Origin of the sequence: Oribacterium sp. oral taxon 102, from assembly GCF_013394775.1 — a bacterium.
Taxonomy (GTDB): Bacteria; Bacillota; Clostridia; order Lachnospirales; family Lachnospiraceae; genus Oribacterium.
The window spans coordinates 493,187-549,418 of sequence record NZ_JABXYT010000001.1 but is presented as its reverse complement, the minus strand read 5'-3'; the positions used below and the strand labels follow the sequence as shown (position 1 = coordinate 549,418).

The 56,232-nt window shown below is 56.5% G+C and carries 58 protein-coding genes (2 of these 58 only partly in view); 13 read left to right on the top strand and 45 right to left on the bottom strand.

What is annotated here, in order from left to right:
* On the bottom strand, nt 1-236 hold the 5' portion of the coding sequence (locus tag HW273_RS02535) for a Fur family transcriptional regulator (RefSeq protein ID WP_179012397.1). 151 nt of this gene lie to the left of the window's left edge; 236 of the gene's 387 nt are visible here — the first part of the coding sequence; the start codon lies at nt 234-236; the stop codon falls past the left edge of the window.
* Nucleotides 237-672: 436 nt separating this feature from the next.
* On the opposite strand from HW273_RS02535, the gene rfbC reads away from it, so the two are divergent.
* The 8 genes from rfbC (at nt 673) to HW273_RS02495 (ending at nt 8,043) form a co-directional block, all read left to right on the top strand.
* Nucleotides 673-1,281 carry a dTDP-4-dehydrorhamnose 3,5-epimerase gene (gene rfbC / locus HW273_RS02530; protein WP_179010292.1) on the top strand — a complete coding sequence of 203 codons (609 nt, stop codon included), beginning with the start codon at nt 673-675 and terminating at the stop codon, nt 1,279-1,281.
* A gap of 6 nt (nt 1,282-1,287) precedes the next feature.
* Entirely contained in the window at nt 1,288-2,337 is a 1,050-nt protein-coding gene (locus HW273_RS02525; protein ID WP_179010291.1) for an RluA family pseudouridine synthase, read from the top strand.
* A gap of 341 nt (nt 2,338-2,678) precedes the next feature.
* Entirely contained in the window at nt 2,679-4,229 is a 1,551-nt protein-coding gene (locus tag HW273_RS02520) for an ABC transporter substrate-binding protein (RefSeq protein WP_179010290.1), read from the top strand.
* Nucleotides 4,230-4,237: 8 nt separating this feature from the next.
* On the top strand, nt 4,238-5,197 hold the full coding sequence (locus HW273_RS02515) for an ABC transporter permease (RefSeq protein WP_179010289.1): 960 nt from the start codon (nt 4,238-4,240) through the stop codon (nt 5,195-5,197).
* Nucleotides 5,194-6,015 (top strand): ABC transporter permease, encoded by an 822-nt coding sequence (locus HW273_RS02510; protein ID WP_179010288.1) that lies wholly within the window; start codon nt 5,194-5,196, stop codon nt 6,013-6,015. Before HW273_RS02515 ends, HW273_RS02510 begins: the two co-directional genes overlap by 4 nt.
* 28 nt (nt 6,016-6,043) lie before the next feature.
* The gene (locus HW273_RS02505; RefSeq protein ID WP_179010287.1) at nt 6,044-7,015 is read left to right on the top strand and encodes an ABC transporter ATP-binding protein; all 972 of its coding nucleotides are present in this window, start codon (nt 6,044-6,046) and stop codon (nt 7,013-7,015) included.
* Nucleotides 7,008-7,799 carry an ABC transporter ATP-binding protein gene (locus HW273_RS02500; protein WP_179010286.1) on the top strand — a complete coding sequence of 264 codons (792 nt, stop codon included), beginning with the start codon at nt 7,008-7,010 and terminating at the stop codon, nt 7,797-7,799. The genes HW273_RS02505 and HW273_RS02500 overlap by 8 nt, the downstream gene beginning before the upstream one ends.
* 76 nt (nt 7,800-7,875) lie before the next feature.
* Nucleotides 7,876-8,043 (top strand): hypothetical protein, encoded by a 168-nt coding sequence (locus HW273_RS02495; protein ID WP_179010285.1) that lies wholly within the window; start codon nt 7,876-7,878, stop codon nt 8,041-8,043.
* On the opposite strand, the gene rbr is transcribed toward HW273_RS02495, so the two are convergent.
* The 9 genes from rbr to HW273_RS02450 all read right to left on the bottom strand — a co-directional run bounded on the left by rbr (nt 8,037) and on the right by HW273_RS02450 (nt 18,160).
* Nucleotides 8,037-8,573 (bottom strand): rubrerythrin, encoded by a 537-nt coding sequence (rbr, locus tag HW273_RS02490; protein WP_179010284.1) that lies wholly within the window; start codon nt 8,571-8,573, stop codon nt 8,037-8,039. The genes HW273_RS02495 and rbr overlap by 7 nt on opposite strands.
* A gap of 199 nt (nt 8,574-8,772) precedes the next feature.
* Complete coding sequence (gene fucO, locus HW273_RS02485) at nt 8,773-9,921, bottom strand: lactaldehyde reductase (RefSeq protein WP_179010283.1); 1,149 nt, start codon at nt 9,919-9,921, stop codon at nt 8,773-8,775.
* A 19-nt stretch (nt 9,922-9,940) separates the two neighbouring features.
* Nucleotides 9,941-10,381, bottom strand: coding sequence for an RbsD/FucU family protein (locus HW273_RS02480; protein ID WP_179010282.1), 441 nt, complete (start codon nt 10,379-10,381; stop codon nt 9,941-9,943).
* Between the two features lie 26 nt (nt 10,382-10,407).
* The gene (locus tag HW273_RS02475; RefSeq protein WP_179010281.1) at nt 10,408-11,517 is read right to left on the bottom strand and encodes an ABC transporter substrate-binding protein; all 1,110 of its coding nucleotides are present in this window, start codon (nt 11,515-11,517) and stop codon (nt 10,408-10,410) included.
* A 204-nt stretch (nt 11,518-11,721) separates the two neighbouring features.
* Complete coding sequence (locus HW273_RS02470; RefSeq protein ID WP_179010280.1) at nt 11,722-12,702, bottom strand: ABC transporter permease; 981 nt, start codon at nt 12,700-12,702, stop codon at nt 11,722-11,724.
* Nucleotides 12,695-14,206 (bottom strand): sugar ABC transporter ATP-binding protein, encoded by a 1,512-nt coding sequence (locus tag HW273_RS02465; protein ID WP_179010279.1) that lies wholly within the window; start codon nt 14,204-14,206, stop codon nt 12,695-12,697. The genes HW273_RS02470 and HW273_RS02465 overlap by 8 nt, the downstream gene beginning before the upstream one ends.
* Nucleotides 14,207-14,248: 42 nt before the next feature.
* The gene (locus HW273_RS02460; protein ID WP_207718925.1) at nt 14,249-14,908 is read right to left on the bottom strand and encodes an L-fuculose-phosphate aldolase; all 660 of its coding nucleotides are present in this window, start codon (nt 14,906-14,908) and stop codon (nt 14,249-14,251) included.
* Nucleotides 14,909-14,920: 12 nt separating this feature from the next.
* Complete coding sequence (locus HW273_RS02455) at nt 14,921-16,702, bottom strand: L-fucose isomerase (RefSeq protein WP_179010278.1); 1,782 nt, start codon at nt 16,700-16,702, stop codon at nt 14,921-14,923.
* A 39-nt stretch (nt 16,703-16,741) separates the two neighbouring features.
* Nucleotides 16,742-18,160: a rhamnulokinase gene (locus HW273_RS02450; protein ID WP_179010277.1), complete on the bottom strand. Its 1,419-nt coding sequence runs from the start codon at nt 18,158-18,160 to the stop codon at nt 16,742-16,744.
* A gap of 274 nt (nt 18,161-18,434) precedes the next feature.
* Here HW273_RS02450 and HW273_RS02445 point away from each other — a divergent pair, with 274 nt between their 5' ends.
* Nucleotides 18,435-19,193, top strand: a complete 759-nt coding sequence (locus HW273_RS02445) for a DeoR/GlpR family DNA-binding transcription regulator (protein ID WP_179010276.1) — start codon at nt 18,435-18,437, stop codon at nt 19,191-19,193.
* A gap of 5 nt (nt 19,194-19,198) precedes the next feature.
* Here HW273_RS02445 and HW273_RS02440 read toward each other — a convergent pair whose 3' ends face one another.
* The 7 genes from HW273_RS02440 to HW273_RS02410 form a co-directional block, all read right to left on the bottom strand.
* Entirely contained in the window at nt 19,199-19,555 is a 357-nt protein-coding gene (locus tag HW273_RS02440) for a hypothetical protein (RefSeq protein WP_179010275.1), read from the bottom strand.
* Nucleotides 19,556-19,607: 52 nt separating this feature from the next.
* Nucleotides 19,608-21,170, bottom strand: a complete 1,563-nt coding sequence (locus tag HW273_RS02435; protein ID WP_179010274.1) for a zinc-ribbon domain-containing protein — start codon at nt 21,168-21,170, stop codon at nt 19,608-19,610.
* A 13-nt stretch (nt 21,171-21,183) separates the two neighbouring features.
* Nucleotides 21,184-22,386 carry a YARHG domain-containing protein gene (locus HW273_RS02430; RefSeq protein WP_179010273.1) on the bottom strand — a complete coding sequence of 401 codons (1,203 nt, stop codon included), beginning with the start codon at nt 22,384-22,386 and terminating at the stop codon, nt 21,184-21,186.
* 36 nt (nt 22,387-22,422) lie between these two features.
* Nucleotides 22,423-23,646, bottom strand: coding sequence for a HEAT repeat domain-containing protein (locus HW273_RS02425; protein ID WP_179010272.1), 1,224 nt, complete (start codon nt 23,644-23,646; stop codon nt 22,423-22,425).
* Nucleotides 23,647-23,800: 154 nt separating this feature from the next.
* Nucleotides 23,801-24,481 carry an AIM24 family protein gene (locus HW273_RS02420; RefSeq protein ID WP_179010271.1) on the bottom strand — a complete coding sequence of 227 codons (681 nt, stop codon included), beginning with the start codon at nt 24,479-24,481 and terminating at the stop codon, nt 23,801-23,803.
* A 258-nt stretch (nt 24,482-24,739) separates the two neighbouring features.
* Nucleotides 24,740-26,395, bottom strand: a complete 1,656-nt coding sequence (locus HW273_RS02415; RefSeq protein WP_179010270.1) for a helix-turn-helix transcriptional regulator — start codon at nt 26,393-26,395, stop codon at nt 24,740-24,742.
* A 20-nt stretch (nt 26,396-26,415) separates the two neighbouring features.
* On the bottom strand, nt 26,416-27,825 hold the full coding sequence (locus tag HW273_RS02410) for an extracellular solute-binding protein (RefSeq protein ID WP_243206722.1): 1,410 nt from the start codon (nt 27,823-27,825) through the stop codon (nt 26,416-26,418).
* A 317-nt stretch (nt 27,826-28,142) separates the two neighbouring features.
* Here HW273_RS02410 and HW273_RS02405 point away from each other — a divergent pair, with 317 nt between their 5' ends.
* Together HW273_RS02405 and HW273_RS02400 are read left to right on the top strand one after the other, a co-directional pair.
* Nucleotides 28,143-28,928: a phosphopantothenoylcysteine decarboxylase domain-containing protein gene (locus tag HW273_RS02405; RefSeq protein WP_179010269.1), complete on the top strand. Its 786-nt coding sequence runs from the start codon at nt 28,143-28,145 to the stop codon at nt 28,926-28,928.
* On the top strand, nt 28,925-29,467 hold the full coding sequence (locus HW273_RS02400; RefSeq protein WP_179010268.1) for a flavoprotein: 543 nt from the start codon (nt 28,925-28,927) through the stop codon (nt 29,465-29,467). The genes HW273_RS02405 and HW273_RS02400 overlap by 4 nt, the downstream gene beginning before the upstream one ends.
* A 139-nt stretch (nt 29,468-29,606) precedes the next feature.
* Here HW273_RS02400 and HW273_RS02395 read toward each other — a convergent pair whose 3' ends face one another.
* The 7 genes from HW273_RS02395 to HW273_RS02365 form a co-directional block, all read right to left on the bottom strand.
* Nucleotides 29,607-30,398, bottom strand: coding sequence for a CpsD/CapB family tyrosine-protein kinase (locus HW273_RS02395; RefSeq protein ID WP_179010267.1), 792 nt, complete (start codon nt 30,396-30,398; stop codon nt 29,607-29,609).
* Complete coding sequence (locus tag HW273_RS02390; protein WP_179010266.1) at nt 30,395-31,159, bottom strand: YveK family protein; 765 nt, start codon at nt 31,157-31,159, stop codon at nt 30,395-30,397. Before HW273_RS02390 ends, HW273_RS02395 begins: the two co-directional genes overlap by 4 nt.
* Nucleotides 31,160-31,233: 74 nt before the next feature.
* On the bottom strand, nt 31,234-31,983 hold the full coding sequence (locus tag HW273_RS02385) for a CpsB/CapC family capsule biosynthesis tyrosine phosphatase (RefSeq protein WP_179010265.1): 750 nt from the start codon (nt 31,981-31,983) through the stop codon (nt 31,234-31,236).
* 67 nt (nt 31,984-32,050) lie between these two features.
* Nucleotides 32,051-32,497 carry a choline-binding protein gene (locus HW273_RS11665; RefSeq protein ID WP_179010264.1) on the bottom strand — a complete coding sequence of 149 codons (447 nt, stop codon included), beginning with the start codon at nt 32,495-32,497 and terminating at the stop codon, nt 32,051-32,053.
* Nucleotides 32,498-32,573: 76 nt separating this feature from the next.
* Nucleotides 32,574-33,653: an LCP family protein gene (locus HW273_RS02375; protein ID WP_179010263.1), complete on the bottom strand. Its 1,080-nt coding sequence runs from the start codon at nt 33,651-33,653 to the stop codon at nt 32,574-32,576.
* Nucleotides 33,654-33,816: 163 nt separating this feature from the next.
* Nucleotides 33,817-34,365 carry an NAD(P)-binding protein gene (locus HW273_RS02370; protein WP_179010262.1) on the bottom strand — a complete coding sequence of 183 codons (549 nt, stop codon included), beginning with the start codon at nt 34,363-34,365 and terminating at the stop codon, nt 33,817-33,819.
* 13 nt (nt 34,366-34,378) lie between these two features.
* A complete protein-coding gene (locus tag HW273_RS02365; protein ID WP_179010261.1) occupies nt 34,379-34,624 on the bottom strand; it encodes a polya polymerase in 246 nt (81 codons plus the stop codon).
* A gap of 183 nt (nt 34,625-34,807) precedes the next feature.
* Between HW273_RS02365 and rpiB the strand changes: the two genes are divergently transcribed.
* Nucleotides 34,808-35,269, top strand: a complete 462-nt coding sequence (gene rpiB / locus HW273_RS02360) for a ribose 5-phosphate isomerase B (RefSeq protein WP_179010260.1) — start codon at nt 34,808-34,810, stop codon at nt 35,267-35,269.
* 31 nt (nt 35,270-35,300) lie between these two features.
* Here the strand turns inward: rpiB and HW273_RS02355 are convergent, their stop codons facing one another.
* Entirely contained in the window at nt 35,301-36,044 is a 744-nt protein-coding gene (locus tag HW273_RS02355; protein ID WP_179010259.1) for a hypothetical protein, read from the bottom strand.
* On the bottom strand, nt 36,041-36,601 hold the full coding sequence (locus tag HW273_RS02350) for an RNA polymerase sigma factor (protein WP_179010258.1): 561 nt from the start codon (nt 36,599-36,601) through the stop codon (nt 36,041-36,043). The genes HW273_RS02355 and HW273_RS02350 overlap by 4 nt, the downstream gene beginning before the upstream one ends.
* Nucleotides 36,602-37,060: 459 nt before the next feature.
* Between HW273_RS02350 and HW273_RS02345 the strand changes: the two genes are divergently transcribed.
* Entirely contained in the window at nt 37,061-37,630 is a 570-nt protein-coding gene (locus HW273_RS02345) for a Maf family protein (protein WP_179010257.1), read from the top strand.
* 371 nt (nt 37,631-38,001) lie between these two features.
* Here the strand turns inward: HW273_RS02345 and HW273_RS02340 are convergent, their stop codons facing one another.
* From HW273_RS02340 to HW273_RS02255, 19 genes are all read right to left on the bottom strand, one after another.
* Nucleotides 38,002-39,216: a pyridoxal phosphate-dependent aminotransferase gene (locus HW273_RS02340; protein ID WP_179010256.1), complete on the bottom strand. Its 1,215-nt coding sequence runs from the start codon at nt 39,214-39,216 to the stop codon at nt 38,002-38,004.
* A 31-nt stretch (nt 39,217-39,247) separates the two neighbouring features.
* The gene (locus HW273_RS02335) at nt 39,248-40,204 is read right to left on the bottom strand and encodes a putative ABC transporter permease (RefSeq protein WP_207718924.1); all 957 of its coding nucleotides are present in this window, start codon (nt 40,202-40,204) and stop codon (nt 39,248-39,250) included.
* Between the two features lie 121 nt (nt 40,205-40,325).
* Entirely contained in the window at nt 40,326-42,008 is a 1,683-nt protein-coding gene (locus HW273_RS02330; RefSeq protein WP_179012389.1) for a phospho-sugar mutase, read from the bottom strand.
* A 76-nt stretch (nt 42,009-42,084) separates the two neighbouring features.
* Nucleotides 42,085-43,434 carry a CCA tRNA nucleotidyltransferase gene (locus tag HW273_RS02325; protein WP_179010255.1) on the bottom strand — a complete coding sequence of 450 codons (1,350 nt, stop codon included), beginning with the start codon at nt 43,432-43,434 and terminating at the stop codon, nt 42,085-42,087.
* Nucleotides 43,424-43,936: a hypothetical protein gene (locus HW273_RS02320; protein ID WP_179010254.1), complete on the bottom strand. Its 513-nt coding sequence runs from the start codon at nt 43,934-43,936 to the stop codon at nt 43,424-43,426. The genes HW273_RS02325 and HW273_RS02320 overlap by 11 nt, the downstream gene beginning before the upstream one ends.
* 63 nt (nt 43,937-43,999) lie before the next feature.
* Nucleotides 44,000-44,557 (bottom strand): tRNA (cytidine(34)-2'-O)-methyltransferase, encoded by a 558-nt coding sequence (locus HW273_RS02315; RefSeq protein WP_179010253.1) that lies wholly within the window; start codon nt 44,555-44,557, stop codon nt 44,000-44,002.
* Nucleotides 44,557-44,808 (bottom strand): DUF6472 family protein, encoded by a 252-nt coding sequence (locus HW273_RS02310; RefSeq protein WP_179010252.1) that lies wholly within the window; start codon nt 44,806-44,808, stop codon nt 44,557-44,559. The genes HW273_RS02315 and HW273_RS02310 overlap by 1 nt, the downstream gene beginning before the upstream one ends.
* Before the next feature lies 1 nt (nt 44,809).
* Entirely contained in the window at nt 44,810-45,487 is a 678-nt protein-coding gene (gene nth / locus HW273_RS02305; protein ID WP_179010251.1) for an endonuclease III, read from the bottom strand.
* A gap of 98 nt (nt 45,488-45,585) precedes the next feature.
* A complete protein-coding gene (locus HW273_RS02300; protein ID WP_179010250.1) occupies nt 45,586-46,086 on the bottom strand; it encodes a deoxycytidylate deaminase in 501 nt (166 codons plus the stop codon).
* A 2-nt stretch (nt 46,087-46,088) separates the two neighbouring features.
* The gene (locus HW273_RS02295) at nt 46,089-47,207 is read right to left on the bottom strand and encodes an L-threonylcarbamoyladenylate synthase (RefSeq protein ID WP_179010249.1); all 1,119 of its coding nucleotides are present in this window, start codon (nt 47,205-47,207) and stop codon (nt 46,089-46,091) included.
* Between the two features lie 14 nt (nt 47,208-47,221).
* Nucleotides 47,222-47,599: a glycosyl hydrolase family 18 protein gene (locus HW273_RS11660; RefSeq protein ID WP_330604026.1), complete on the bottom strand. Its 378-nt coding sequence runs from the start codon at nt 47,597-47,599 to the stop codon at nt 47,222-47,224.
* Nucleotides 47,482-48,969 carry a glycosyl hydrolase family 18 protein gene (locus HW273_RS11655; RefSeq protein WP_279287543.1) on the bottom strand — a complete coding sequence of 496 codons (1,488 nt, stop codon included), beginning with the start codon at nt 48,967-48,969 and terminating at the stop codon, nt 47,482-47,484. The genes HW273_RS11660 and HW273_RS11655 overlap by 118 nt, the downstream gene beginning before the upstream one ends.
* Before the next feature lie 112 nt (nt 48,970-49,081).
* On the bottom strand, nt 49,082-50,149 hold the full coding sequence (gene prfA, locus HW273_RS02285; protein ID WP_179010248.1) for a peptide chain release factor 1: 1,068 nt from the start codon (nt 50,147-50,149) through the stop codon (nt 49,082-49,084).
* 671 nt (nt 50,150-50,820) lie between these two features.
* Nucleotides 50,821-51,732 (bottom strand): peptide chain release factor N(5)-glutamine methyltransferase, encoded by a 912-nt coding sequence (gene prmC, locus HW273_RS02280; RefSeq protein WP_179010247.1) that lies wholly within the window; start codon nt 51,730-51,732, stop codon nt 50,821-50,823.
* Nucleotides 51,732-52,685, bottom strand: a complete 954-nt coding sequence (locus HW273_RS02275) for a DUF1385 domain-containing protein (RefSeq protein WP_179010246.1) — start codon at nt 52,683-52,685, stop codon at nt 51,732-51,734. The genes prmC and HW273_RS02275 overlap by 1 nt, the downstream gene beginning before the upstream one ends.
* 154 nt (nt 52,686-52,839) lie before the next feature.
* Entirely contained in the window at nt 52,840-53,040 is a 201-nt protein-coding gene (rpmE, locus tag HW273_RS02270; protein WP_179010245.1) for a 50S ribosomal protein L31, read from the bottom strand.
* A 188-nt stretch (nt 53,041-53,228) separates the two neighbouring features.
* Nucleotides 53,229-54,047, bottom strand: a complete 819-nt coding sequence (locus HW273_RS02265; protein ID WP_179010244.1) for a YlmH/Sll1252 family protein — start codon at nt 54,045-54,047, stop codon at nt 53,229-53,231.
* Between the two features lie 2 nt (nt 54,048-54,049).
* On the bottom strand, nt 54,050-54,970 hold the full coding sequence (locus tag HW273_RS02260; RefSeq protein WP_179010243.1) for a DUF3881 family protein: 921 nt from the start codon (nt 54,968-54,970) through the stop codon (nt 54,050-54,052).
* A gap of 212 nt (nt 54,971-55,182) precedes the next feature.
* Nucleotides 55,183-56,232, bottom strand: partial view of an L-fucose/L-arabinose isomerase family protein gene (locus tag HW273_RS02255; protein WP_179010242.1) — the 3' portion only. It continues 495 nt past the right edge of the window; only the last 1,050 of its 1,545 coding nucleotides appear in the window; its start codon lies beyond the right edge, outside the window; its stop codon occupies nt 55,183-55,185.

Genomic DNA, 56,232 nt, shown 5'->3' with positions numbered 1-56,232 from the left:
CAGACGAAGTGATAATGATTGGAGGTGTTCGGGTCAAAATGATCTGCACCGGACACGAAGGAAAGTTTCTGGATCTCCCCCACCTCGGAAAGCAGCTTCAAATTCCGATAAACTGTCGCGAGGCTGATGTTGGGATCCTTTTCTCTCAGTTCAGCGAAAATGAGATCCGCTGTCGGATGATCGTGATGAAGCTTCAGCTGCTCCTTCACGGCCTCCCTTTGTCTCGAATAATTCATCCTGCTCCTTTCTGTCGTATTCCACTCTGCCGGAATGTCCTTCCAGTAATTCAGAATAATAATCATTATCAACTCTTTGATGAGTATAATTCTTTCTTCTGGTTTTGTCAAGCTGATTCTGTCATAAATCCCCATGCCGGAAATACAGACATTGCAGCAGCTGAAATCTGTGCATTTCTTTGCATTATAACGGAAATGCAGCACAGTTTCAACATGCTTTATATAGTATTATAAAAAGAATAAAGATCAATTGTCCGCGTCCTGCGGAATTGCATTTCTCCGCATTTTTCTTTATAATAAGGAAGCTTATACGCATCACTTTTTATTCATACCTGTTGTCCTGTCATATAGTCAAATGCTTTTGCGCGCAAGCTTACAGCGCATTTGCCTGCATGACAGAGGACTTATACATAAGAAAGAGGAAGGAAGCAGATATATGGGACAAATCAAGGTAGAGAAGGCGCCGATTGAGGGCTTGTACGTCATTACGCCGACGGTGCACGGAGACGAACGCGGCTATTTCATGGAGACCTACAATCAGCAGGATCTCCGTGAAGCGGGGCTCAATATGATTTTCGTGCAGGACAATCAGAGCATGTCCGTAAAGGGCGTGCTGCGCGGGCTGCATTATCAGAAGCAATACCCGCAGGGCAAGCTCGTCCGGGTCATCCGCGGACGGGTCTATGACGTCGCCGTCGATCTCCGGAAGGAAAGCCCCAGCTACGGGCAGTATTTCGGCGTAGAGCTCAGTGCGGAAAATCAGAAGCAGTTCTATATTTCCGAGGGCTTCGCGCACGGCTTCCTCGTGCTCTCCGATACCGCAGAATTCTGCTACAAGGTCACGGACTTCTACCACCCGGGCGACGAGGGCGGGCTCGCCTGGAATGATCCGGAGATCGGCATTCGCTGGCCGGAGCTCTGTGGGAACTATGCAGGCACCGCCTCCGCAGAGGGCTACCGCCTTTCGGACGGAACCCCTCTTACGCTCTCCGAAAAGGATCAGCGCTGGCTCGGACTTCGGGACAGCTTCCGCTTCGAAGGGTAACGCAAAATGAAGAATCCGGATCTTCGCATCCTCCGCTATGAGATCCCGAAAAGCCTGGACGGCATCCGCGTCGGGGCTTTTCTTCGTGAAAAGGGATATTCCAGACATATTCTGAGCCATCTGAAGCGTACGAATCTCCCGGACTGCTGCGGCATCACACGAAACGGGGAGCATATCTTCACCACGCACCGGCTCTCCGGCGGTGACCTTCTCGAGGTGCGGCTGCTCGAAACGGACGAGAGCGAGTATGTCCCGGAGAGTCCGCTCCCAATCGACATGATCTATGAGGATGAGGATATCCAGCTCATCCAGAAGCCTGCGGGACTTCCCGTTCATCCCTCCAAGGGGCACTTCGGCGACAGTCTCGGGAACGCGCTCTGCTACTATGCGCATCACAGTCTGGGAAAGGAGAAGTTCATCTACCGTGTCATCAACCGCCTGGATCGCGATACCAGCGGGCTGCTGATCTGTGCGAAAAACATGCTTGCCGCCGGCGTGCTGGGTGCGGCGCTCACCGCGCGGGAAATCCGGAGAGAGTACCTCGCGATCTGCTGCGGAAATCCGATGGAAACACTGGAAAGAGGGCTCCCCGCGGTTTCCGCAGCGCCCTTCCCCTCTCTCTCCGAAGCGCACGATGCCGCGAAGAGCACCGCTCCCGGACTCCGCATCTCTGCGCCGCTGCTCGATCAGGGGGATGTCGCGATGAAGCGCTGCGTAGACTTCGAGCGGGGCATCCGCGCCGTAAGCTTCCTGCAGCTTCTCGAATACGACAGCGCGCGGGATCTCTCCCTGATCCGCCTGCGGCTCGAGACCGGACGCACGCATCAGATCCGCGTCCACATGCTCTACCTCGGTCATCCTCTGCCCGGCGACTTCCTCTATCACCCGAACTTCCGCTATATTTCCCGGCAGGCGCTGCATTCCCACGCGCTCCGCTTCCGCCATCCCATCAACGGGCAAACACTCTGCTTCGAGGCGCCGCTCCCCGCCGATATGCGTAATCTCTTCCCGCATTACAGAGAGCATCACGCCGTCCCCGCCGCGAGGATGGTATGAAATGCAGCATCAGCGAAGCGCTTCGCAATTCACTGAAGCAGAAATGATGGCAATGAATTGGATTGTTGTGAAAATGAGGACGATAAATTTGAAATGGAATTTCAGCGAATTGCTTATGAGGACATCATGCCTTCGCCGCGCTTTCCTTGACTTTTCCGGACTTTTGTCGTTAAATGAGGATGTTCCGTTCCGGGTTTCCGGACGCTGAACAGACGGCGCTATGCGGCAGTGTGGAATGGCATGGTTTTCCAGCGATATTCACAGACCATACCGGAGCGTCCGTTCTGATTTCAGGAAAAGATATTTGCAATGCAAAATTTTATTCACTGAAGGGAGTATCCATGAAAAAACAGATTCTAGCCGGCATTCTCGCCGGTCTTTTGGTGTTGTCTCTCGCTGCCTGCGGTTCCGCCGCAGTTCCCGGCGAATCCGGCGCAGCCGCCGCATCCTCCGAGGCTTCCGACAGTCCGGAGGCTTCCACGCTTCATGTCGCAATGATGACGGATCCGGAGGGGCTGGATCCTCAGAAGACCGCGGCAGCCTCCACCTATCTCGTCAGCAGCAACGTCTATGAGCCGCTCATTCTGATCGACCAGAACTGGGAGGTGCAGCCCCGCCTCGCAACGTCCTGGGAAGTAGCGGAGGATCATCGCTCCGTGCTCTTCCATCTGAAAAGGGGTGTGAAATTCCATGACGGCAGGGAAATGACCGCAGAGGACGTCAAATATTCCATCGAGCGTCTCCACGAGGAGGACAGCCCGAAGAAAAAATACTATCAGAATATTACCGCTACGGAAATCTATGACGATTATACGATCCGTTTTCTCACAGAGAAGCCGGATGCCGATCTTTTGAGCAGCTTCGCTTACCCCTGGTCCGTCATTGTCCCGAAGGACAGCGGCGACAGTCTGAAGACCAAACCGGTCGGGACGGGTGCCTATCGCTTCGTAAGCTGGACACCGCAGCAGGAGCTTAGCCTCACGCGGAATGAAGACTACCACGATATCCCCGCTTCAATCGAAAATATCCACTACCAGATCATTCCGGACAACAACTCCGCCATGGTCGGGCTGCTCAGCGGCGAGATCGACCTCGTAGACCTTACCGGCACACCGATTGATCCTATTCGGGACAATCCTGCGGTCTCCCTCTACCAGAAGAGCCTGAATTCCGTGACCATCGTCGGAATGAATCTGGACAATCCCCTGCTCAAAAATCCTCTGCTCCGGCAGGCCATGGCGAGCGCCATCGACAAGGACGAGATCATCCGTTCCGTAAACCAGGGCTTCGGTGACAAGGTCGGCTCCTACCTGCCCTATGGCGCAAAGGAATATATCGATACCAACGCGGCGATTCCATACGATCCGGAGCACGCGAAGCAGCTCCTCGCAGAGGCAGGCTATCCGGACGGCTTCACGATCGGTCTGACGCTCCCGAAGAGCTATCCCGTCTATCTGAATACCGGTCTGATTCTCGCCGATCAGCTCGAGCGGGTCGGCATCCATTGCGAAATCGAGGTCGTCGCCTGGGCGGACTGGATGCAGAAGGTCTATACCGACAAAAACTATGATATGACCGTCATGGCAAACTCCGGACGGCTCAATGCCTATGACTTCATTGCCCGCTTCCATTCCCAGAGCGGCGACTACATCAGTGATCGGAGCGGCGAGGCGGACAGCCTGCTGGACAGCCTGAAAAATGAGCTTGACGAAGAGAAGCGAAGCGAACTGATCCGGCAGTTCCAGACACTGATTTCCGAACAGGTGCCCGTCATTCCGATTGAGACGCAGCAGCGGATCTACGCAATGTCCTCCCGTCTCAAGGGCTATGTGATGTACCCGTCTGAAACCACAGAGTACAAGCTGCTGCATTTCGAGCAGCAGGGAGCTTAGTGTTTTCCATGCTGAACTACACGATCAAACGAATCTATGCAGCGCTTCTCGTCCTGCTCGCCGTCACGGCGATTACATTTTTCACGCTGCGAAGCTTCGCCGGCAGCGCTGCCATGCTGTCTCTCGGGACAGATGCCTCGACAGAGCAGCTTCGGCAGCTGGAGCGGCAGCTGGGGCTGGATCTTCCGTGGTATCTGCAATATCTGCATTGGCTCCGGAGCCTGCTTCGGTTTGATCTCGGCAGCAGCCTCCTCTACGGCGAGAAGGTTCGCACCCTGATCCTGCAGCGGCTTCCGGTGACGCTCTCTCTCTCGGCATGCAGTATGCTGATGAGCCTGAGCCTGGCGCTTCCTCTGGGGATCGCCGCTGCCGCCGGAAAGAACAGGCTGCCGGATATCCTTTCCCGCAGCCTGCTCCAGCTCGGAAGCGCAATTCCCGCTTTCTGGCTCAGTCTCCTGCTCATCCTCTTTTTTTCTCTCAGGAGGAAATGCTTTCCTGCCTCTGGCTTCACCCCGCTGTCCGCAGGCTTCCTGCCTTATCTGAGGAGCATCTTTCTGCCCTCGCTGGCACTGTCCCTCGCAGAGACGGCACCACTGCTTCGGCTGCTCCGAACCAGTATGCTGCACGCGCTCTCGGAGGACTACATCGTCATGGCAAGGGTGCAGGGGCTTCCTGCACACAAAATTTATCTGAAATATGCGCTCCGTTCCTCCCTGACTGCGCCTCTCAGCATGGCAGGCATCCAGTTTGCGAAGCTGCTCGGCGGCACTACGGTGGTGGAGAGCGTATTCGCCCTGCCGGGGCTGGGGCGGCTGCTGCTCATTGCAGTGGAGCAGCGGGATCTCCCACTGCTCCAGGGCTGCGTGGTCTTCATCACCGCCGCCGTCGTGCTCTGCACGCTCCTCGTGGATCTGCTCGGCACGGCGCTGCATCCCAGGACTCGGCTTACAGAGGAGCTGCCGTCATGAAAATCAGAAACTGGAATCTCCGGCTCGGGCTCGGGCTGCTGCTCGCACTCTGCCTGCTCTGCCTGCTTTCCTTCGTTTACCTTCCCTATCCGCCGAATCAGATGGATAATCTGCACCCCTTCCTCCGCATAGGGCAGACACCGGGGCACCTGCTCGGCACAGATCAGTACGGAAGAGACATCCTCAGCCGGATCCTATACGGTTCCCGCACCGTGCTGCTGATCGGCTTCGTCTCGGTTGCGAGCGGCGCTCTCCTCGGCACTCTGCTGGGCGCTGCGGCGGCGATCCGCAAGGGCATCCTCGAGACACTGATCCTCCGAAGCATCGACGGGCTGCTCGCCTTTCCCGGCATCCTCCTCGCACTGATGCTGGTCGCTGCCATCGGCAAGGGCGAGCCTGCGGCGATCCTCGCCATCAGCGTCTTTACTGTCGCGCCCTTTGCGCGTCTCAGCTACGCTCTGATTCTGGAGAAGGAGAAGCTCCCCATGATCAAGGCGGCACGGAGCTTCTCCGTGAGCCGGCTCCGTCTGCTCACGCACTATTATTTTCCGATGCTGCTTCCCCGACTCCTGACGCAGTTCTCTGCCAGTATCGCCACCGCGATCATGACGGAGGCGGCGCTCTCCTTCTTGGGACTGGGCGTACAGCCGCCGGATGCCAGCTGGGGGCTGATGCTCTCGGAGGCGAAGGACTACGCCCTGCTCTATCCCTACCTCGCGGCACCTCCGGCGGTCTGTATCTCTCTCTCGGTGCTGGGCTTCCAGCTCCTCGGCGATGGTCTTAGCGACCTGCTCCTCTCCAAAGAGCAGGCAGGCTAGGCGCGAAACAGACACAGGAGGAGACACATTGAAAAAAGAAATCCTGATTTCCATACGAAATCTCAGCATCTGTTCAGAAAAACAGACGCTGCTTCACCGGCTCAGTCTGGATATCTGCCGGGATGAAATTCTCGGCGTCGCCGGCGAATCCGGCAGTGGCAAAACCATGCTCTTCCGCGCTCTGCTCCGCATTCTCCCGGAGGCTGTGCAGTTTCATGCAGAACGGCTTTCGCTCTTCGGCACGGATTGCCGGGCGCTCCCTCTCCGGAAATGGAGGCGGCTGCTCGGAACGCATGTCGGCTGGATTCCGCAGAATACAATATTCTATCTGCACCCTGATCTCCGCATCCGCTCACAGATCACCGACGGCTTCCTCTCTGCCGGGAGGGGAAGCCGGAAGGAAGCGCTGCTCCGGGCAGAGGCACTGCTCCGCCGGGTCGGCTTCGAGGATCCGTCGCGGATCCTGCGCTCCTATGCCTGGCAGCTTTCCGGAGGGATGCGGCAGCGCGTCAACATCGCCATGGCACTGATGAACGATCCGGAGCTGCTGATCGCTGATGAACCGACCACTGCGCTGGATGCCGGGATCGCCCGACAGATCCTCACGCTTTTCCGGGAGCTTCATCAGGAGAGGGGCATCTCCATCGTCCTCATCAGCCACAACCTGCGGCTCCTCCGGCAATATTCCGAGCGGATCGCCGTCCTTTATGCAGGGCGTCTCGTGGAACTCACGGACACCGCGCAGCTCTTCCGCGCGGCGGCGCACCCCTACAGCAGAGCTCTGCTCCGCATCATTCCGCCGCTCGGCACGCCCCCGGAGCGGCTGCCCGCGCTCCCGGGCTTCGTTCCGGACAGCGGCAGGGATACAGAACGCTGCATCTTCGCGCCGCGCTGTCCGGACTATACGTCCGCCTGCGAGACAGTGCAAAGCCTGCGGGAGCTTGCACCGGGGCACTTCTGTCGCTGCTGCCTCGCCGAAAAAGGAGAAGATAATGACTGAACCGCTTCTGTCCTGCGAGGGACTCTGCAAAAGCTTCGCCGACTCCTATTCTCCGATCCTGCACCGTCCGCGCCATACGCTTCGCGCTGTCGACCGGATCACGCTGCAGCTCCATGCCGGAGAGATCCTCGGCATCGTCGGAGAGTCCGGAAGCGGAAAGTCCACCGCCGCAGAGCTGCTGGGCGGCTTACAGACTCCGGATAGCGGCATCGTCCGCTTCCGCGGAAAGGATATCCGCTCACTTCGGGGGGACAGCTACCGCTGCTTCCGCCGCAGCGTACAGTATGTGTTTCAGGATCCGCTCGGCTCTATGAATCCCAACGCGTCTATCCTCTCCATCCTTACCGAGCCGCTGTACACACTGCGGCTCGAGCCGTCCGCCGCGAAGAGACGGCAGCGGGCAGAGGAAATCTGCGACACTGTCGGATTGGAAAGCGCCGTGCTCCGGAAGCGTCCGCGGGAGCTGTCCGGCGGGCAGGCGCAGCGCATCGCCATCGGGCGAGCGCTCATCAGCCGCCCGGAGCTCCTCATCTGTGACGAAGCAGTCTCCGCTCTGGACGTATCCATACAAGCGCAGATCCTGAATCTGCTGAAGGAGCTTAGAGAACGGTACCGCATCGCCTGTCTCTTCATCAGCCACGATATTTCCGTCGTAAACTTCCTCGCCGACCGCATCGCCGTGATGTATCAGGGAAGGCTTATCGAGGAGGGCGCTGCCGCAGAGCTGCTGCAAGCCCCGAGAGAGGAATATACGAAGCTGCTGCTGCGGGATACACTGCGATAGGCCACGGAGCATTTGCTTAAAAAATACACCTTACATAGAAAAGCAAATGCTTTGCAATGAATAAATAAAGAGGGATATGGCACAGGTTAATTTCAGAGTAGACGATACCGTTAAAGAGAAGAATGAAATCTCAGAAATTAAAATCCCCCGGCAGGTCGAAGCCCATCCGGGAGATTTGCGTCACAGCTCTGTTCTGCTTCCGTATCCTTTGCGGCTGCGCCGCGCCTTTCTCAATACTCAATAATTGTCCGCATGAATCTCGAAGTAGCTCTGCGGATGATTGCAGGTCGGGCAGATCTCCGGCGCCTTCGTGCCGACCACGATATGCCCGCAGTTCCGGCATTCCCAGACCTTCACCTCGCTCTTCGTGAAGACCTCTGCCAGCTCGACATTCTTCAGCAGCGCACGGTAGCGCTCCTCGTGATGCTTCTCGATCGCCGCAACCAGACGGAAGCGTGCAGCAAGCTCCGGAAAGCCCTCCTCCTCCGCAGTCTTGGCGAAGCCGGCGTACATATCCGTCCACTCGTAGTTCTCTCCCTCCGCCGCAGATTTCAGATTCTCCGCCGTATTACCGATCCCTCCGAGCTCCTTGAACCAGAGCTTCGCATGCTCCTTCTCGTTGTCCGCCGTCTTCTGGAAAAGCGCAGAGATCTGCTCATAGCCCTCCTTCTTCGCCACGGATGCGAAGTAGCTGTACTTGTTCCTCGCCTCCGACTCTCCGGCAAACGCCGCCAGCAGGTTCTTCTCCGTCTGTGTTCCCTTGTAATCTCGCATATCCATTCTCCTTATAAATAGACTCTCACGCCGGAAATACCGGCTCCCTGTATTGCTATCATTATAGAAAGGAATGCGCCTCTTGTCAATAGAAACGATAATTATTATTGATTTAAGAGCTATGATCCGAAGGAGCAAACAGCTCGCGGCAGGAGAAGCGAGTGCGCCTCCCCTGCCGCGAGCTGTGCAAAAGCCCTTCTTACATCAGCTTAAGGTAAAGATTCTTAATATCCTCAAAGCTAGGCTCCTTCGGATTGCCCGGCTTGCAGGCGTCATCCATCGCAGACTGGGTGAGGAAGTCCAGATCCTCCGGCTTCACAATCGCCTTCAGATCAGCCGGAATGCCGACGTCGGCGGAGAGCTTCTTCACCGCGTCAACCGCAGCCTTTCTGTATTCCTCCTGACTCATCCCCTCTACGCCCTCGACCCCCATTGCAATCGCGATATCCTTGAACTTCTCGCCTGTCGCATCGGCATTGTACTCCATGATCGTAGGCAGGAGAATCGCATTTGCCACGCCGTGCGGCGTATCATATACGGCACCCAGAGAATGTGCCATGGAATGCACGATGCCGAGCCCACAGTTTGAGAAGCCCATGCCGGTGAGATACTGCCCGAGCGCCATTCCCGCTCTGCCCTCCTTCGTATTCTCCACGGCGCCCCTCAGGTTCTTCGCAATCAGCTCGATCGCCTTCAGGTTGAACATATCCGTAATGGTGTTCGCGCCGCGGGTCGTGTAGCCCTCGATCGCGTGGGTGAGCGCATCCATGCCGGTCGAAGCGGTGAGGCCCTTCGGCATCGAACTCATCATCTCCGGGTCCACAAAGGCCACCACCGGGATGTCATGCGGGTCTACGCACACGAACTTCCGCTTCTTTTCCACATCGGTGATCACATAGTTGATCGTCACCTCCGCTGCCGTACCGGCTGTCGTCGGAACCGCGAAGATCGGAATGCTGGGCTTCTTCGTCGCGGAGAGTCCCTCCAGACTTCTCACATCCTCGAACTCCGGATTGGTAATGATGATGCCGATCGCCTTCGAGGTGTCCATGGAGGAACCGCCGCCGATCGCAATGATGTAATCCGCGCCGGATTTCCGGAAGGCCGCAACGCCGCTCTGCACATTCTCAATGGTAGGATTGGGGCGGATGTCGGAATAGATCTCAAACTCCATGCCCTCTGCCTTGAGGAGCTCCGTCACCTTATCCGTCACCTTGAACTTGAGGAGATCCGGATCCGAGCAGACGAACGCCTTTCGGAAGCCTCTGCCCTTCGCCTCCTTCGGGATCTCCTGAATCGCTCCCGCTCCATGATAAGAGGTTTCATTCAATACAATTCTGTCAGCCATTTCTCTTTCCCTCTCTTTCTCAGTCTGTCACCACGCCCTTTTGCAGCATGACATTCGCATACAGCGCCCTCTCTGAGGTCACGATAATCAGATACGAGGTCTTCGCCTCCTCGTAGAAGCGGAATCTCTCAAGGAAACCGATGGACGACACGCCGCGTCCGTCATTCCTTGCCACAATCTCTTCAAATTCCTTCCAGATCGGCGTCTCCACCGTATCTCCGGGCACCTTCTCCATCAGGGAAACCGGCTTCTCCACATAGCTGTCCAGCGGAAACAGCCTGAGCACTGCCTCCAGCACCTCCGGGACGCCGTGTCCGTCGAGCCGGATCACCTTGGCATTTTTCCCCACGCTGTGCGCGGGGAAATTGCCGTCCGAGATCACCAGCCTGTCGGAATGCCCCATCTCACAGAGCGCCGCCAGAAGCTCCGGCGACAGTATTCCGGGAATTCCTTTCAGCATTTTCGGATCCTTTCTCCCTTTCGGAATTATTCATACAGACAGGGCTTTATGTCCTCTGCTTCCATGTTATCTGCATTGTACCACTTCGCGCCGGTATCTACATCCTCAACCGTCTTTCCGCCGGCAGCTTCTACAGCAAGCTTCACTGCCTGATAGCCGATCTGTACCGGATCCTGCGTTACCGCGCCTGCGAAGGTCTTGTTTCTGACAGCATCCAGCAGCTTCTTGCCTGCGTCGAAGCCGACTGCCACGACCTTGCCCTCTCCGAGCTTATCCAGACCCTCGTTCGCCGTAATGATAGCGTTTGCTGCGAACTCATTGGAGCCATAGATGGCAATCAGATCAGACTTCTCCAAAATCGAGGAAGCAACTGCCGCCGCGTCCACATCCTTCACCTCTGCCGGAATGCCGACATCGAGAATCACCTTCGCGCCCGCCTTCACATTCTTCAGGCTGTCATGCCCCTCGACCGATACGTTCTCCGGTCCGCAAAGCTCCGTCATCCTGTCCACGAAGCCCTTCGTTCTGGAAACGATGGACTGCGAGTTGGATTCCTGCGCAACGACGCCGATCCGGACAGGCGCACTCGCATCCTTCAGCTCCGTCTCGATCAGCTTATACAGCTCGTCTGCCGCTAACGCGCCCGCAACGGTATTATTGGTAGAAGCATTCGCCTTAATCGCACCCTCCGGAGCATCCGGGACGCCGGAGTCGAAGCCGATGATGGGGATGCCTGCCTCCATTGCCGACTGAATGGACGGAATGCTTGCCTGCGTGTCGAGCGCCGCGAGGCAGATCGCTGCCGGCTTTTTGGCAATCGCCGTATTCAGATACTCTACCTGCTGTGCGATCGCAGACTCATTATCCGGTCCCTGGAAGGTGACATCAACCTTAAACTCCTCTGCCGCCTTCTTCGTCCCCAGCTCTACTGCCTTCCAGAACTGATGCTGGAAGCCCTTCGCAATGACGTCGATATGCATATTCTCAGCCGCCGCTGCTGTCTCTGTCTTCTCAGTCTTTGAGCTGTCTGCCGCCGCGCTTTCCGCCGGCTTCGCGCTGCCGCCGCAGGCAGAAAGGGCAGATACTGCCACCATGGTGCTCAGGAGAGCCGCTGCGAGTTTTCTTGATTTTTTCATTTTTTCCTCCTTAATGATATCTACGTCCGGATTTTTGCTGCCTCTTCGGCTGAACTGCTTCCTCCGGAATAAATGAGTTCGATTTCAAGTACCATGTATGCCCCGTGCCGAAAGCTTCAGCGCCGCCAATCGTATAAATTCTGCGTGATGGCTTAGGGGCACCCGCCCATGGCATGTGCGTCATGAATCAACCAGTATATCCTTTTATTTTCCCCTTTTTCTGTTCAGCACATCCATATATACGGCGAAGATCAGGATGATGCCTGTGATGAAGAGCTGATAATGCGACTGTACGCCGATGTAGGGGAAGCCGATCTTCAGCACCGTCATGATGAACACGCCGACAATGGTGCCGAGTATCGTGCCCACGCCGCCCGCGAGCGAAGTGCCGCCGATCACGACACCGGCGATGGCATCCAGCTCGAAGCCATTTCCGGTATTGGGCTGCGCCGTCGTAAATACGGCGACATAAGCGATTCCCGCAAGTGCCGCAAAGAATCCGGAAAAGACATAGGCAAGGGTTTCATACTTCGCCACATTGATGCCGGAGAGCCTCGTCGCCTCCTTGTTGGAGCCGATAGAGAGAATGTAGCGTCCCAGCCTCGTCTTGTTCAAAACGATCGCCATAATGACTGCAATCGCTGCGAGAAGCACGAAGCCGGTCGGGAAGTTCTTCGGCAGGAGCCCACCGCTCCTGGTGACCATAAAAAACTCTCGAAACCACGCCCCCGCGGAATCTCCCTGCGGGAAGGAAATCGTCTTCGTGCCCGATACGATGGAACCCAGACCTCTCGACATCATCATCGTGCCCAGAGACGCGATAAAGGACGGCAGTCCGAGCCGTGCTACCATCAGCCCGTTGATCAGCCCGAACACGCAGCCGCTCAGAAGGATCACCAGCAGCACCAGTCCCATCGGGAGTCCCTTCTCCATCAGCGTTCCGCCGATCAGCGCCGTACAGATCGCCACCGTGCCGATCGAGAGATCCATGCCGCCGGTGCAAATCACGAAGGTCACGCCGATCGCCATGAATGCAACGTAGTAGGCAGACTTGGCGATATTGGTAAAGGTCGTCGCCTGCAGGAAATTTTCCGGTGTAATCACCGAAAAGGCAAGGCAGATCAAGATCAGAGCGGTAATGACGATTGCCCGCTGACTAGAAAATATCTTTTTCAACTTATCCATTGTTACTCTTCCCTTCCCGCTTAGTCGCAGATCCCATGATGATTTCCTGGTTCGCCTCTGAGATATCCAGCATTCCCGTCACCCTGCCCTCGCACATAACGATGACGCGATCACTCATCCGAAGCACCTCGGGCAGCTCGGAAGAAATCATAATGATGGATTTCCCCTCCTTCGCGAGGCTTTCCATCAGCGCGTAGATTTCACTCTTTGCGCCCACGTCGATGCCGCGGGTCGGCTCGTCGAAGATCAGGATGTCGGAGTCTCTCACCAGCCACTTGGCAATCACCACCTTCTGCTGGTTCCCTCCGGAGAGCTTCCTGACAAGCTGCGCCACGCTCGGCGTCTTGGTCTTCAGGCTTTCTACATATTTCTGTGCCGCCGCCCGGCTCTTCGCCTTGTCGATAAATACGCCGCGCGTAAAATTGCCGAGAGAAGCGATGACTGTATTTTCCTCAATCGACTTCTCTACAATCAAGCCATAACGCTTCCTGTCCTCCGAAAGGTAGCCGATCCCGTTCGCCACTGCATCCTCCGGCGAGTTGATCTCAACCTCTTTCCCATTTACGAATATCCTTCCGGAATCCTTCTTATCCGCTCCGAAGATGAGTCTCGCGACCTCTGTGCGCCCCGCTCCCATCAGTCCGGAGAAGCCGAGGATCTCCCCCTTCCGGAGCTCGAAGCTCACATCCTTTACCGCCTTTCCCCGACAGAGCCCCTCGCAGCGGAGGACGACCGGCGCATCCTCCGGCACATTGGACTTTGTCTTTGGCTCTCCGAAAATGGTTCTGCCGACCATCAGCTTGATGATATCGTTCTTGTCGCACTCCTTCGTAATGAGCGTCCCCACATACTCACCGTCTCGCATCACGATTACGCGATCGGAAATGACGTTGATCTCGTCCATCCTGTGCGAAATGTAGATCATGCCGGTTCCCTTTTCCCGGAGATCCCGGATGACCTTGAAGAGCTCCTCTATCTCGGAATCCGTCAGCGCCGCGGTAGGCTCATCGAAGATGATGATCTTCGCCTTGGAGGAAATCGCTTTCGCGATCTCCACCATTTGCTGCTTTCCTACCGTGAGGTTTCCGATCTTCTCCGCAGGATTGATGTTGATTTTCAGAGTTTGGAACAGCTCCTTCGCCCTTTCGTTCATCTTCCTGTCGTCAATGAAGAGTCCCTTCCTTTCTTCCCTGCCGATAAAGAGATTCTGCGCAACAGTCAAATCGTTCATCATGTTCAGCTCCTGATGCACGATAGAGATCCCCGCCGCCTCCGACTCCGCAGGACCCTTGTAGCAGACCTCCTCTCCCATATAACGGATCTCACCGGCATCCTTGGAGTAGATCCCGGTCAGGATCTTCATAAGGGTGGACTTGCCGGCTCCGTTCTCTCCCATCAGGGCGACCACTTCGCCTGCTTTCAGGTCGAGCGCCGCGTTTTTCAGCGCCGCGACGCCTGAAAACGACTTGCTGATCCCCTTCATTGAAAGTATTAAATCTCCCATATAAACCCCTCAGCAAATTCTCATGTACTGCGTCATACCGGATCAATTCTGCCGTATGCTCTTCTTCTGTCCGTAGGTCTTGAATTTCTCTGCCATCCGCGTCATTTCCTCGTCGGGAAGCACCACCGGCTTCCCGACGCTCCGCGCCTTCACATAGACCTCGGCGCAATACTCGATCTCCTCGACGATGTTGAAGGCATTCAGCAGATCGTTCGCCCCCGCCAGAATACCGTGGTTGGCAAGGATCACCGCCTTTCTGTCCTCCATTGCCTTCGCCGCGTTCACTGCGAGCTCATGCGTGCCGTAAGTCGCATACTCCGCACATCTCACGGTTGGCCCCGCTACCGCGATCATGTAGTGTGTCGCGGGCAGCTCCTCCCGGAGACAGGACAGCACCGTCGCATACATCACATGCGCATGAATCACCGCGTCGATATCTCCCCTCGTCCGATACGGCATCAGGTGCATTTCCCACTCCGAGGAAGGGGTGCGCGCCCCCTCTATGACCTTCCCGTCCAGATCGAGAATGACGATGTCCTCCGGCTGAATCTCAAAGAAATCGATGCCGGAAGGCGTGATCGCCACCATTTTATGCTCCCTGTCAAATACGCTGAGATTACCGCCCGTTCCCTTCGTAAGACCTGCCGTCACCAGCTTCCTGCCGTATTTCACGAGCTCTTCTCTTGCTTTTTCCATTAACATAATCTTTTCCTCTTATTTATAGAGCGGCCCGTAGTAAGCGCAAGCTCTGAAATCCTGACTCTCCAGATCGGTCGTGCCGAAGCCGCCGAAGGAATGCGGTCTGTAGATTCTGTCCTCCGTCACATTATGGAAGGCAACCGGAATCCGGAGCATGGAAGCCAGTGTGATCAGCCGATCCCCGACATGACCGTAAACGGACGCACCATGGTTCGCCCCCCACTTCGCCATGACATTGTAGACGCTGTCTGCCGACTTCGTGCTGAGATTCGGCGCAAACCATGTGGTCGGCCAGCTTCTGTCCGTCCTTTCGTCGAGGATCCGATGCACCTCCGGATCCAGCACGCAGGTATAGCCCTCGATAATCTGGAGAGTAGGCCCTACACCCTCGATGATATTCGTCCGGATCATGGTCACCGGCATCTCCGCGTCCGTCCTGAAGTGGGAGGAGAAGCCGCCGCCCCGGAAATACTCATAGTTCGCTCTGCACCAGTCGGTGGCATCCGTACATGCCTTGATGTCCTCCTCCGTGAGGTTCCACCACTCCTTCATGCAGCCCTCGCCCTTCTCATTTTTCGCCGCCGCCGAGCCGTCGAGACAGCTTGCACCGGAATTGATGAGATGGATAATGCCGTTTGCCGCTCTGCCTGTGAGCTCCCTGCCGGTAACTCTCTTCACCGACTCCGGCGACCAGTAGGTTCTGACATCGCTGAAGATCGCAGCCTTGTTGGTCACGAGCCATCCGAACAGCATGGAAATGCCGTTCAGCGTATCGTTTTCCGTCGCGAACGGAATCGGCTCTCTCTTGCCGTTCCAGTCGAAGCCGGACGCGGTGATCGCCTCTGTAAAGTCTGCATTCGGAAGCCAGTCCGTCCACATTCTCTGCCCCTGGAAGCCGCCGGCGATCGCATTTCTGCCGAGCGCCTCCTCATGCCAGCCGAGCTCGTCCAGCTTCGGATTACCCTTCAGAATATCCCTGACGATCAGCGCATGCTTGACACAGAACTCCCACTGCTTGTCATCCGGAATCCATCTGGACTTCCGGATAATCTCCGGGAACTCCTTGCCGGCATTGACATCGTAGCCCTCCTTACAGTTTTCCCTAACCCAGCGGAGCGCTCTCTCATACTCCTCGTGATCGTAGATCTCCAGCTCGATTCTCCGCAGGATCTCCGTCATATCCACCCACTCTGTCCGCATTCCCAGATACTTCTGGAGGAAGTCCACATTCACGACAGAGCCTGCGATTCCCATTGCGACTGCGCCGAGGTTTACATAGGACTTGTTCTTCATCAGTCCTACGGCGACCGCACCTCTCGCGAAATCCAGAATCTTCTTCCTGACGTCCTCCGTGATCTCTGCATCATCCTTATCCTGCACATTCTGTCCATAGATGGAGAATGCCGGCAGGCCTCTCTGCGCATACGCCGCCATCACTGCGGCGAGATATACCGCGCCCGGTCTCTCTGTCCCGTTGAAGCCCCAGACCGCCTTGATGGTATTGGGATTCAGATCCATCGTCTCCGTGCCGTAGCACCAGCACGGCGTCACGGTGAGAGTGCCGATCACATTCTGAGTCGAGAAAAATTCCTCGCACTTCGCCGCCTCCGCGCCGCCGCCGATCGTGCAGGGGGAGATCACGCACTGTACCGGCGTCCCGTCCGGATAGCGAAGCTCCCGCTCGATCAACTCCTTCGCTCTGCCTGCCATACCCATTGTCTGCTCTTCCAGCGACTCTCTGACGCCGCCCCAGCGTCCGTCGATTACCGGTCTGATACCTATCTTGGGATAATTCATCTTTCTTCCTCCTTTATGTAAAAATAACGTAACGATTCCCTAATACTGCTTCATCTCCTGCGAACAATATGCTGCACGGAGCCCCTCCTCCAGGCTGCCAATCTCACCGATGGCATATAGCTGCAGCAGAACATTGCCGAGCGCCGAGGCCTCATAAGGACCGGCGATAACCGTGACCGAAAGCCGCTTCGCAATCAGACGGCAGAGGAGCGCAGATCTGGCGCCGCCTCCGATCATATGGATCTTCCGGTATTTCCTGCCGGTGAGCTCCTCCAGCGCAGCCTTCACCTCCGCATACTTCCGCACCATGCTCTCATAAATGATACGGAAATACTCCATCTCGTTTTCCGGGATGGCGAGTCCCCGTTCCCGAAGGTATGCGTCTATCGCCTCCTTCGCGTCTGTCTCTTCGCTTCCGAAGCGTGGATCCTCCATATCGATGAGATTCCGAATGCTCTCCTCCCTTTCGCAGGATGCCTCCACATAGGCCGTGATTTCATCGAAGCTCAGCCTCCTGCCCAGCCGCTTCTCGCAACCCGCCTTGTACTTCTCGAAAAGGTAGAGCCCCGTGAGATTCTTGAAGAGAAGCGGCGCGGAGCCGTAGCCCAGCTCGTTGGTGAGCCCCTTTTCATACGCTTTCTCCGAGAGATCGGGGCTCTCTGCCCGAATCCCGAAGAGCGACCATGTCCCGCAGCTCAGGAACATGGTATCCTCCTCCGTCATCGCCCTCGTGAGCAGTACGGCGCTCGCAGTATCATGCCCGCAAACGGAAACCACCTCGATGTCCAGATCCCGAAGAGAAGCGATCCGCCCATCCCGAACCCTGCCGCTTATGCGCCCTGCCTTCCCGATCGGCGGCAGCTTGCTTCTGTCCAGATCAAACGCGCGGAGCAGCCTCTCGCTGTAGTCTCCTGTCTTCAGGTTCAGAAGCTGTGTGGTAGAGAGAATCGTCTCTTCGCCCTGTACGCTCCCGCAGAGAAGATACTGCAGCAGATCCGGCAGCATCAAAAGCTTCGCCGCTCTTTCATAGACCTCCGGGCTCCGCTTCCGGAGCGTCAGGAGCTGGAACAACGTATTGATGTGCATAATCTGCGTGCCGGTTTCTGTGAAAATTTCCTTCTCGGGCAGTACACGCACCGCCTCCGAAAAGCCCTCCTGATGCGCGGGATCCCGATAGGAAACCGGTGCCTCCAGCAGCGTCCCGTCCTCCGAGAGCAGTCCGAAGTCTACGCCCCATGCATCGATGCCTACCGACGTGATTTCATCCGCGTTCTCCCGAATTGTCTGCACAATTTTGTTCAGAAGCGCATCAAAATCCCAGCGAAGCCGATCATTTGAAGTTTTTATTTCATGTGCGAAGCGCATCACCTCCCGAAGCCGGACTTTTCCGTCCTCTGTATATCCTATGATGCCCCTGATGGAGGTCGCGCCCATGTCGATCGCCAGTACCTTCCTCATATTTTCCTCCTGATCGGCAGCTTATTTCCCCTTATAATTGAACATATTTATAACAGCTCTTATTTTTTTTCGAGCTTATCCTGTTTTTTTGCTGCTATATTTAAGCGAATCATAGCATATTATATATATTTTGACTATATTTGGTCTTTTGATTGGAATATGTTTTTTTCGCTTCGCCTTTTTGTTCATATTTGTCCAATTTTATTCATTTTGATTCATTTTTTACTTCTACCGCTGTTCAAAAATGCTATACTGTCAGAAAAGGAGGCCGCAAATGAAATATATAGAACGAAAAAAACAGATTCTGGCATACCTTAACAGCACCAATGGCGTAGGCGACATTGCCAATATGTCCAAAAAGCTCTATGTCTCGAGATCTACACTTCGGCGAGATGTAATCGCGCTGGAGGAGGAGGGGATCGTCAAGAGGCACCACGGCGGGATCAGCCTGATCGCGCCCAGCTCCTCGGAGAATTCCATCAGTATCAGAAAAATGGAAAATATAGAAAAAAAAATAGCCCTGACCAAACGTGCCAGAACTCTCCTGCAGGACAATATGGTGATTTTTCTGGATTCCTCCTCGACGGTAAGCCTCTTTATCCCTTACCTGAAGCCCTTCAGCAAGCTGACCGTCATTACCAACGGAATCAACATCGCCAGCCGCCTGAATAACTATCCGAACATCAAGTGCTATATCTGCCCCGGCATCCTGAAGAGCCGGAGCCTCTCCATCATCGGCGAATATGCGTCCTCCTTTATCAGTAATTTCCGTGCGGATATCGCCTTTCTCTCCAGCAAGGCGATCACACGGCAGGGTATATTCGAGGGCGACGATTCGCAGGCGCTCTGCAAGCAGGAAATGATAAAAAACTCTTATAAATCCGTCCTTCTCCTCGATAACAGCAAGGAGTTCAAGGAGGGCTACTTCAAGCTCGCCGATTTCGCAGACTTCGACGTGATCGTCTCCAACGGCGAATTCGGCAGCGAAATCATGGCAGAGATCGACCGCTCGAACTGCAAGCTGCTGTTCTGATTTCCTCACTCGTCCTTTACGCCTCTTCCCTTCTCCTGCAGGAGCTCCGCACAGCTCCTGCACATGTCGAGGTCGTCGCAGACGAGGAAGCATCCGTCGCAGACCAGCCTATGGCAGATCGGACAGAGGTTGAAATGCGGCTCCAGCCTGCGCGTGGTTTCCTCCCGCAGCTGTTCCCATTCGCGACGGTAAAGAATCTGATAGATTCGCAGCTTCCCGTCCGACACGGGCCGAATCCCCGCCTTCGAAAACCTTCTCCTTTCACCAAGCTGCCTTTTCCCGCATTCCTCACAGCAGACTGCGAAGGAGAGCTCCGTGTCTGTGGAGCAGTCGATCAAGGCCTCCGGCACGATCTTGTTCAATGCGCTCTCCTCCTTTCCGTTCGTCCGCCGTCAAAGCGCTGTCCGCACATCCTCAATAGTAGTCGTCATAGCTCGGCGGCAGCGTATCTCCGTCCTCCCACGCTGCGCCCTCCTCCCGAAGGAAAAACTCGCAGTCACAGCCATCCTCCTCGTCGCCATATGCATAGCGGATGTCCAGTCTGCCGTCCGTATAAACGGTCAGAAGCTCAAATTCATCCTCCTCCGTGAGATACCAGTCAAAAATCCAGGAATCCTCCTCACCGATGTCCGGACTGAGCATGGTCTCATACTCCTCTATCCACATGGACAGAATCGGCGTATCCTCACTGGTAAAGTCCCCTACATCATAGATCTCGAAGAACGGTCTTCCATCGGCGTAATCAATGATTGCCCAGATATCCCGGAGCTCTTCCTCCTCTCCATGATCGAAGGAGCCTCGCAGATTCGTATACCGTGCGTAGCCGTACCAGCGGCTGGGGAATTGCAGGGTCTCGGAGTAGCCGCTGCCTGTCGTTCCCTCTGTCTCTGCTTCAGTTTTCTTCTCGTTCTTTTTCTCGTTTTTCTTCTCTTCGCTCTTCTCCTTATCTTTATTTTTATCTTTTTCCTTATTCTTGTCTTTTTCCTTCTCCTTGTTTCCGGAGGATTGTTCCTTCCCCTTTACAAAGATCATCTCGAGCTCGTCATCCCCGACGGAAATACTCTGTTTCTTGCTGTCATAGCTATACTCGTAAACAGAATCATCGTCCATCGTGAACGTCTTCTTGTCCCACCGGAAACTCATCTCTTCATCGAAGACATAGAATGTTCCGCTGCCGTCCTTCTCCAGCTTCATCCAGTAAGGCTCCTGTTCCACTCCAAACTCGGCGAGCTGCTCGATCAGATCATCCATATCCGTCGTCTCACCATCCTGTGTGATCGTGCTGAGATAGTAGGTTCCCGCGAGATCGTTCTTCTTGCCGCCAAAGAGCTTCGGAATCACGACCGTAAACAACAGGACAAGGACGAGGAGGGCTCCCGCGCCGCCGGCAATGAGCGGGATCGGCAGGGACTTTTTCTGCTTCGGCGGTACGAAGCCGCCTCCGCCGTAGCTTCCGCCCGGCTGCGGCTGGGTATAGCTGCCCTGCGGCGTACCATAGCTGCCGCTCGCCGCCTTCACCCCCGAAGCATCATAGCTGCCGCCCGGCTGCGGCTGGATATTGCCGCCCTGGGGCGCGTTGCAGCTGCCGCCCGGCGGGTTCGTCCCCGAGGCATCATAGCTGCCGCCGCCCGGGTATGTGCCGCTTCCGGCACTGCCGCCCTGTGCGGAAGCATTGTAGCTGCCGCTCTGCTGCCCCGCGGAGCCGCTCCCCTGCGCAGGCGCACTGCAGCTTCCGCTCTGCCCCTCCGTGGCTGTCTCGGAGGTGTTCTGTTCCGTCATTGTTACCGGATTTCCCCTGTCCGGCAGAGAATTGTCCCCTCCACTCTTCTCCACAGGCGCTTCCGACTTCGCCAAAGCACTATCCATCGCAGTTCCCGCCGCCGCTTCTTCCGGAGCGCTCTGTACTCTCGCGCCACAGCTCGGACAGAACTTCGTATCGTCCTGCAGCTGGCTTCCACAATTCTCACAGAATCTCATATTCCCTCCTTTTCTATCCACCGGTTTCCGCATGGGAGCCCGGATCATCTACCACATCCGCTATGCTTACGAAGCGAAAGTCCTTTTCATTCCGGAGAAGCGTAACCACGAAAGGCGTCTCCTCATAGGTGTACAGAGGATAGCAGAGGATCTGTACCTCCTCTCCGTCCATTTCGATCAGCTCCCCGATGAATACGACATGGTTCGTGTCTCCATGCACCATATAGTAGACGTCCAATGCAGGGAGATACCCCGCATCCCAGGTCCAGCGCTTCTCCGAGATCCCGAAGCCGGTCACCCGCTTAAGCAGCGCATCCAGCTTCTTCGTCGTCACATAGCTGACATCCGTTGCAAGCCGCCCGTCCTCTGCCTCTACTGCTGCAAACACCTTCTCCCAGGGTACACTCTCATCCTCCATCTGATAGACGATCTCCGCAATTGAGAAGGGATATCCCTCTACAGAAGAGAAACGTGCCCAAAGGAAGCCATTGACGCCGCCTTCATTCAGAAAATGAATCGCCGCGGATTCCGTCTCAGGGATACTTCTGCCGCCAACGCGCCGATCCAGTACTCTTTGCAGCTTTTTCAGATTTTCCTGCTCTATGCTGTTCAGGACGCTGTCCTGAAACTGCTCCACCGGAACGTTCCCCTGATACCAGCTCCTGCTCTCGAAGTAACGCCGCTGTCCCTCATTTCGGAACTGCCTCCCATGTCGCGCATAGATCTCATTGATTGCCCGGCGGAGCTGCCAAAGCTCCATAGATTCGAGTCCCGCCTCCTCGAAGCGAAGCTCCGCACTGTACGGAAGCACCTCGTCATAGTCCTCCGCCAGCAGCGCCGCATTCACGATACGGAAGCGCCCGCTTTGCCGTTCCTCCTGTGTTGCATCCACGGCTTTTTCGCTGCCTTCCGGCACGCTCTCCTCTCGCGGCTGTCCTTTTTCAGTTTCCCCCTTCTTTTTCTGTCCGCTCCGCGCGGCACCGGTATCACTTTTTTTCCGCGCTTCCTGCTGTGCCGCATCTCTCCGGAGCGCCCGCGCTTCCTGCTCTTCCTGCCCCGTCTCCTCCGACTCTTCCGTCACCTCTCCCTGCGCTGCTTCCGTCACAGGGTTCTGCTCCGAAAGGCTGTGGCAGCCGTTTAAGCAGAGCAGGGAAAGGAGCACTCCCAGCATAGCCGCTCTCCCTGTGCCGCTTCCTTCTCGTCTCTGCCTCCGCATTTTCTGCTTCCTTTCCCGGCGCATTCTCCTCTACGCTTAATCCTTAAGCTCGTCCTCAAGACTGTCCTGTACCAGCGAGGCATCCTTATCGGTCAGCGCATCGACCTCCGGCTTGATCGCCTCAAGCGCTTCCCTGCCACCGTGCGTCTTGATGACATCAAAGGCGGCGGTACGTCCGAGCCAATCGGCATTCGGATCCAACGCAATCTCCTTCATGACCGCAATCAATTCCTCCGGCTTGTAATAGCTTGCCTTCTCCTTCCATTCCGGGAAAGAGCTCTCTGAGATCATGTCCGCTTCCCCGACTGTGGTCCAGAACGGAACATTCTCTGATCTCGGCGTTTTCTTGTAGTAATCCATGCAGGCTTTGTATGCCGCCTCGCTCGTCGCCTCATGGAAGGGAAAGTCCAGCCACATATCGGTAAGCCCGTCTACTGCAGCGCCGTGCAGCTCATACTTCGTCTCATCATTCAAAATTTCCACAAGCGGCGCCACAACTCTGTCGTCCTCCAGTCCGCCGCAGTTTCGGCATGCAGCCTTCGCCACCTCTTGATCCTCGTCCTGTATCAGCGCGATTTCCGCCTCTACCGCGCCCTCCATTTCCTTGTTCCAGGAGCTGCCGATCCAGGCCGCCGCCTGTTCCCTGACCCTGGGGTGAGTATGCTTCGACATCGAAATGAGAAAGGGGCCTATCTCCGGATCCGAGCCTTCGTTTCCCAGTGTCCGGATCATTGCCCGCAGCACATACGGATCCTTCTCGGTTCCGATCGCCTCCTTCGCCAGCGCCCTGTTTGTATCCGTGAGTCCCAGCAGAGACTCCATCCACTCGTAGGCCTCGGCACGAACCTGCGGATACTCGCTGGCAAGCAGCTGCTTCATCGAATCCTCGCTGCAGGTATACCGGATCTCCTTCTCTCTCAGAAGAGAAAATGCCTCTGATGTGATATTCTCCTCCAGCTGCAGCTCCTCTGTGATCGGCACATAGCGATAGGTAGAAGTCAGCCAGACGAAGTTCTCGTCGCTGAGCTCTGTCTTGTCGAGGAGATCCTTCAGCAGATCCTCGGCAGTCATATTCTCATAGTCCAGCTCCTCCGCTCCCTCGGCCTCCGCTTCCGTCGTCTCCTTTTCGCCCTTCTCCGTACGCTTCTCGCTCTCCTCTACCGTACTCTCCTCCGTCTTCTTCTCCGAACACGCCGTCATAGACAGAAAAAATACACCAACCGCCAAAGGCAATATTATCCAATAGCGTCTTCTCTTCATTTCCCTTATCCCCCTTCGAAAATCATGTGACGGCGGCGGAAACCCGCCGCCGTCACGCCCTGTCGCGGTCTAACCGCCCCTTGTCTCACTCTATGCTTTTCCCCTTACTGCCCTGTACATTTCCCCTGCTGCGATTTCATCGCCCTTACCGCTCTTACTTCTTGTCGACCTTGATAAACGGCGACAGCACACCGCCGAGTCTCGGCAGAGACATGGTCTGGATATATGCCTTTCCCGGTCCGATCACCACGGTATCCACCAGTCCCTCACCGCCCAGCAGCTTATTCTTCAGACCTTTGACCACGCGGACATCCATCTGACAGCTCTCATCCATCAGCGCAACAAGCCCCGTATCGCAGACCAGCTCCTCTCCTGCCTGCAGGTCATATTCCTTCACATAGCCGTCCAGCTCGAGGAATACCAGTCCCGGCCCGGTCACTTTCTGCATAATGAAGCCCTCGCCGCCAAAGAGTCCGGCTCCCAGCTTTTTCTGGAAATAGACTGACAGCTCCACCTGAGAGGTCGCACAGAGAAATGCGGATTTCTGGCAGATCAGGCTCTGTCCCGGCTGCAGCTCCCGCACAATGATGCTTCCCGCAAAGGATGATGCAAAGCCGATCTCCGCCGGTCCCTGCGCGGTATAATAGCTCATAAACAGATTTTCACCGGAAAACATTCTCCCGAGGCTCTTCCCGATACCGCCCGGCGCCTTGGTTTCCGTAGTGACTGCCCCCTTCGCCCAAGCGCGCCCCCCGAGCTCACTGACGATGGTCTCTCCCGGCTCCAGCTGAATAATCGCCGCCGGAAGACTTCCTCCCTCGATCTGATAACGCATAATGTCTCCTCCTTTTTCCTGCCGCACGCACAACGCGTCAGCTATGCCCCCTCGCCCTGACAACTGCTGTCAGCGCTTCCTTAACACTAAAAATAACTATACAGACTTTTTAGAGAAAATCCATTACCCATCGGATACTTTTCCTCGAAAAATGTAAAAATTATCCGACGAATACCACTATTTTGCACAAAAACAGGCGGCAAATCCATGCAATATGCACAGTATTGCCGCCTGTTTTTCATGAACAATAGCAGGGCATCATAGCTCCCGCACACGCTCCGCAGGCTGCTCCAGCTCCGAAAGCCTCCCGCAGCGCTTCAGGAGATCGAGGTAGAGCTGCAGCTCATCCCGCGAGCGCACGCCGAGCTTCTCGTAGATGCTTCGGTTATGCTTCCGTACCGTATTCAGACTGACACAGGCGAGCTCCGGTACCTCCGCGATCTGATAGCCCCGAATATAGTAGGAAAGGATATTCCGCTCCGACAGCGTCAGCGTCCGGCTGTTTTCCACGAAGCGATCGAAGAGCTCCTTGATTTCCGGCGGAAGCCCTGACTCTGTCCGTCCTCCGTTCCGGTATTCCGCATTTTTCAGCTCCAGAAACTCCGCCAGCGCATCGAGCTCTGAAATACCGGTACTGCCGCCCCCATTCTCCCGATGTATCGCATCCGTCTTCAGAGCCTCCAGCCCTCTGAGAATCGGCTTCACGAAATGATGCGAGAGAACGAAGGAGCAGAGCAGCATGATCAGGACAAATGCCGCTACCGCTGCGATGATCCGGCTTCGCTGCCGTGCGTTCTGCAGCTGATAATCTGAATAGGAGAGCAGCACCGCGAGCGCCCACTGCCTGCCCGAAGCATCCCGCGCCTCCATAAAGGGCTGATGCATACCGAGGTAATGTCTGCCCTCTCCCAGATAGCTGTTAAACCTCCTGCCCTGCTCAATCCGAAGCGGCTGCCCGTCATCGAAGTAGCTGTCGCCCCGCTCTCCGATCAGCCCGCCGGGCAGAAGCAGCTGATCCCCCTCCAGCGGCGCGAAAACCGTGACCATATCTCCGTACCGGCTCTCTACCGCAGCATAGCTCAGCCGAAACAGAAGCTCACTGATTTCGAGTCCGCAGAGACCGTAGCGCTCTCCGCCGCTCCCCACCACCGGTATGCTCAGAAATATGCCGTTCTCCCAGGTATCCCGCAGCCTGTGCCGCTCGATCCAGAGATAATCCTGTCTCGTGCTCTTCTCCGCGAGCTGCTGCGAATACCATTCCATCTCGCCGGTATTAAACTCCATATTCCAGCGGTTATGCAGCTGGATCTGCTTCTGCATCGCGAGCTCGGAATGACCCCGAAAGAGGAAGATGTCATTCTCCGGTGCCGTGCTGCTGCTGACATTCCCGAGTCGTAAATAGATGCCGCTGCGAGATGTCGCCGCGCCGGGTGCCTTCGTATTGACCGTCGCGTCAAAAACAGCGAAAACGCCGCTTACACGGGTAATATTCAGCTCATTTTCCAGAAGCGGATAGAGCCGCTCCTGCATTTCCTCCAGCTGTACGGCATTATTCTGCAGCGCTCTGATATTGTAGGGATAGCTGAGAATATCCTGCTCCAGCGTCCTGCTGAGCCGCTCGGAAAAATAAATCCCGTTCCCCGTATAGAACGCGAGCCGCTCCTGCATCTCTCTGCTCCGGTTCCGAAGCTGTACCTCCAGCGTCTGCCGAAGGCTCCGCCCGCTCTCCGTAAAGACCCCCATTCCGAGCAGCAGGAGCAGCAGGATGCCGCTGCTTATGAAAATCAGACAGCAGAGGTACAGGAGCAGCTTTCCGCGCATCGAGCTGCTCTGCGCATTGAGCGCCCGCAGCAGCTGGCAAAAAGCAGGTTTTTCGCTCTCCGAATGCACTTTTCCATGTCTCCCAGCCTTCATCCGCCCGCTCATCCTCCGCTTCATCCCATCATTTGCAGCAAATTCTGATATGCCTGCTCCAGCTGCCGCTCCTTTTCCGCCTGCGCTGCGATGTCGCCTCCGGCATACTGCCCCTCTCCGACCGCCTCATGGTAAGCCTGCCTTGCTCTGGACAGCTCCAGCCGCACATTCTTTTCGAAGCGCATCTCCAGATCCAGATAATTCGGAAGCAGTGGAGCGACATAGAAGCGGTAATCCCGCTCTGTCTCCGCCAGCGCCCGATAGAGGCTTCTGTATTTCGGATTTTCCAAGCCCTTTACGATCTCCGGAAGCTGCCGGAACGCCTCCTCCGTCACCGGCATATATCCTGTCTTCGTCACGAATTCCACATTATTTACCGGCTCTGTCAGCCATTTCAGAAATGCTGCCGCCGCTCTCTCCCGTTCCGGGCTGGACTTCACCATGCAGAAGCCCGCACCTCTCTGCATAACCAGCCTCTCTCCGCCCTCGAAGACCGGAACCGGGCGTGCTACTACCTCAATCGGCTCTGAAATATTATTCCCATAGGTCACGACATCCTCATAGTAAAGAACACTCGCAGAGGACGCCACGCTCACGATCGCCCCGCCGGTGCGAAGCGGTTCCGTCGCATAGCCCTCACGCAGCCAAACCCCGCCGGAAAGTGCCGCATCGGCATAAGGCTCCCAGACCCGCCGAAACATTGGCCCGAAAGAGAGCTGCCCCTCCGCATCCCCTTCCCTGAAAAAATGCTCTCCGAGTGACTCGCAGCCGACCTGAAAGTAGTTGAAATGGTAGTCATGTACGAAGAAGCTCTTACCGTCATTCGGAATATCCGGCGTTTTCGCATCCGTCCATTCCGCATAGCGCTTCGCCAGCCGGAACAGCCCCTCCCAGGTTGCGAGCTCACGCTCCTCTGCTCCCGTCTCTGCCGCGAAGCGGTCAAACAAGGTCTTATTGATGAAGAGGATCTCCGTTGATTTCGCTACCGGGAAGATTACAAGCCTCCCGTCGAGCTTCCCCTCCTCCAGAAACGCCGGAAGGTATGCATCAAGCTCCGCTGCACTGAAATAATCGTTGTAATCCGCCAGAATACTCTGATCCGGCAGCGACAGCACCGTCTTCGGATAGGAGACGAACATATCCGGAAGCTCCGCCGCCCCCGGCTCCTTCCTCGCCGCAGAAAGCACCGCCTCGTGAATCGTATTGGTATTGGAGACGCTGGTAACCTGCACCTGTATCCCCAGCTCCCTGCCTCTGGTCTCATTGAAGCGGTCGATCGTCCGATTCAGTGGAGAATCCGTCTGACCGCCGTATACATGCCAGAGCGTCAGCACGATCGGTCCCTTCTCCTTCTGAAGCCCCGCGCAGCCCGCGAGAAGCATAGCCAGCATTCCGGCAATCCCTATCTGCAGCGCCCATTTCCCCCTCATAATCCCCTCCGCAATAATGTACTGACAACCGACGCTGTCATCATTATAGCAAACAGACGCAGCTTTGTCTTAGAAACATGCTGCGCCTGCTCTATGGATGGCTTTTTCTGTTTAAAGAGCCTTCTTTCAAATTTTTATCCCTTCTTTTCTCCTGCTTCCCCGAACTGCTTGCTCATGGTGTATTGCCGCCGGAAAGGATTGCGCCGAAAGGCAAGGAAGGATATAATCCTAACTGTCCGGAGCCATGCGTCTTATGCGCAGCAGCGGTTTCGGCATAGGGAAGTCAAGAGAAAGGATTCTTGCGGGAGCAGAAATATATGGAGAGAAAGCATCCGGAGATCAATATTCTGATTACGGCGGGAGGCACCAGCGAGGCGATCGACTCTGTGAGAAGGATCACCAATACCGGAAGCGGGAGACTGGGAAGCCTGATCGCAGACGCGTTCTCCGCACAGGAGGCGGTGCGGCAGATTTTTTATGTTTGCGCAAGGGATGCCGTCCGTCCCCACGCGGAACGGATAAGCTGTGTCACGGTACAGAGCGTCACCGATCTCCGGGACGCGGTCAACGCGATTCTGGAACGTCACACGATCCACTGTGTGATCCACAGCATGGCAGTCAGCGACTATACCGTCCGCGCGGTGTCTACGACAGAAGCCCTGGCAGCATTCCTGGAGGAGCATGCCTCCGCTCCTCAGAATATGCAGAGGGCGCTTCTGGACGGAATGGGGGAAACCGATCTCCGGAAAGGCGGCGGGAAGCTGTCCTCACAGATGAAGTCTCCCCTGCTCCTGCTGGAGCAGACGCCGAAGATCCTCCCCCTGTTTCGGGAGAAGCTGCCGGAGGCGGTGATCATCGGCTTCAAGCTGCTCCATCAGGTATCCGAGCAGACGCTTCTGGACACCGCACATCGCCTTCTCGTAAAAAACCGCTGCGATTTCGTGCTCGCCAATGACGCGGCAGAGATCAAGGGAGATCACCACCATGCCTTCCTGATGGATTCGGAAAGGAGGCTCTCTGCCTTTAATACGAAGCAGGAAATCGCAGCAGGGATCGTGGGAGCCGCTATGGAGACTGTCGCAAGGAGGAAAATCTGCAAATGAAAAAGAACATCATTCTCGGCATCACCGGAAGCATCGCCGCCTATAAAGCCGCCGACATCGCCAATACCCTGAATAAGGAGGGCCGCAGCGTCCATACCATCATGACCAGAGCAGGTACAGAGTTTATCACACCCCTCACCCTGCAAACGCTGACGAAAAACAAGGTCTATACCGATCTGTTCGCGCCCTGTGCTCCCTCCGAGGTGGAGCATATTTCACTGGCACAGCGCGCCGATCTGCTGCTGGTCGCCCCGGCAAGCGCGAATTTCATCGCCAAGGCTGCCGCGGGCATCGCCGACGATATGCTGAGCACCGTGCTGCTGGCTGTACGGGGAATTCCGATCCTGATCGCGCCCGCAATGAACACCGCAATGTACGAAAACCCGCTGACACAGCGGAATATCCGAACCCTGAAAGAGCTTGGGTTCTGCTTCATCGAGCCCCGCGAGGCGATGCTCGCCTGCGGATCGCTTGGAAAGGGGGCACTGGCGGATACAGAGCAGATCCTCTCCGCAGTCCGGGAGGCACTGGGAGAATGAGCAGAGGCTCCGCAAAATGAATCCCGGCCTGAAATTAAGGGTGTACTGATCCCGCACAGTGATCAGGGAGGTCAAGACACATCAGAGGAGCCCGTCGAATACTGTGAGCGTATGCGATTTGCCCAAAGCAGGAGATCCATCATCCCCTGCCTGCTTCTTTCCTGCTCCCTGCAGACATACGGCCGCGCGATTTTCCAGGATGCTTCTCCCCTTCCTCATTTTTCGGTCCATAGTCGTACGTCCCGTATTTTTTGTAATATCCGTAATAGTTCCCGTAGTAGCTTCCCTTATCCATCTTCACGCGGTTTAAAATCACACCGAGGAAACGGACACCTGTGCGATCCAGCTGCGCCTTTACCCGCGAGAACAGCCGCTTCGTCGTCACCTCACTCTCTACGACCAGTGCCGCGCCGTCTGCATAGCGGGACAGGATCGCCGCGTCGATGACAGAGCCAAGCGGAGGAGAGTCAATGATGACAAAATCATAGTTCTGCTCTTCGATATAGCGGAACAGCTTCCCACACATCTCGTCCTCAAACAGCTCTGTCGGGGAGGGAGAATAGGGACCGGGCAGAATCACATCCAGATTCTCGACATTTGTCGTATAGATTCCATCCTCCAGACTTCCCTGCCCGGAAAGGAGCTGAGAAAGCCCGATCGTCTCTCTGTGAATCTGATGACGGACCGTAAACATGGATTTTCGGATATCTGCATCCAACAAGAGGGTGCGTCTGCCGCTCTCCGCAAACGCTCTCGCCAGCGCCAGGGACAGCGTGCTCTTTCCCTCGTTCGGCGCCGTGCTGCTGAGAAGAATCCTGCGGACATTGGAGCCGGAGAGCAGAATATTGGTCCGCAATGTCTTGATCGCCTCTATATAGCGAAAATCATCCGCCTCTGAAAGAGCCTGAAGCTGCAATACTGTCTGATTCATCCCTTATCCTTTCCTGTCTTCGCTTTCCCCTTTCCAGGCGCGGCCTTTTCCGGGATGACCGCAAGCACCGGAAGCCTCAGACTGTTCTGAATATCGTCCTCTGTCTTGATCGTATCATCCAGTATCGTCTTCAGTGAAACATATGCCACCACCGCACACGCAGAGACCAGCATCGCCAGCAGCACATCCATCCGGGTCTTCGGAGAGGTTTTTGTATGCGAAATCTCGCCCTTTTCGATGATTTTGGGAGGATTCTGCTCCATGATATCCGCGATATAATCCGACGCGCATTCCGCAACCGTATCCGCGATCTGCTTCGCCATTTCCGCACTGGAATCCGTTACGCTGATATTCAGGATCCGGGTATCGGAGGGATTTTCAAGACGAATCATGTTCCGAAGCTCTGTATAATCCATAGGAAGCTGCAATGCTTCAATCACCTTTTCCATGACCGTACGGCTGGTCACCAGCACCCTGTAGTCCTTCGTGAGCTGGGCGCCGATCTGCAGATCCGCGAGAGAGGTCAATGTCGTCTCCTTCGACATGATATACAGCATACTGGTCGAGGTGTACATCGGCGTCAGGACGAAGCGGCTTACGAAAAAGCTGAGACCTCCGCCAAGCAGCGCCGCCAGCAGCACATACAGAATCCTTTTCCGTATCGCAAAGAAAAGCTCCCGCAGATCAATCTCCAGCTCCTCTTCCTCCAGAAGCGGCTCCAGCCTGCCTTCTCTGACTGCTGCCCCCTTGGTTTCCTGCATAATATCCCCCAATTCTTCCCTGCTTTCCTTTTTTAAAGCGTCTCTTCTCCCTGATGCAGCCGTTCCCGGAAAAATCAGAGAAAGTCCTCATCCCGTTTCATCCGTTCGGCATTTTCCGTAAGCAACGCCTCTGCATTGCCGCAGTGCTTCCGAATCCAGCGCACGGCTCTCCCAAGTTCCGGCGGCCGGGTGTCAATCCGGTGCATATCCGTCCCCAGGAACTGGGCTTGTCCGCTTCGCAGCGCCTCTTCTATAAATCTCGTCTCCCTGCGCAGGAAAAAGCCGCCGACCGGAGCTGTACTGAGCTGGATATACGCACCGGATGCCCGCAGTCCCTCCAGCCCCTTTCCATTCCCTGCTTCATACAGCGCAGAAAAACGCTCTGCATGTGCAATCACAGGATAATAGCCTGCATATCGCAGCTTTCGGACTGCCCGAAGCATGGCGGCATAACTTTCCCGCGGGTAAAATTCGATCAGAACAAAATGTGAGCCCATCAGCGTCAGGATCCTGCGCTGCAGAAGATGCTCCACGATGCTGTCAAAGTACAGAACCTCATTCCCCGAGAAGAGCTGAAAGTCCGGCGGAAATACTGTCTGCTTTTCCCCTCTCCGTGCCTCGTCCTGTACCACCGCCTGCCGCAGCTCTGCAAGCTTCGCGCAGACTGCCCCTGGGTCTGTCGGCCTTTCTACAGAATAATGCGGCGTCGCAATCACACTGCTCTCTCCCTGCTCGGCTGCCCTTCGGAGCAGCTGCAGGCTTTCCTCCATGCTTCTCGCTCCGTCGTCGAGCCCCGGCAGAATATGCGAATGAATGTCAAACATTTTCCTACCTTAAAGCCAGAAAAAGAGCTGCCGCTGCGGCAGCCCCCTCCTGCATTGAAACAAATGCTTACTTAATCCATGCGCCATTCGCATCTACACGATATCCATCCGGCGTGATCCTGTCCAGATAACAGGAGCCGACAGGCTGATTCGTCGACACAGAAGCGGAAAAATAGTACCATACCCCATTGATCTGCTTCCAGCCCTGTACCATGTTGCCGTCCGCGTCAAGGTAATACCACTGGTGCTTCGATACAATCCAGCTTCCCTTCCAGTCCGATCCGTCGGACTTCTTAAAGCGCCATGTATTTCCCTCCAGCTTCCATGCACCCTCTGTCTCTGCACGGCTCGTCGTACTGCTTCCGGCACCGCTGCTTACCGTCGCCACGCTTGACTTGCCGACAGCGGAGCTGCCCCCCCTGCCCTTGCTGGGACTGTTAGCCGCAAGCGCGGTCATGCTCATGGAAAGAATCATCGCGCCTGCCAGCACCATTGTTCCAATCTTCCGCACCATTTCCCGTCTCCTCCTTTATACTCCTGCCATATCCCTCTTTAATAACGATTATAGTTTAATTTATTTTACAAATAAATCAAGCCTTTTTTCTGAAAAATGTATCCAGAACAAGCCGGTTCACGCCCTCATTGTCTGTATAAAACTCTTCATAAAAATGAGAGGTATTGACTTCCCCCGGCAGCATGCGGAAGTCTTCCGTACCGATTTCCTGATTAAGCAGGATATCCATGGCGATCCGGAGATACTCTCCCTTCGACATATCTGTAATCATATGCTCCTGCATCGAATCGAACAGCTCCACAAGGATCCGGTCATTCTTTTTGTATTCCTGAAGCGCCTGACGCTCAAATGCCGTCACATACTGCTTCTGACGCTCCATGCGCTCCTCTGCGGTCTTCGGCTTCGTAATATCTCTTGCACGCACGAATTTCTCCGCAAGCTCCCCCTCCAGATGCACACTCCGCCCTCTCACAAAGGCAGGATCAAACTGTATCAAATCATCCGAAGCGATCTCCACCGTCACGCCGCCGATCAGATCATTCAAATGGCGGATCATCTCCAGAGACACTGCCATGTATCCATCCATTTTCAAACCATTCAGCAGTGTACAGACCGCATCCTCCATATATTCACAGCTCCTCCGGCTTCCATCTCCATAGGCGAACGCCAGTGTAATCTGATGAATTTCCGTTCCGGTATACTGATGCCTTTCATCCGTTATATGAATCGGAACCATGCTGTCCCGCGGAATCTGCAGCAGCTTCACACGATGATTTGCACTGTCATAGGCCAACACGAGGATGCCGTCGGCATTTCCCTCCTCCATGTACCCTTGCTCCTGCTCAAGACTCCCCTCGCGGTCGATTCCAATGAGAAGATATGCCTTCACCGCCGTATTTCTCCGATAGCTTTCCCCCTGATAGGAAAGCTCGGAGGCATTAAACAAAAGCTGCGCGCTTCCATCTGCCGGATTCTCGCCCGTCTGCTCCTCGCTGCTCTTTTCCTCGCCCGCACTTCCCGGTTCCTGCACTGCGTATTTCACCTCTGCCGCCTGCCGCTCCCGGTAAAGCCGCCTGCCAAAAATAGCACCTGCCACGCCGAAAAAAATCAAAAACACGATTCCATAAATGAATCGTGCATTCCTCTTCGTCCTCATCTTTCCCTTTCCGCCGCCCCCCCTATCACAGTATGTCCGAAGCCCCGCAAGGCTCCTCATTCTGTAATATGCTGAAGCCTCTCCGGCAGGCTGCTCGTCCCAGCCGTCATTTCGCGGCATCAGCAGTGTAAGAAAGTTCGATAAAGCGGATTGCGGATATCTGTCAACGCTTCAGAAGATACCCCGCTGCCTCTCTGCCTGCCTGCGCACCATTCTCCGCGGCTTCATCGGCGAGACTGCATTTCTCAATCAGGTCTCCGGCAGTCTGGAAATAGATCGGCGCACCCTCCCTTTTCAGCTCTGACACAAAGGCGGGCAGGCTCTCTCTGAGTGCCGCATTATCGCCGGATGCGAGAATCAGCCCCCGGCAGTGCATCTCCAGCGGGAGCCCCTCCTCGTCCTCCAGCTTCAGAAGGAAGCCCTCCTGATCGCTGTCAATATCCAGGAGCTCTATCCCACAGCGGAGCGGAACCTCATAGTCGGAAAGAAAGCGCAGGAAACGATCCCGAAACGCTTCATTGCCGATCGCTGTGCCGAAGATCCGAATGCCGCTCTTCTTGTTCTTCTCCCGGAGCAGTCGTCCTCCCGGCTGATAATCCTTCTCAATGAGGACAAGATCCCGGATGCCGCTGTCGCTGGCCGCCGCAGCGGCAGCCATCCCCGCCGCACCGGCGCCTACCACCAAAAGCTCATGGTACTCAGGAATATTCACACATTCTCTCCTGTCAGCTCGTATGTGCGTCGCTCATCATAAACTCTACGACGCGCTTCATATCCTGCGGCTCATGCACGATCAGCTCCAGCTCCTTGATATAAGCGGTATCCAGCATCTTCGACATCATCAGCATCTGGCTCAGCTTCGACTTCAGGTTGATGCGGTCTCCCTCCCTGGACACCAGCTCTACCAATCCCTCGCAGGAATTCAGTACATTGAAGAGACCCTCTACATTATTTACATTCTCGATTTTCATAACACATTCCTTTCCTTCACTGCCTCATTCTGACCTTGACAGTTATAGTATACCTTCACATAGAGTCAAGCATAGCAAAGTCTCCTCAAAAATCAAGTCCTGTTGAGAAAAAAAACGGCTTGTGCTACACTAGGCGGTAGCTTCAACGCATCTTTTTTTCGGAATAATAAAGAGGAGAATCCCATGAAAATCGTGATTGGCAATGACCATGCAGCTGTAGAAATGAAGCAGGAGATCATGCAGTATCTTCTGGGCAAGGGGATAGAAGTTCTCAATGTCGGCACAGACAGCCGTGAGAGCTATGATTACCCGAGGGCAGGCTTTCAGGTCGCCCGTGCAGTAGCTGCCAAAGAGGCGGACTGCGGCATCGCGATCTGCGGCACCGGGATCGGCATTTCCCTCGCTGCGAACAAGGTTCAGGGCATCCGTGCTTTCGCATGCAGTGAGCCCTACTCCGCTGAGATGGCGAAGCGTCACAATGATGCCAATGTCCTATGCTTCGGCGCCAGAGTCGTGGGAATCGAGCTCGCGAAGAAGATCGTCGATGCCTACCTCGATGCGAAATTCGAGGGCGGCCGCCACCAGCGCCGTGTCGATCTCATTATGGATATCGAAAGGAACGGCGGACTCTCTCCGGAGAGCTGACGGCTCCGCCGCCGGGAGAGCCCTTCCCCGCTTACGCTTCCGCGGAAATCCCGGCGATCAGCGCCTCCGCTTCTGCCTTTTTCGTATTTTCTACCCCGTTTTCAAAGGAGACCGCATAGCTGTAGTCCTCCTCCGTCCAGCTCAGCAGATAGATCCGCTCCGCCGATCCCCTGACACGGACGCTTCGCCCCCCGAACTGCTCCGTGAAATCCCTTTCATAGAAATTATAATCTCCGCTGATATCCGCGTTCTCCGCTTTCTCGACCCGGATGCGGAGCCCCTCCTCGCCGGAGGCATCCCGGTAAATGAGCTCTATCATATTTCCGGCTCCGTCGCCCTCCCCCAGGAGAACCGAGAAGTCCTGCACAGTATATGCTGCATAGCTCTCCGGGGCAGCGACACGGAAGCCGGCAGCCGTTTCTGCCTCCGAAAGCGTCCGGAAGGATTGGAAGGGGTTCGGGCTCTGCACGCTCTCCGCACCTGCCGCGTCTGCGTCCTCCTTCTGCGAAGCAGCTGTCGCTTCCTCGGAAATGCCGTAGGGTACCGCCTCCGAAACAGCGCTGCCTGTCAGCCCGCTTCTCCACCTCCCGTAGATGCCTCCCCCGAGGACGAGCAGCACGCAGGCCGCTGCAACCGCCGCCCCGTTCTGCCGAAATGGCTTCCGCTTCCTGCGTCCTGCCATAGGGATCACCTTCTCTTCCATTCCCTCTGCCGCTTCCTCGATATATTTCTCCTCCACCTCATTCATTGCGTTCAAGATATCCCTCGCGTTCATACTGTGATTTCCTCCTTTTCCAAGAGTGTCCGAAGCCGCTTCCTCGCCCGAAGCAGACTCATTTTCACCTTACTCTCCGTATAGCCCAGCTCCTCCGCGATCTCCCTCACAGGACAGAGATACCAGTAACGGCGCAGGAAGATCCTCCGGCTCGTTTCCTCCTCCTGTGCGAGGAAGCGGTTCAGACAGTCCGTAAGCAGCATTCGATCCGGCAGCCGCTCCAGCTCGGAGGCTCTGCCGATGCAGTCCGAAAGCTCATCCAACGCCAGCGGAAGCTCTCCGCCGCCCCGCTTCTCTGCACGCAGAAATTCATAGCGGTTCAACGCGAGATTCCGGCAGAGCTTCCCCAGAAAGGCACGGAACAACGAGGGACGGTGCGGCGGGATGCTGTCCCATGCACGCAGCCAGGTGTCGTTCACACATTCCTCCGAATCCTCTTCACTATACAATATGTTTTTCGCGATCCTGTGGCAGTACCTGCCGTAATGCCGTGCGCTTTCCTCGATTGCGCGCTCCTCGCGGTTCCAATAGAGCTCCACGATAGCCTCATCCGTCATCTTCATTCCCTCCTGACTGTATTCACAGAAAAAGACCGCTCTTCGTCACTTATCTTTTATTCTGCTCCATACTTCCGCCGCGTATTGATTTATATTATAGTCGATTTCTCTTCATCCTGACAGTCTCCTGCATGAATGGCATAGCTTTTTCGCAGGGTTTTTCTCTTTATTCCGCTTGAAGTATTCTCCGAGGTTATGATAAAATGCCGGATAAATACCAGCATACCGGCTGGAAGAAATTCTATCTGATCTTCGGTATGTACGACGAGTCCTTCTCCATCAATTGCAGCGCAGATATTCCGAAGGGGGATGGACAAGGGCCGGTTCATGTTTTTCGTGAATCTCCCGAATCAGCTCTACCGGGTGGCAGCGCCGCCAGAAGGCATCTGCCTACCTGAGCTATTACCTATTTTCCGGTACCGTGAAACAATTACAAAAAGGAAGAAAAAAGGAAAGAAAATGAATCCAGACTCCACAGAAAAAAGAATCGTCCTCGCCTCACAGTCCCCACGGCGAATCCAGCTGCTTCGAATAATCGGAATCGATGCAGAGGTGATGCCCAGCGGCATTCCGAAGCAGATCCGCTCCGAGAAACCGGAGGCAGTCGTTTCTGCACTTTCCGAAGAAAAGGCAAGGGATGTCGCCGCGCGCTGCCCGGGGCGGCTCGTGATCGCCGCCGATACGGTCGTTTCCATCGACGGGCAGATCCTCGGAAAGCCGAAAAGCCCCGAGGAGGCGTGCGCCATGCTCCGCCGCCTGTCCGGACGGACACATCAGGTATACACCGGCGTGACGCTGCTCTCCGGCGAAAAGGAGGAGCGCTTTGTCGAGAAGACCGAGGTAACGTTTCAGGTGCTCACGGACGAGGAAATCCGCACCTACGTTCGCTCCGGAGATCCGATGGACAAAGCGGGCGCCTACGGGATTCAGGGCAGCTTCGCGAAGCATGTCCGCGGGATATCCGGCGACTATTACAATGTCGTCGGACTTCCGCTCGCGCGTCTCTATGACGCGCTGAAGCGCTTTTAGAGGCTCTGGAACTTCATGCAATCAAAAGGGGCTGTTGTCGGGATTCCTGATGCATTGTATGGAGAAGCCCCGGCAGCAGCAATTGTCTTCATATATTTTTTAGAAACGTTAGATTTCTTTTAGAAACAAGACATAGATTGGACACAAAACAAAGCTATTATAAAAATAGTTACAGAAATGTAGCTTGAAATAGTTTTCATACTCATACTCCGGAGCCGGAATGCTCCGGAGCCCCCTTCTTAATTGATTCATAGAGCTTCCCGGTTTATCCCCCCTTCCCCGTGAAGTTCTGACTATATCATAAGCTTGAAAGCCCCCGGCGGATTCCGTCGGGGGTCTTTTCGCTGCACGGTATCCTTTTCTGCCCGCGGTCACTGGGCATTCCCATTCTCCGGATGCAGTCCGCATTCCTCCGCCAGTGCACGAAATGCCGGCAGGGAGCGCTCGATCCGCTCGTAGGGCACGCAGTAAGCGAGCCGCACGAAGCCCGGCAGCCCGAAGCCGTCGGTCGGTACCAGAAGAATATGATGCTTCTCCGCCCTTTCCGCAAATGCCGCCGCGTCTCCGTCCGGCACACGAATGCAGAGATAGAAGGCGCCCTCCGGGCGGACACAATCGTATCCCATCGCGCAGAGCTCCGTATAGATCAGCTTCCGATTCCGATCATAGAAGGCGAGGTCCGCCTTCACTTCCAGACATTCGCCGATAACGAGCTGGAAGAGCGACGGCGCATTGACGAAGCCGAGACAGCGGTTCGCAAGGACAAGCGCCGCTCTGAGCTCCGCACAACAGTCTGCGTCAGGGCGGATCGCGAGGTAGCCGATCCGCTCCCCGGGGAGCGAGAGCGTTTTCGAAAACGAATAAAGATAGATGGCATTCCGGAAAAATGCCGGTACATAGGGCAGCTCCCTGCCATCGTATACGAGCTCCCGGTAGGGCTCGTCACAGAGCAGCCAGATCGGATGTCCTGCCCGCTGCTCCGCGCGCTGAAGCATCTCCCCGAGACAGCGGAGCGTCTCCTCCGTATATACCGCCCCGGACGGATTGTTCGGATTGTTCAGAATGACCGCCTTCGTCCTCTCCCCGATCCGCTGCTCCGCCGCCTCGATATCCAGCTGGAAATGATGGGTATCCGCGGGGACGACCCGCAGGATACCGCCGTAATTTGTCGTATAGCTGCGGTACTCGGAGAAGAAGGGAGCGAAGCAGAGCACCTCGTCGCCCGGATCCAGCAGTGCACGGAGGACGATATTGAGCCCGCCCGCAGCCCCCGCCGTCATAACGATCTCCTCTTTTCCGTAGTGCATGCCGAAGCGTGCATTCAGATGCTGCGCTACCCTCTCGCGCACATCCCCGTATCCCGCATTGTTCATATACCCATGCACATATTTCGGATCCTGATTCTCCAGAATGCTGAAAACGGCGTTCTTCACTTCATAAGGTACCGGAGATGCCGGATTCCCGAGGCTGAAATCGTAGACATTTTCCGCGCCGTAGCATGCAGCAAGCTCCTGCCCCCTTTCAAACATCTTTCGGATCACCGACGCGCCTGCCGAAAGCGCCTCCATACTCTTCGAAATCACCATAGTTTCCTCCAAATCTCCGCAATGAATTTTCTCATTTCGCGTTCTTTTCGTTCTCCTCGCTCTTTTTCTTCTTTCCCTGCCGTCGGAGCGCCGCCGCCTTCAGAAGCCCGAAGCCCGGATTTTTCGAGACCGCATCCGGATTATTGCGAAGCATCGTCTTCGTCCACCAGCTCATGTACCCGACATTATCATCCCCTCCATCCAGCAGCACATTGAGGCGGCGCTCCATTCCGCGTATCCGCTCCTCCGCCGCACTCGCACCGCTGCGGACAGCGCGCAGGGTCTCCTTCACGGCGGCCTTCGCTACTGCGACATTTCCCTCGTTTTTCCGCACATCCTGCATTGCCTCGAATCCGGCGTCAATTTCCCTCTTCGCATCCTCCAGCCGGCTGTAGGCATCCTGAATGGAGCTCCTGAGACGCTGAATCTCCTCCGAATTTTCCGCGAGGGACTGCAGCCGCTTCTTCAGATCCATTGCAGAAATCGCGGAAAGGATGATGTCCTCGATAAAGAGAGTGTAGAGCATGGTATTGATGACAATGAAGGTCAGATAACTCCAATTCTGCGAAATGCTCTCCACGACCGGATGAACATAGTCCATGATAAGAAGCGCGAGAAAGCCCCATGAAAGAGAGGCATAGAGGCAGATATAGCCATGGAAATTGAAGGCATTCTGCGAATAATCCCACCAACGCATTCCGAAGAGCTTCTCCATCGTCCAGCCGGTCAGGAGCTCCAGCGCGCTGCCGCCGAATGCACCGATCAGAAACACCGCGAGGTGATTCGTGCGGAAGGGCCCCGCGAGCAGCACCAGAAGCGTCGCGCCGCTGCCATAGATCGGGATCCACGGTCCGTGACAAAAGCCGCGGTTCTGCAGATGTCCGGATTTCAGTGAGCAATACGCCGACTCAAAGAACCATCCGAAGATGCAGTAGGCAATGAAAATAACCGCCCATTGCAGAAAGGTATATTGTCCTATATAGTACATAGCGTACATCCCCCATATCTCCGTTTGACATGGCTCCTCCGATTTTTTGATCAGGGAATCATCAGAAAAGGGCGACTGCCGGGGCAAACGGCAACCGCCCTTCCTTCTTCCGCCGCAAAGCTCAGGCGAAGAGCGGCTTCATACTCTCCGCAAGCTCCGCCTGCTCCTGCTCCGCAGCAGCCAAATCTCTGCCAAGCGTCGTGTAATAGCACTTGATCTTCGGCTCTGTTCCGGACGGACGGACAACGACGGTCGCCCCGTCCTCCAGTCCATAGATCAGAACATTTGCCTTCGGCAGCCCGGTCTCCTCCGGCCTCGTATAATCAGTCACCTTCACGACGCGGCGTCCGCCGATCTCCGTCGGCACCTCCGCACGGAGCTTCGCCATGATGCCCGACATCCTGTCCATCCCGGAAAGCCCCGGAAACTCGAAGCTGTCCACCTTGTTCAGATATCTGCCGTACTGCCGGTAGATCTCCTCCAGCCGCTCCTTGATGGAGGAGCCGACGGAACGGTAATATGCCGCCATCTCACAGATCAGCATGGAGCTGACCACAGCATCCTTGTCCCGTACATAAGGACCGGCCAGGTAACCATAGCTCTCCTCGAAGCCAAAGAGGAAGCGATCCGCCTCTCCCGCCGCCTCCAGCTGCGCAATCTGATCCCCGATCCACTTGAAGCCCGTCAGCGTATGACGGAGCTCCACACCGTAATGCTCTGCCACCTTGTCCGCGAGCGGCGTCGAAACGATAGACATCACCGCCACCGGGCGCTCCGGCATCATTCCCTTCTCGATCCGTCCCGCCGCGATATAATCGAGGAGCAGCACGCCCATCTCATTGCCGGAAACCAGCTCGTAGCTGCCGTCTGCGCACTTCATCGCGATCCCTACGCGATCCGCATCCGGATCGGTCGCAAGCATCAGATCGGCACCGGTCTGCTCCGCGAGCCGCAGTCCCTTCTCCAGCGCGGCATAAATCTCCGGATTCGGATAGGAGCAGGTCGTAAAGTAGCCGTTGGGATACTCCTGCTCCGGTACGATCGTAATATCGGTAATCCCGATATCACGAAGCACCCTCGTCACCGGCACGAGTCCGGTTCCGTTCAGCGGGGAATACACGAGCCGCAGCCCCGCCGTCCGGCAGAGCCCCGGACGCACCTGCCGCTCCTCTACTGCCTGATAAAAGGCTTCCTTGCAGTCGTCCCCGACGAACTGGATCAGTCCCCTCTCCACGCCCTCCGCGAAGCTCATAAAGCGCGCGCCGGTCAGGACATCCGTTTTCTGAATGGAGGCATAGACCACAGCGGCGGCATCATCCGTCATCTGGCAGCCGTCCGGCCCATACGCCTTATAGCCGTTGTACTGCGCCGGATTGTGACTCGCCGTCACCATGATGCCGGCATTGCAGCCGTAGTAGCGCGTCGCGAAGGACAGCGCCGGTACCGGCATCAGCTCGTCATAGATCCGCACCCGGATGCCGTTTGCCGCGAGCACAGAGGCGGCATCCCGGGCGAAGCGCCAGCCCTTCAGGCGGGAATCGTAGCTGACCGCCACGGTCTGGCTGCCGCCCTGCGTCTTCACCCAATCCGCTACGCCCTGCGTCGCCTGTCGGACTACCCAGATATTCATGCGGTTTGTCCCTGCACCGAGCGTACCGCGAAGACCTGCCGTTCCGAAGCTGAGTGCTACAGAGAAGCGCTCTTTGATCTCCTCCTCCGCGCCTTCAATGTCCCGGAGCTCCTTCTGCAGGTCGAAGTCCAAAAGCTCCGCCGCCCTCCAACGCTGATATTCGTCCTGATACATGAATGCCGTCCTTTCCTGCGCACTGCCGCCGACCTGTGAAAGTATCACAAATTTATGCCCTTAGTTTACCCTATCCTCACAGAAGCGTCAAGAAAAGCCTTCGCAGCAGCGTCTCTCTGCGGTTCCGCTCCGGATCCTCCAGAACATAATCCAAAAGCATATGGAGCATCTCCCCGAGCTTCGGCCCGCTCTCTATGCCTTGCTCCATCAGGTCCCGCCCGTTCACGGCAAGTCCGGCAATGCTGAGGCAGTCGCCTCTGCTTAATATCTCTTCGATCTGTTTCTCTGCCTGCCGGATCTTCCGAAGCCGCTCCCGCCGTGTGTCTCGAGAGCGCACGGCATCCGAAGCCGCCGGCGCAGGCACTGTTTCTCCGCCCTCGGCGGTCTCCGGAAGCACTTCACAGCGCCCCGGAGCAGCGCAGTCCTCTGCCAAAAGCAGCGCTTCCTCCATTCGAAGCCAGTCAGAAAGCAGCTCCGATCCATACTCCGACAGCAGGCTCCGGCATCGATACGCTGTTTCCGGAAGCGCTGTCCCATGCAGCTCTGCAATGCTCCGCCCCAGCCGGATGGTCTCATTGTCCAGCTTCAGCTCCCGAAGGATCTGCCCCGCCTGCTCCGGCACATTCCGAAGGAGCATCCCGTAGCGGAGATACTTCTTTCGAGGCGCACTGTCCGGCATCGCCGGATACGCGGCATCCGCCAGCAGCGGAAAATGCGGGGTAATATACGGGGCAAGTCCCGTCTCGAATATCCTTTGGTAATGCTCCGGATGCTCCGAGAGAAGCAGCTTCGAAAGCTCCGCCTGTATCCTCTCCTTCGAAATCTTCCGGAGATTCGGGGCAAGTGCCTTCACGGCAAGCTTCGTTTCCTCCTCGATCTTGAAGGAAAGCTGTGCCGAAAAGCGGAGCGCACGGAGCATCCGGAGCGCATCCTCCGTGAAGCGCTGCTCCGCTATGCCGACGGCGCGGATCTGCCGGGCGGAGAGATCCCGCAGCCCGCCGAAGTCATCTACGAGTCCTGCCCTTTGATTATATGCCATCGCATTGATCGTGAAGTCTCTGCGGGCGAGATCTTCATGGAGAGAGGGAGTGAAGGCAACTGTAGACGGGTGCCGCCCGTCCAGATAGATGCCGTCGAGCCGATAGGTCGTCACCTCGTAGCCTCTCTCCCCGCGGAGGATCGTATCCGCTCCGCTCATCAGCACCGTCACCGTACCGTGCTGTATGCCGGTATCGATCGTGCGCCGGAAGAGCTGCTTCACCTCAGCCGGCAGCGCTGAGGTCGTAATATCCCAATCATCCGGCAGCCGCCCCAGCAGACTGTCCCGGACGCAGCCGCCGACCGCATACGCCTCGAAGCCCGCATTCTCCAGTCTCGCAATGATTTTTTCAACAGCAATCGGGAGCCGCACAGACTCAGCCCTCAAGTGACACCCCCGCCGGGAACGGGATATTCTCTCCTGCCGAAATCACAGTATCCTGATAAACCGTATCCCCGCGACTGATGCGGTACTGGATATCATAGCTGTCATAGACCGAGCCGAAGCTATCCTCCGTCGGACCGGTATAACGGCTGTCCTGCACGATCGCTTCCTCAGAGATGCTCTGCAGAAGCAGCGACATGAAGATGTCCAGCGCTTCGTCAGAGACCTCCTCTACGCAGTCCATGCTGATCCGGATCGTCTTCGGCGCATCGTTGGAGCCGCTGATATCCATATTTTTAATGAAACCGTACGCCTCATTGTCCGAATACCGCTCCACGATGTCATTATGAATCTGGTCGAAGTCCAGCACCTGCGGCGCATCCGCTGCGATCGTCGCTCTCGGATCCTGCACCTGCGCCTGATAGCGCGGCTTGCAGGCGGCAAGCAGCGTCAGGCAGAGCAGCAGCACTGCTGCCAGTGAACTCCATCTCTTCCCAAGCTTCATTTCATTCCTCCTTATCGGGTCATGTCCCGTCCCTCTCTGAGAAAGCGCTGATTTTTTTCTGATTCATGTGCCATGGGCGTTCCCTTCCCGCCAATGCAGGCGATGCAGCGCACCCTCTCTCCTGAGTCCGCCGAAGTTATTCTGCCGGAGCGCCTCATAGAGGAGAACGGAAACGGAATTCGAGAGATTCAGCGAGCGGATGTCTCCGTACATCGGGATACGGATGCAGCTCTCCGGATGCTCCGCGAGGATCTCCTCCGGGATTCCGGCAGACTCCTTCCCGAACATGATGTAGTCGTCCATTCCGAAGCAGACCTCACTGTAAATCTGCCGCGCCTTCGTCGTAGCGAACCAGAGACGCGGAGCATCGTCCTCTGTGCACATCTTCGCATGCGAGCCGAGACAGAGCTCCGAATGCTGTCTCCGAAAGTCTGTATAGTCCCTGTACTCGAAGAGCCGAAGCTTTTCCCAGTAGTCCATCCCCGCCCGCTTCAGATTCCTGTCATTCAGAAGGAAGCCGTAGGGACGAATCAGATGCAGCACCGTCCCTGTCGCCACACAGGTTCGCCCGATCGCACCGGTATTGAAGGGAATCTCCGGCTCATGCAGTACGATGTTCATCAGCGCTCACCCTCATACTTCCTGTCCTGCTTCGGCTCCGCGAAACGTCCCTCGTCCGTATAGCCCGGCAGATGCCCAACCGCCTGATGCTTCACAGTCCGATATTCATCATCGGATCTCCAATACGGACAATGCGTATACCGATCCAAAGAAAGCCGCGCCCTGTCGTCCTCATCCATATATGCCTCGCAGAGCCAGTCGTCCAGCTCCGAATCATAGCTGTAATTGCCGCAGAGCTCACATTCCGTCATCTCAGCTCCTCCATGTTTCCGGATCGTGCTCCCTGCTCGGGCAGAGCTCCGACAGATAGCATTCTCCGCACTTCGGTCTCTGCGAGGTGCAGATCGCACGCCCCAGCGAAATGATGTGCGTGTTCCAGCGAACCCAGTATTCCTTCGGCAGCACCTCCTGAAGCTGGAACTCCACCTTCGTCGGATCGGCAGAATCCGCCAGACCGAGCCGGTTCGAGATCCGCTTTACATGGGTATCCACCACGATAGAGGGCTTGCCGTAAATGTTGCCGAGGATCAGGTTTCCCGTCTTCCTGCCGACGCCCGGAAGGGAGGTCAGCTCCTCTATCGTCTGCGGCACCGTGCCGTGGAAGCGCTGAAGCAGCTCTCCCGCACACGCCTTGATGTTCTTCGCCTTATTGTGATAGAAGCCGGTGGACTTGATGTCCTGCTCCAGCTCCGAAAGCTGACAGTCCGCGAAATCCTGCAGGCTCCGGTACTTCCGGTACAGCTGCTCTGTCACCATATTGACGCGGGCGTCCGTACACTGCGCACTCAATATCGTCGCGAACAGAAGCTGCCATGCATTCTGATGCTGAAGAAAGATCGGCGGCTCTGCGCCGTAGCGACTGTCCATGCGGCGCATGATTTCATGCACCCTCTCTGTCCGCGCTTTCGCGCCCTCTCCCTTGATAAACATAGTTCTCCCTTCGTGGGCAGTTATAGAGAAGCAATCGCAAGCGATTGCCTTGAATCGCTCAAAGCCGCGTGGCTCCCCCGAGCTTAGCTCGGGGGCAGTTATAACGTGATCGTGAGGGTTCTGCCGCTTGGCAGATACTGGTAATAGCGCACACCTGCCGCATCCAGCATCCGCTTCGAGGCACGCACCGCCGCAGTGTCCGCATACTTGTCCTCACGATAGATCATGGTCTTCACCCCTGCCTGAATCAGCGCCTTGGCGCACTCATTGCAGGGGAAGAGTGTCACGAAGATCTTCGAGCCCTCTAGGGAGCCGCCGCGGTAGTTCAGGATCGCATTCAGCTCGGCGTGCGTGGTGTAGAAATACTTCGCATTGTATGGATCCTCCTCCACCCGGATCTTCGTCCACGGAAATACATCGTCCGAGCAGCCCTTCGGGAAACCGTTATAGCCCATGGACAGGATCTTGTTGTCCTCAGACACGATGCAGGCGCCGACCTGTGTGCTCGGATCCTTGGAGCGCCGCGCCGATAGCTCCGCCACGCCCATGAAATACTCGTCCCAGCTGATATAATCCTCTCTCTTTCCGCTCTCTCCCATGCTTATTCCTCCTCTGTCAAAAGCTCCTCCCGCATGCCCGAAGCCTTTCGAAGCCGGTTCATCAACGCGAAGCCGACGCCGCGCTCCGGATAGCTCTCCGCGAAAATCTCATCCACTGCATCCGCGTCGAACTCCCGCAGCAGGCGGAAGAGTGTATGCGTCATGGAGAGTGGATCCTCGCGGCTGCCGAGCAGCTTGATGTCCACCTTGATGTTGCCGTAACCGGTACGGTAAAGCTCCTCGGTTTCCCTGCAGCAAAGTATCCCTACCCGGTTGCCTGCCTTCACAGAGATCTCTGTCTCTTCATTGATAAAATCAGCGATCCGCTCATCCTCTCTTACTCTCTCGCTCTCCGCAACACGGAAGTCCTTCTCCCGGAGAAATGCGGTCGTCACCAGCGTCATTTTCGCCTTCGGCGCATAATGCCGGTACTTCATGCCCGGTGCCTTCGGATGCACGCCCTCTCCGACCGAACCTGAAAGAACCGCCGGATCAATCACGACGCTTCTCCCCAGCGCGCTTTCCAGCTCTGCTGCAGTGACCGCACCCGGCCGGAGCAGTGTCGGCGTCTCGCCGCTCAGATCGAGAATGGTGGACTCCACGCCAATGCTCGCTTCTCCGTCATCCAGAATCATTTCAATCCTTCCCTGCAAATCCTCATAGACATGCCGCGCCTCTGTCGGGGAAGGTTTCCCGGAAGTATTCGCGGAGGGCCCCGCAATCGGCAGCCCGCATGCCCGGATAAACTCCAGCGTACATTTATTCTCCGGGCATCTCAGGGCAACGGTGTCCAGTCCGCCGGTCGTCTCATACGGGACGCGCTCCGACTTCGGAAGCACGAGTGTCAGCGGTCCCGGCCAGAAACGGCTCATCAGCCGCCGCGCTGTCTCCGACAGCACAGAAACCAGAGGTTCTGCCTCTTCTGCAGAAGAGACATGGACGATCAGCGGATTATCGGAGGGACGTCCCTTCGCCGCATAGATCCGCCTCGCTACCTCCGGATCCAACGCATTGCCGCCAAGTCCGTATACTGTCTCGGTCGGGAATGCCACCAGACCCCCTCGTTTGATTACCTCTGCCGCCTCTTCTACCCCATCGATTCCCTTAATGATTGTTTCCATGATTCCTTTCCTATTTATTGGTTTAGATTCAAAATATTCCAGAAGCCCTCCGGCTCCTGTCCGAGCTTCCATGCCGCGACACCGCCCAGCTCCGCCGCCCGGATATGACTGAGCTTCAGTCCCATTGACTGCGCCTCCTCCATCCAGATCTGCTTCCGAACACCCTCGTCCTCGATACTGCCGTAATACTGTCCGATCTCATCCTGCCACTCCAGCGTGACGTTCTTCTCCTGCACCCACTGCTGCGCACGCTTCGCACTGAGCGCCTCCGAGCTCAGGCTTCCATCCGCCTTGGTGATCCACACCCGGGTATAGAACGGAACGGCAATGACGATCCGCTCCTTCGGAACCAGCTTCTCGGTCTCGCGGATACCTCTGTCCGTGTAAGAGATAGATGCCACCGAGCCGCCTCCTCCGAACCGGCATAATGCTCATCATAGCACATTATGATCACATAGTCGCAGAATACGCCCAGCTCCTCCAGATCATAGTGGCTGTTGTAGGAGAACGGGACATAGCAGTCAACGGAAAGAATGAGCCCCGCATTCCGGCAGGCGACGGACAGCTCCCGCATGAACTGTACATAATCCTGCCCCAGCTCCGCCGGGATCAGCTCAAAGTCGATATTCAGACCATCAATATCATTCTCCAGCGCATTCTGCACCAACCCGCCGATCAGCTGCCCCCGCAGGGAAAGATCCCGAAGCAGCACGCCCTCGTCGAGCCTGCCGAGGTCGAAATTGTTGACCGTCGCCCAGACCTGATAACCCTTTTCATGCGCCCGCGCCACATAATCCGCGGAGGCATAGCTGATGAAATCCCCCTCGCTGCTGCTCAGCACGAACCAGGTCGGCGCGATCACATTCATCCCCGGCGTATTCTCCGTCAGAGCATCGAGGTTCTCATTCGCCGCGGCATTCATCACCTGCTGGAAGCCGAGCACCACCTTCTGTCCCTCCGGCAGCGACCGGCGCGTATAATCTGCTGCATGGAAGCTGCTCTCCGGCTTCACCTCCCGCGCCTCTCCGAGGCGGCTGCTCCGGAGATAGCCCTGAAAGCCGTCCGGCGTAGAAACCTTCGTCCACTTTTCCAGCTGCTCCAGAATCCGTACCTCCGTTCCCGGCATAAGCTCTGTCAGCACCGGACTCTTCACGCCGCCCTGCACCCTGACCGCTTCCTTCTTCTGTACTGTCGCGCCTGCATAAGCACCCCAGTCGTTGTCCAGGAAGATCCGCTTGTATTCGCCGTCGGTATTCTGCTGATAGCGAAGATCCGTATATTCTTTCACCCAGTCCACATTCAGATAGAGATTTTTTCCCTCTTGAAAAAAAGCATGGCTGCCGTCCGGGAGCAGATCTCCCTCTCCTGTCGCGACCGTCTCCGCAGGGAGGGTATAGAGGAATACTGCGCTGCTCTCCTGCCAGTAGAAGCGGCGGTTCAGCTTCTCCCTGACGAACTCATAGGGCAGATAGACATGATTCTCCTGAAAGCGCCCCACTACGAGATAGGACTTAGAGGTTCTCTGCTTCTCCTCATTCAAATAGACCTGCACATTATTGCCTGCTACGTCGAAATACTCCCCCAGATCTGCCCGCGCCTTCGTCGGCATATATTTCTTTATATAAAGGTAACCGCCGAGACACAGCCCCGAGAGCAGCAAGAGGCAAAGCAGTACCAGGAAGGGCAGCAGCCTGCGCCGTCCTCCCTGTCTCTTCCGGTTTCTTCCCGCATTTCGGTGTCCGGTTCTTTCGCCCTCTGCCATTTTTCCCTCCAAAATTCCTTCTCTCCTCACCGCCTCCTCCAGAAAACAGCGCAGGCACGGCTTCACCGCGGGGCGGATCACCGGCTTCTGCTCAGTTTCTCGGCGAAGCAGTTCACTGGCTTCTGCTCAGCTTCTCCGCCTGATCCGCAGTAATCAGCGGATCAATCAGCAGATCAAGATCCCCGTTCAGCACCTGTTCTATGGAATACAGCGTCAGCTTGATTCGATGGTCAGTCACCCTGCCCTGCGGAAAGTTGTACGTCCGGATTTTCTCCGAACGGTCTCCCGTACCGAGCTGAGAGCGCTTCTCCTGCGCCTCCGCCTCATGCTTCCTCGTATATTCGATTTCATAGAGCCGGGCACGAAGGAGCCGCATTGCCTTCTCTCGGTTCTGCAGCTGCGACCGCTCCTCCTGACACTCCGCCACCAAACCGGTCGGCACATGGATCAGGCGCACTGCGGAGGAGGTCTTGTTGATATGCTGTCCGCCCGCGCCGGAGGCGCGGAAGACCTCCATCCGCACATCCGCCGGATTGATCTCCACATCCACCTCCTCCGCCTCCGGCATGACGGACACCGTCGCCGTAGAGGTGTGAATGCGTCCGCCGCTCTCCGTCTCCGGCACCCGCTGCACACGGTGCACGCCGGACTCGTATTTCAGACGGGAGAAGGCGCCTGTACCGTTCACAATGAAGACAACCTCCTTCAAGCCGCCGAGCCCGGTCTCATTGAAGGAAACCAGCTCTGTCCGCCAGCCCCGCCGGTCTGCATAGCTCTGATACATCCGATAGAGGGATGCGGCAAACAGTGCCGCCTCCTCTCCTCCCGCGCCGCCGCGGATCTCCATCACGATATTCCGTTCGTCATTTTCATCCTTCGGAAGCAGCAGCAGCCGGAGCTCCTGCGTGAGCGCCGCCTGCTGCGCCTTCGCCTCCGAGAGCTCCTCCTTCGCGAGCTCCAGCAGCTCCGGATCCTTCTCCCTCGAAAGCAGGGTCAACGCATCGGTTTCCGATGCCTCGGCACGCCGAAATGCGAGATAGGCACGGTAGACCGGCTCGAGCTCACCCTGCTCCCGAATCAGCTTCCTGTATTTCGCGATGTCCGAAACGACCTCCGGGATGGTGAGGTTCTCCACGATTTCCTCATATCGATGCTTCACATCCTCTAAATTCTCAAACATTTCTGTTTCCCGCCTTCTTACATATGATTCCGATTGCTCCATCGCTTTGCGATTCTCGCAATCGTCCCGCATTCCGCGCTCCCGTGCCGCATTCGCATCACTTCGCGCTCCATGCGGGGCGTGTCTTAAGGTCTTCCGACCGCCGCTATGCCAGCATTGCCGCGCTCTCAGACTGCCTCGCTTTCTTACATATGATTCCGATTGCTCCATCGCTTTGCGATTCTCGCAATCGTCCCGCATTCCGCGCTCCCGTGCCGCATTCGCATCACTTCGCGCTCCATGCGGGGCGTGTCTTAAGGTCTTCCGACCGCCGCTATGCCAGCATTGCAGCGCTCTCAGACTGCCTCGCTTTCTTACATATGATTCCGATTGCTCCATCGCTTCGCGATTCTCGCAATCGCCCCGCATTCCGCGCTCCCGTGCCGCATTCGCATCACTTCGCGCTCCATGCGGGGCGTGTCTTAAGGTCTTCCGACCGCCGCTATGCCAGCATAGCGGCGCTCTCAGACTGCCTCGCTTTCTTACATATGATTCCGATTGCTCCATCGCTTTGCGATTCTCGCAATCGCCCCGCATTCCGCGCTCCCGTGCCGCATTCGCATCACTTCGCGCTCCATGCGGGGCGTGTCTTAAGGTCTTCCGACCGCCGCTATGCCGGCATAGCGGCGCTCTCAGACCTTATACACTGGAATCATATTATACCCGCTCCGGCGTCCGCAGACAAGCCGGTCGTTACCGCCGAGATCCTGGCAGAGCCTCACCTCTGTGAAGCCCGCGCGGAGAAAAAGCTCCTGCACGCACTCGCCCTGATCGTAACCGATCTCGACATAGAGTCTGCCGCCTGCCCGAAGGAAGCGCCCTGCCTCTTCGGTAATCCTTCTGTAAAAATACAGCCCGTCCGCATGCCCATCCAGCGCGATTCGCGGCTCATGCTCCCTCACCTCCGGTGAAAGCGTATCGATGACCGCCGTCGGGATATAAGGCGGATTCGATACAATGATGTCGAAGCACTCTCCGGAAAGCGCCTCGAAGAGGTCGGAGCGGAGCAGGCGCAGGCTCCCCTTCTCCTCCCCCAGCAGCGCCGCCCGGTTCTTCTCGGCAAGCGCCAGCGCCGCTTCTGAAATATCTGCCGCACTCACATCCGGAAATCCCCCGCAGCTTGCGAGGCTCAGTGCGATGCAGCCGCTTCCGGTGCAGAGATCGAGGACGCGAAGCGCGGACTTGTCCACATTTTCATAGTCCTTTATCACCCTTTCCACGAGAAGCTCCGTATCCTGCCGGGGACACAGCACATCCTCATTTACAAGAAAGCGAAGCCCATAGAATATCGTCTCCCCGAGGATCTGCTGGAGCGGCTCCCGCGCCGCCCGCCTCTCGCAGTCCCGCCGGAGCCTACGGAGCTTCCTCCGAAGCTCCTCTTCCGGAAACAGCGCCGAGAGCTCCCTCTGCTCCCACAGAAGGTAGTGCGCGGTATCCAGCCCGAGCGCTCCTTTCAGGAGCTGCCGCGCATCGAAGCGTGCATCCTCCACCCCCGCTGCCCGAAGCATCTCCGTCATTTCCCGCATCAGCTCCCGTACTATCATTACTCCTGCTCCCGCTTCCTCAGATATTCCCTCCAGTCAAATACCGCCTCCGTCGCCGCGATCGCCACCGCAACCTCCTCCGCATCCGGCTCGGTCGTCGTGAGCCCCTGCATCCACATGCCCGGGATAAATAGCAGCTCTGTAAGCAAATTATCGTAGATGCCGACAACGCGGAGAAGCTCATAGCTGATCCCGGCAATCACCGGAATCAGTAAAAGCCTTGAGAGGAGCCGAAGCCAGAGTGTATCGAAGCGGAGCAACATGAAGAGAAGGATGGAAATCATCATCACATATACGAGGAAGCTCGTCCCACAGCGCTTGTGTTCCTTCGAGGATGCCATGACATTCTCCACCGTCAGAGGGAGCCCATGCTCCACACAGTTAATGCACTTGTGCTCTGCACCATGATATTCGAAGGTTCTGCGGATGTCCGGCGCCTTCGAGATCAGTCGGATATAGAGCACGAAAATCAGTACCCGAAGAAGCCCCTCGAGAAGTGCCCGTCCCGACTCCGAAACGATCCAACGCGAGAGAAAATTCACGGCAAGGGTCGGGAGAAGCACGAAGAGCAGCAGCGCAGCGACAAAAGAGAAGGCAATGACGACCGCAGAGAGCACCGCCTCAAGCCGCTCTCCGAAGACCCCGATCAGCCAGCGTTCCAGCCTCGAGGGCTCGGAATCCGCGTCATCCTCAAAAAAGGAGGCGCTGTAGCTGAGGCAGCGCATCCCCAGCACCATGGCATCTGCAAAGGAGAAGATCCCCCGCAGGAAGGGCATCCGCAGGAGGGGATATCGATCCGGGAGCGCACGGTACTTCTCCTTCTTCACTTCGATCTCGCCGTTCGGCTTCCGCACGGCGACGGCATAGTCCTCTCCGTTCTTCATCATAATCCCCTCTATAACTGCCTGTCCGCCGATCCCGCTGTAGCGCTGCCGCCGCTTTTCCCTCGCCATCATTCTGTCCTTTCTTATACTGCCGCAAAGCCCCGCATAATAAATAAATCACGCCATATATTATATAAGCTTACGCGTCACTTCGCTGCACAGGAGCTCATACAATAATAAAGGGGCGGAAGCCAAAGACTCCCACCCCCTTCTTATTCTTCTCTTACCGGATACCGAACTTCTTATTGAACTTATCGATACGTCCCTTCGCGGAGGCCGTCTTCTGCGCGCCGGTATAGAACGAATGGCACTTGGAGCAGACCTCGACGTGAATGTCCTGCTTGGTAGAGCCGGTCACGAAGGTGTTGCCGCAGTTGCAGGTAACAGTTGCCTGATAGTAAGTCGGATGAATTCCCTCTCTCATTTGTTCCCTCTTTCCGCATGGTTTCCAACCATGCTGTCTCATCGACCTCACGGTCACTTGGTTTTCAGCCTTATCACACTATCACAAATGCGGAAGGATTGCAAGTGCTTTCTGCTTCTCAAACGGCACGCCGGAAGCGCCGGATGCCGCGAAGATGCCCCACGCCCTCCGAAAGCTTCTCTGTCCGTTCAGACGTAGAGCCGTACCGACGCATAGACTCTTCCCTTTTTAGTGCGGGAGCCTGTACCAAGGTAGAGAAACTTCCCAAGCCCGCGCGCGGAAACCCTCTGTCCCTCCCGAAGGAGCGTCCCGGCAGAGTCCGCCGTCCTGCCGTCGATCCGCACCAGCTCCGCGCCGATCAACTCCTGTGCCCTGCCGCGCGAGAGATGATAGGCCATCGCGAGCACCGCGTCCAGCCGCTCCGATGCGACAGAGCCGGACAGCTCCCGGAAGCGCTTCCCCAGCCGGCAGTCCGTCAGCGGAACCCGCTCGCAGACTACTGTACTGTGCCTCACCCGCCGAAGCTCTGCCGCGATCAGCTCCGCACGGTCCGCCATCACATAGAGATACGCCTCGTCCTTTGAATCCGGCTCCTCCTCCCTGTGGTTTCCCACCAAAATGTCCCCGATCTGCTCCCGCTCGAGTCCGAGCTGCATCAGGCTGCCGAGATAATCCCTGTGGCCAAGCGGCTCTGCGAAGCGATGATTCCGTGGAAAAACATGGAGCAGAGCGACCACCGTGCTCTCCTGCCGCTCTGCATAGAGAAATTCCTCCTGCGTCAGATACTCCGGCAGGAAAACCAGCACACGACGCTCTGCCTCCTCCCACCCGCCGTAGGAGAAGAAGGGCGCATTCCCCTGTCCGGACATCCCCTCTCGGGAAAGCATATCAGAAGCTCTGGCAAGTTCCGCCTCGGAAAGAAAATTACTGTGCGTCAGATAGGCATTCTGATAAGTGCGGCGGGAAAGATCTCTAAGATGCGCGAGCAAAAAATCCTCTCGTTCCATGTCTACTCCGCCTGCCTCTCCGGAGAAGCAGCATTCTCCTCCGGGAGCTTTGTGAATTCCATCTCCCCCTGCATCCAGACCTCTCCCTTGAAGCGCCGCCCGATCGCCGGAACGCCGATCAGATCCGCCTCGTTGATGCAGACATGGAAGACAGCCTCATTGCAGTTCAGCTGAAGATCCACGACATTCTCATGCGTATAGATATTCTCCTTGACGCGGATACCCGTGATCTCGCCCAGCACCGTATACTGGTCGCACTCCACCCCGGTCGGCATGAAGGAGGACTCCACCAGCGTATACAGATCCTCCGTCTCAATACGGCGGGAAACCTCGGACATCAGATTCATATCCGTCTCCGTCAGCGTCTCGATCGCGTCCTCGTCCCCGTCCCGCGCCGCCTCATGCAGTGCCCGCTGCTCTCTCTGCTGCCGCATCCGGCGCTCCTCATCTCCCTCACGTTTCTCCAGCGGGAAGAGGATCTTCCCCTCCACAGCGAGCCCGGTCAAAAATGCCTGCCGCGGCCGCACCGGAATCCGCATCCGGCGAAGCTCACGAAGCTGCACCGAGTTGCAGAGATAGAAGATCAGGGTGATCCCTGTGCGGAAATCCTCCAGCACGCCGGCATAGGTCTCCCGCTCCGCATGGCGCTCTGCGGCTCCCTCCTCGGTCAGCGTCCCGTCATAGCTCCTCACATAGGGAAAGTAATAGTCGCGCCGGAAGCTGCCGTTTTCATCGCGCTGCCCCACGACCGTGAGTCCCATCGACGGCGCTACCTGAAGCTGATACTGCTCCAGCGTTCTGCCCCTCCCCATGGAGACGATATGCGTGCGGTTCTTCTCGTGAACTGCGCGATCCAGATAAGCATCCACCTCATAATCGTCGCGCAGCCCTGAAAAACCTATTGAACGTAAAAATTTATGCATTCCTCTGCTCCTCGGTAATTCTGACGGAATATTCCCAAGCAGCCCCAATACCGAAGGCCTCGGCGATTCCTGCTGTATAAGTCCCCTGTCAGCGGCACGAGAGCCGCAAAGCAGCAAAGCGGCGCTTGGGAACTTATACTATACACTAAGGCAGGTTTCTTTACAAGTAGCCTCCGAGGCAGGAGGAGGCGAATGCAGGCAGTGCGGACACCCTACAGCGTTCCCCACGGATTCTCGTCCGGATAACGGTCGCCCGCCGGACGATTGTAGCCGATCTCCGCCGCCTCGACGCCGATGAACCTCAGCGTCTCATACAGCGTTCTGCCGTAATGCCCGAACATTACCGCACCGTGATGCGGATAGTTCTTTTCGAGCAGCTCATAGCGGTAGAAGCGTCCCATCTCCCGGATCGCGAAGACGCCGATTGAGCCGAAGGAGCGGGTCGCAAGCGGCAGCACCTCTCCCTCCGCCGCATATGCGCGGAGCCTTGCGTCCGCCGTGGACTGAAGTCTGTAGAAGGTGATCTCACCGGGCTGAATATCGCCCTCCATCGTACCGTCGCACCACTCCGCAGGATGCGTATTCGCCATGATCTTCTGATAACCGATATGCGGCTGCACCAGCCTGCCCGAGCAGGTATTCCCGCAGTGGAAGCCCATAAATACGTCTGTCGGCTTGTAGTCGTAGTTCCCCTTGATCCCCTCCGCATACATATCCGCCGGCACGGAATTGTTGATATCCAGAAGCGTGACGGATTCCTCCGAAATGCAGGTTCCAATATATTCCGAAAGCGCGCCGTAGATATCGACTTCACAGGAAACCGGAATGCCGCGTCCTGTCAGACGACTGTTCACATAGCACGGCACAAAGCGGAACATGTCCTCAAACGCCGGCCAGCACTTCGTGGCAAGCGCCACATATTTACGGGATCCTCTGTTCGCTTCGATCCAGTCCAGAAGCGTCGCCTCATAGGCGGCGAACTTGTCCAACATCTCATGCTGCTTTTCACTTGGCGTCTCGATATGAAGCTCCCGCATCATATCCGCCTTGATCTCCGCGATCTCCCTGTTCTGCCTCTCTACGACTATCGCGTCCAGCCGAAATTCCTCCGGCGCATAATGCTTCCGGTACGCCTCGAAGAGATCCAGCTCCGATTCCTCCTCGATCTCTACATTCAGATTATAGAGCTGCTTGATCGGCGCATTGCATGCCAGGAAGTTCTGCGGTCTCGGACCGAAGGAAATGATTTTCAGCCCGTCCAG

Excerpts from the sequence above, each read along its gene's own strand:
- rfbC (WP_179010292.1), top strand. The coding sequence starts at position 673 with ATGGGACAAATCAAGGTAGAGAAGGCGCCGATTGAGGGCTTGTACGTC.
- HW273_RS02525 (WP_179010291.1), top strand. The coding sequence starts at position 1,288 with ATGAAGAATCCGGATCTTCGCATCCTCCGCTATGAGATCCCGAAAAGC.
- HW273_RS02520 (WP_179010290.1), top strand. The coding sequence starts at position 2,679 with ATGAAAAAACAGATTCTAGCCGGCATTCTCGCCGGTCTTTTGGTGTTG.
- HW273_RS02515 (WP_179010289.1), top strand. The coding sequence starts at position 4,238 with ATGCTGAACTACACGATCAAACGAATCTATGCAGCGCTTCTCGTCCTG.
- HW273_RS02510 (WP_179010288.1), top strand. The coding sequence starts at position 5,194 with ATGAAAATCAGAAACTGGAATCTCCGGCTCGGGCTCGGGCTGCTGCTC.
- HW273_RS02500 (WP_179010286.1), top strand. The coding sequence starts at position 7,008 with ATGACTGAACCGCTTCTGTCCTGCGAGGGACTCTGCAAAAGCTTCGCC.
- HW273_RS02495 (WP_179010285.1), top strand. The coding sequence starts at position 7,876 with ATGGCACAGGTTAATTTCAGAGTAGACGATACCGTTAAAGAGAAGAAT.
- rbr (WP_179010284.1), bottom strand. The coding sequence starts at position 8,573 with ATGCGAGATTACAAGGGAACACAGACGGAGAAGAACCTGCTGGCGGCG.
- fucO (WP_179010283.1), bottom strand. The coding sequence starts at position 9,921 with ATGGCTGACAGAATTGTATTGAATGAAACCTCTTATCATGGAGCGGGA.
- HW273_RS02480 (WP_179010282.1), bottom strand. The coding sequence starts at position 10,381 with ATGCTGAAAGGAATTCCCGGAATACTGTCGCCGGAGCTTCTGGCGGCG.
- HW273_RS02475 (WP_179010281.1), bottom strand. The coding sequence starts at position 11,517 with ATGAAAAAATCAAGAAAACTCGCAGCGGCTCTCCTGAGCACCATGGTG.
- HW273_RS02470 (WP_179010280.1), bottom strand. The coding sequence starts at position 12,702 with ATGGATAAGTTGAAAAAGATATTTTCTAGTCAGCGGGCAATCGTCATT.
- HW273_RS02465 (WP_179010279.1), bottom strand. The coding sequence starts at position 14,206 with ATGGGAGATTTAATACTTTCAATGAAGGGGATCAGCAAGTCGTTTTCA.
- HW273_RS02460 (WP_207718925.1), bottom strand. The coding sequence starts at position 14,908 with ATGTTAATGGAAAAAGCAAGAGAAGAGCTCGTGAAATACGGCAGGAAG.
- HW273_RS02455 (WP_179010278.1), bottom strand. The coding sequence starts at position 16,702 with ATGAATTATCCCAAGATAGGTATCAGACCGGTAATCGACGGACGCTGG.
- HW273_RS02450 (WP_179010277.1), bottom strand. The coding sequence starts at position 18,160 with ATGAGGAAGGTACTGGCGATCGACATGGGCGCGACCTCCATCAGGGGC.
- HW273_RS02445 (WP_179010276.1), top strand. The coding sequence starts at position 18,435 with ATGAAATATATAGAACGAAAAAAACAGATTCTGGCATACCTTAACAGC.
- HW273_RS02435 (WP_179010274.1), bottom strand. The coding sequence starts at position 21,170 with ATGAGATTCTGTGAGAATTGTGGAAGCCAGCTGCAGGACGATACGAAG.
- HW273_RS02430 (WP_179010273.1), bottom strand. The coding sequence starts at position 22,386 with ATGCGGAGGCAGAGACGAGAAGGAAGCGGCACAGGGAGAGCGGCTATG.
- HW273_RS02425 (WP_179010272.1), bottom strand. The coding sequence starts at position 23,646 with ATGAAGAGAAGACGCTATTGGATAATATTGCCTTTGGCGGTTGGTGTA.
- HW273_RS02420 (WP_179010271.1), bottom strand. The coding sequence starts at position 24,481 with ATGCGTTATCAGATCGAGGGAGGAAGTCTTCCGGCGGCGATTATTCAG.
- HW273_RS02415 (WP_179010270.1), bottom strand. The coding sequence starts at position 26,395 with ATGAAGGCTGGGAGACATGGAAAAGTGCATTCGGAGAGCGAAAAACCT.
- HW273_RS02410 (WP_243206722.1), bottom strand. The coding sequence starts at position 27,825 with ATGAGGGGGAAATGGGCGCTGCAGATAGGGATTGCCGGAATGCTGGCT.
- HW273_RS02405 (WP_179010269.1), top strand. The coding sequence starts at position 28,143 with ATGGAGAGAAAGCATCCGGAGATCAATATTCTGATTACGGCGGGAGGC.
- HW273_RS02400 (WP_179010268.1), top strand. The coding sequence starts at position 28,925 with ATGAAAAAGAACATCATTCTCGGCATCACCGGAAGCATCGCCGCCTAT.
- HW273_RS02395 (WP_179010267.1), bottom strand. The coding sequence starts at position 30,398 with ATGAATCAGACAGTATTGCAGCTTCAGGCTCTTTCAGAGGCGGATGAT.
- HW273_RS02390 (WP_179010266.1), bottom strand. The coding sequence starts at position 31,159 with ATGCAGGAAACCAAGGGGGCAGCAGTCAGAGAAGGCAGGCTGGAGCCG.
- HW273_RS02385 (WP_179010265.1), bottom strand. The coding sequence starts at position 31,983 with ATGTTTGACATTCATTCGCATATTCTGCCGGGGCTCGACGACGGAGCG.
- HW273_RS11665 (WP_179010264.1), bottom strand. The coding sequence starts at position 32,497 with ATGGTGCGGAAGATTGGAACAATGGTGCTGGCAGGCGCGATGATTCTT.
- HW273_RS02375 (WP_179010263.1), bottom strand. The coding sequence starts at position 33,653 with ATGAGGACGAAGAGGAATGCACGATTCATTTATGGAATCGTGTTTTTG.
- HW273_RS02365 (WP_179010261.1), bottom strand. The coding sequence starts at position 34,624 with ATGAAAATCGAGAATGTAAATAATGTAGAGGGTCTCTTCAATGTACTG.
- rpiB (WP_179010260.1), top strand. The coding sequence starts at position 34,808 with ATGAAAATCGTGATTGGCAATGACCATGCAGCTGTAGAAATGAAGCAG.
- HW273_RS02355 (WP_179010259.1), bottom strand. The coding sequence starts at position 36,044 with ATGAACGCGAGGGATATCTTGAACGCAATGAATGAGGTGGAGGAGAAA.
- HW273_RS02350 (WP_179010258.1), bottom strand. The coding sequence starts at position 36,601 with ATGACGGATGAGGCTATCGTGGAGCTCTATTGGAACCGCGAGGAGCGC.
- HW273_RS02345 (WP_179010257.1), top strand. The coding sequence starts at position 37,061 with ATGAATCCAGACTCCACAGAAAAAAGAATCGTCCTCGCCTCACAGTCC.
- HW273_RS02340 (WP_179010256.1), bottom strand. The coding sequence starts at position 39,216 with ATGGTGATTTCGAAGAGTATGGAGGCGCTTTCGGCAGGCGCGTCGGTG.
- HW273_RS02335 (WP_207718924.1), bottom strand. The coding sequence starts at position 40,204 with ATGTACTATATAGGACAATATACCTTTCTGCAATGGGCGGTTATTTTC.
- HW273_RS02330 (WP_179012389.1), bottom strand. The coding sequence starts at position 42,008 with ATGTATCAGGACGAATATCAGCGTTGGAGGGCGGCGGAGCTTTTGGAC.
- HW273_RS02320 (WP_179010254.1), bottom strand. The coding sequence starts at position 43,936 with ATGAAGCTTGGGAAGAGATGGAGTTCACTGGCAGCAGTGCTGCTGCTC.
- HW273_RS02315 (WP_179010253.1), bottom strand. The coding sequence starts at position 44,557 with ATGAACATCGTACTGCATGAGCCGGAGATTCCCTTCAATACCGGTGCG.
- HW273_RS02310 (WP_179010252.1), bottom strand. The coding sequence starts at position 44,808 with ATGACGGAATGTGAGCTCTGCGGCAATTACAGCTATGATTCGGAGCTG.
- nth (WP_179010251.1), bottom strand. The coding sequence starts at position 45,487 with ATGTTTATCAAGGGAGAGGGCGCGAAAGCGCGGACAGAGAGGGTGCAT.
- HW273_RS02300 (WP_179010250.1), bottom strand. The coding sequence starts at position 46,086 with ATGGGAGAGAGCGGAAAGAGAGAGGATTATATCAGCTGGGACGAGTAT.
- HW273_RS02295 (WP_179010249.1), bottom strand. The coding sequence starts at position 47,207 with ATGGAAACAATCATTAAGGGAATCGATGGGGTAGAAGAGGCGGCAGAG.
- HW273_RS11655 (WP_279287543.1), bottom strand. The coding sequence starts at position 48,969 with ATGGCAGAGGGCGAAAGAACCGGACACCGAAATGCGGGAAGAAACCGG.
- prfA (WP_179010248.1), bottom strand. The coding sequence starts at position 50,149 with ATGTTTGAGAATTTAGAGGATGTGAAGCATCGATATGAGGAAATCGTG.
- prmC (WP_179010247.1), bottom strand. The coding sequence starts at position 51,732 with ATGATAGTACGGGAGCTGATGCGGGAAATGACGGAGATGCTTCGGGCA.
- HW273_RS02275 (WP_179010246.1), bottom strand. The coding sequence starts at position 52,685 with ATGGCGAGGGAAAAGCGGCGGCAGCGCTACAGCGGGATCGGCGGACAG.
- rpmE (WP_179010245.1), bottom strand. The coding sequence starts at position 53,040 with ATGAGAGAGGGAATTCATCCGACTTACTATCAGGCAACTGTTACCTGC.
- HW273_RS02265 (WP_179010244.1), bottom strand. The coding sequence starts at position 54,047 with ATGGAACGAGAGGATTTTTTGCTCGCGCATCTTAGAGATCTTTCCCGC.
- HW273_RS02260 (WP_179010243.1), bottom strand. The coding sequence starts at position 54,970 with ATGCATAAATTTTTACGTTCAATAGGTTTTTCAGGGCTGCGCGACGAT.